This is a genomic window from Delftia sp. JD2 (genome assembly GCF_001682645.1).
Lineage (GTDB): Bacteria > Pseudomonadota > Gammaproteobacteria > Burkholderiales > Burkholderiaceae_C > Comamonas > Comamonas acidovorans.
The window spans coordinates 1-57,346 of the sequence record NZ_LFJT01000041.1 but is presented as its reverse complement, the minus strand read 5'-3'; the positions used below and the strand labels follow the sequence as shown (position 1 = coordinate 57,346).

Here is a 57,346-nt window from a genome sequence, read left to right as displayed (position 1 = left end):
GGGGCAGGGACTGGCCGCCGATATCGAGGAAGGGACCGCCCTGCCCCTCACCCGCCCCCTCACCCACGCGCGCAGGCAGCAGGTTCATGCGAGGCGACCCCATGAAGCCCGCCACAAAGGTGTTGGCCGGCCGGTTGTAGACCTGCTGCGGCGTGCCCAGCTGCTGCAGCACCCCGCCCTTCATGACGGCGATGCGCGTGGCCAGGGTCATGGCCTCGATCTGGTCGTGCGTGACATAGATGATGGTGGCGCCCAGGCGCTGATGCAGCTTCTTGATCTCGGCGCGCATGTCCACGCGCAGCTGGGCATCGAGGTTGGACAGCGGCTCGTCGAACAGGTAGAGCTGCGGCTCGCGCGCCAGCGCCCGCCCTATGGCAACGCGCTGGCGCTGGCCGCCCGACAGCTGGCGCGGCTTGCGCCCCAGCAGGTGCTCTATCTGCAGCAGCCTGGACACCTCCTGCACCCGCGCAAGGCGCCGCGACTTGTCCACCTTGCGCATCTCCAGCGGAAAGCCGATGTTGCCCGCCACGGTCATGTTGGGGTACAGCGCATACGACTGGAACACCATGGAGATGTCGCGCTCGGCCGGCGCCGCGTGGGTGATGTCGCGGCCGCCCAGCGCCAGACGGCCGCCGCTGGGCGGCTCCAGGCCCGCGATGATGTTCATCAGCGTGCTCTTGCCGCAGCCCGACGGGCCGACGAGGACCAGGAATTCGCCCTCCTGCACGGCAATGCTGATGTCCTGCAGGATGCTGGCCGCGCCGAAGCGCTTGTGGATGCGGTCGAGATCAAGGAATGCCATGGAATGCCTCACTGGAAGATGCTGGGCATCAGCCTTTGACGGCGCCGGCCATCAGCCCGCGCACGAAGAATCGGCCCGACACCAGGTACACGGCCAGCGTCGGCAAGGCCGCGATGAACGCCCCCGCGAAGTGGACGTTGTATTCCTTGACACCGGTGCTGCTGTTGACCAGGTTGTTCAGCGCCACGGTCAGCGGGTAGGAGCTGAAATCGCTGAACGAGGCGCCGAAAAGGAACTCGTTCCAGATGCTGGTGAACTGCCATATCGCGGCCACCACGACGATGGGCAGGCTGTTGGGCAGCAGCACGCGCCACAGCAGCCCGAAGAACCCCGCGCCATCCATGCGCGCCGAGCGCACCAGCTCGGCCGGGAAGGCCGCGTAGTAGTTGCGAAAGAACAGCGTGGTGAAGCCTATGCCGTACACCGTGTTGACGAAGACCAGGCCCTTGAGGCTGCCCGCCAGGCCCAGCGCCCCCAGCATCTTGGCCATGGGGATCAGCACGATCTGGAATGGAATGAAGACAGACAGCAAGATGGCGCCGAACAGCAGGTCCGCCCCCCGGAAACGGAACTGGGTCAGGATGCAGCCGTTGAGCGCGCCCAGGGCCGTGGACAGCAGCACGGATGGCACGGCCACCAGGAAGGAATTGAGGAAGAACGGCCGCAGCCCCGTGGCCTGCACGCCGATCTGCGCCGTGCTCCAGGCGCTGCGCCAGGGCGCCAGCGTCCACTGGCCGGGCAGCGCCAGCAGGTGGCCGCTGCGGATCTCGTCGAGCGGCTTGAACGAATTGGCCAGCATCACATAGACCGGCAGCAGGAAGACCGCCGCCAGCAGGACCAGCGCCGCATACAGCAGCACGCGCCAGGGCTGAAGCCGCCGTGTCACGGACCAGGGTGTGCGCAGCTCAGTCATGGCGACCTCCTGCGCTGCGCATGGCGCCCCAGAGATAGGGCAGGACGATGGCGCCCACGGCCAGCAGCATCAGCACCGAGCTGGCCGCGCCCACGGCCATCTCGTTGCGGGTGAACGAGTACTGGTACATGAACACCGAGGGCAGCCAGGTCGAGCGGCCTGGCCCGCCATTGGTCAGCGCAATCACCAGGTCATAGGACTTGATGGCCATGTGCGCCAGGATCACGAAGGCCGATACGAAAACCGGCCCCAATTGCGGCAGGACGATGCGCCAGTAGACCTGCCAGGTGCGCGCGCCATCGAGCCGCGCCGCATGGATCTGCTCGGAGTCCACCCCGCGCAAGCCCGCCAGGAACAGGGCCATGGCAAAGCCGCTGGTCTGCCACACGGCGGCGATGACCACGCAGTAGATGGCCATGTCGCCGTCCTTGATCCAGCCGAACGCAAAACCCTGCCAGCCCAGCAGGTGCATGGATTTTTCCAGGCCCACGCCGGGGTCGAGCAGCCATTTCCACGCCGTTCCCGTGACGATGAAGGACAGGGCCATGGGGTACAGGAAGATGGAGCGCAGCACGGCCTCGGCGCGGATCTTCTGGTCGATCAGGATGGCCAGTACCAGGCCCAGCGCCATGGCAATGGCGATGTAGAGGCTGGCGAACACCGCGAGGTTGTTCGCCGAGATCTTCCAGTTCTCCAGCCCCAGCAGCCGCGTGTAGGCAGCGGTGCCGGCCCATTCATGGCGCGGCAGCAGGGTCGATGCCGTGAACGACAGATAGACCGTGAACAGAATGCATCCGTACACGCACACCAGCGTGAGCAGCACGCTGGGGCTGAGCAGCAGCCTGGGGAGCCAGCCGGCCTTCATGGCAGGGTCCTCCATCAGTCGGCCAGGGCCGAGGCCAGCTCGGCCACGGCCCTGGCATCGTCGATCTGGCCGTTGAAGTGGCGCGTGACCACGTCATAGATGGCGTTCTTGGCCGATGCGGCCGTCGCATGGCCCAGCGCAATGGAGCCCAGCATGCTGCGCCGGCCATCGGCCTCGGCCACGTCGCGGATGGCCTTTTTGCCGCATTCGTCGAAGGCCGTATCCGCCACGTCCAGGCGCGCAGGCGCCGCACCCTTGACGACATTGAACGCCGACTGAAAGGCCGGCTCCATGATGGCGGCCGCCAGCTTGCGCTGAGCGGCCGCCTTGCCCGCGTCGGACAGCCTGAACATCACGAACTGGTCGGTACTGAAGGCCACCATGCCCTGGGTGCCCGGGAAGCGATAGCAGGCAAAGTCCTTGCCGGGCTGCTTGCCGGCGTTGAGGAACTCGCCCTTGGCCCAGTCGCCCATGATCTGGAAGCCCGCCTTGCCGGCGATGACCATGCCCGAGGCCACGTTCCAGTCGCGCCCCGAAAAATCCTTGTCCACCAGGCTGCGGATCTGCGCCATGCGCTGGAATACCTTGCGCGTGGTCGCCGACCGGATGGTGGCCTGATCGCGCTCGATGAAGGCCTTGCGGTAGTAGTCGGCGCCGCCCGTGGACAGGGCCACGCTGTCGAACACGATGGCCTCCTGCCAGGGCTGGCCGCCATGGGCGATGGCGATGAAGCCGGCTTGGCGCACCTTGCGCGCCGCCGCGATGAATTCGTCAAAGCTCGCTGGCTCGGCCGTCACGCCCGCCTGGGCCAGCACCTGCCGGTTGGCCCACAGCCAGTTGGTCGAATGGATGTTGACCGGCGCCGCGATCCAGCGGCCCTGGTAGCGCGAGAATTTCTGCACCTCCTGCGGCACGCTTTTGTCCCAGCCCTCGCGCGCGGCCAGGGCATCCAGGTCGGCGACCACGCCCTGGCCGCCCCAGTCCAGGATGTCGAAGCCCAGCATCTGCACCGCCGTGGGCGGGTTGCCCGAGGTCACGCGGGCGCGCACCGCCGTCATGGCCGCCTCGCCGCCGCCACCGGCCACGGGCATGTCGTTCCAGCGCACGCCCTGCTTTTCCAGCCCGCTCTTGAGCAGGTTCAGCGCGGCGGCCTCGCCGCCAGCGGTCCACCAGTGCAGGACCTCGACGCTCTGCCCGGCCATGGCGGCCGGCGGTGTGGCAAGGGCCATGGCCAGCGCCATGGCAGTCAGTGGCCGCTTCATGCCGTGTCTCCTTCGTGGATGGGCAGATACCAGTGGCTGCGCGCACCCAGGTGCATGTGCAGGGTCTTGGCCTGGGTGTAGTCCTCGGCGGCACGGCGGCCCAGCTCTCGGCCCAGACCGCTTTGGCGGTAGCCGCCGAAAGGCAGCTCGGCATGGCCTTCGAGGAAGGTATTGACCCAGACCGTGCCGGCCTTGATGCGCCGCGCCGCCGCCAGGCAGGTGCTGAAGTCACGGCTCCAGACGGCGGCCGACAGGCCGTAGAGCGTGGCGTTGGCCAGGTCGATCGCATCGTCCAGGTCCTCGAAGACCAGTACCGCGAGCACGGGCCCGAAGACCTCCTGCCTGGCAATGGCCATGTCCGGCGTCACGCCGGCCAGTACCGTGGGCTCCACATACAGGCCCGGGCGCGCCATGCGGCCGCCCCCCAGCACCACGCGTGCGCCGGCCTGGCGCGCGGCCTCGATATGGATGAGGATGGCGTCCAGCTGGCGCTGCGTGGTGATGGCGCCCACCTGCACGCCCTGGTCCAGCGGATCGCCCACGCGCACCTGCCGAGCGCGCTCGGCCACGGCGGCCACGAAGCGCTCCGCGATGGCCGCCTGCACCAGCACGCGGCTGCCGCTGTTGCAGCACTGGCCGGCATTGAAGTGCATGCCCAGCACCGTGGCATCGACGGCCGCCTCGAAGTCGCAGTCGGCAAAGACGATCTGGGGGTTCTTGCCGCCCAGCTCCAGGGACAGCTTCTTGAGGGTCTGCGCCGATGCTGCGGCCACCTTCCGGCCTGTTTCCGTGGAGCCCGTGAAGGACAGCATGTCGATGTCCGGGTGCGCGGCCAGGACCTCGCCGACAGCGCCACCGCCGCCTGGCAGGATGTTGACGGCACCGGGCGGCAGGCCGGCGTTCATGAGGATCTCGCCCAGCATCAGCGTCGTGGCCGATGTTTCCTCGGCCGGCTTGACCACGGCCGTGCAGCCGGCGGCCAGCGCAAAGGGCAGCTTCTGGCTGACGATGAGCAGGGGAAAGTTCCAGGGCGTGACGATGCCGACCACGCCCAGCGGCTCGCGCAGCACCACACCCAGCGTCTGCTCGCCCAGCGTGTCATAGCTGTCGCCATGCAGGTTGCGCGCCAGTGCGGCGGCGTAGTGCCACAGGTCGGCTGCCGCGCCCACCTCGTCCAGCGACTGGGCCAGCGGCTTGCCAGTCTCCAGCGTCTCCATACGCGCCAATTCCTGCCTGCGGTCCAGCAGGCATTCGGCCACGGCACGCAGCACGCTGGCGCGCTGCGCACCCTTCATGCGGGGCCAGGGCCCGTGGTCCGCAGCGCGGCGTGCGGCGGCAATGGCACGCGCGGCATCGGCCAGCCCGGCCCGCGCATGGATGCTGGCCACGGTGCCGTGGGCCGGGGAGCGGCGCTCCAGCGTCGCGCCGTCGGCCGCATCGGCCCAGGCGCCATCGATGAGCAGCCGGCCATGGAACGGGGGCCTGTGGACGAGGCCGGCCATGGCCCCTGCATTCACTGCAGGTGCATGGGCTGGAGGCGGGTTCGCGGCAGTCATGGTGGCGGTCTCCTTGGGTGATTCAGGGGGCAAGGGCGGGACGGCGAATCGGCAGGTCGGCAGGTCGGCGCAGATTCAGCGGCCCAGGTAGCGCGGCACGCGCTTTTCCTTGAAGCTGCGCAGGCCTTCGGCTGCATCGGCCGTGCTCGCGGCCAGGGCTGCGGCCATGGCTTCCAGTGCGGCGGGTGCGTCTTCGCCGGCGGCGGCATTGATCAGTTGCTTGGTCAGCTGCAGTGCCACGGGCGCCTGGCCTGCCATGTCGTGGGCCAACGCAGCAGCGCGCAGGCCCAGTTCGCTGGCCGGCACCCGTTCATGCACCAGCCCGCAGGCCAGCGCCTGATCGGCGGACAGCCGCACGCCGCCCAGGGCCAGGTACTTCGCGTGGCCGGGGCCGATCAGCCGCACCAGCCGCTGCGAGCCGGACCAGCCGGGACAGGTGGCGATCGATGCCTCTGGCAGCGCGAACTGCGCCGTATCGACGGCGATGCGCACATCGCTGGTGATGGCCAGCTCCAGCCCGCCGCCGAACGCATGGCCGTTGAGCGCCGCAATCACGGGCTGGCGCAGCCGCGCCCACCGGTCGAACACCTGGTGGCCACGGCGCACCCACTGCCGCCACATGTCCAGCGGCTGCAGCGCGGCCCAGGCATGAATGTCGGCCCCCGCGCAAAAGGCCCTGTCGCCACGGCCGGTCAGCACCACGGCACGGATGGCGCCATCGGCCTCGATCTCGCGCGCCATGTGCTCCAGTGCGTCAAGCATGCAGGGGGTCAGCGCGTTGAGCCGTGCGGGCCGGTCTATCGTGACCTGGGCCACGGGGCCCTGGCGCACCAGTTGAACCAGGGTCTCAGCCACGGCGGACCTCCCGGGCCTGCAGGGCCAGGCCAAAGGGCGCATCGTGGAACAGGCACTCATCCATACGCCGCAGGTCGGGCGCCACCTGCAGCGCCATGCCGGCCTGCTCCAGCACATCGCGCTGCAGGTCCACGCCGGGCGCGATCTCGCGCACGACCAGGCCCTGGTCTTCGAGGTCGATGACGCAGCGCTCGGTCACATAGCGCACCCGCTGCCCGCGCTGGCGCCCGACCAGGCCGCTGAAGCTGATGTGCTCGGCCGTGCCGACGAACTTGCGCGTGCCGCCCTCCTCGAGGATGTCCAGCCGCCCGTCTCCCACGCGCAGCCTGGCGCCGGCCGTGAAAAGTCCGCAGAAGACGATGCGCCGCGCATGGGCCGTGATATCCACAAAGCCGCCGCAGCCGGCCGTCAGATAGGGCCTGGCCCCCAGCCGCGAGACATTGACGCTGCCATCGCCATCCACCTGAAGGAAGGACAGCAGCGTCACATCGAAGCCCCCGCCCTGGAAATAGGTGAACTGCTGGGGTGAGGCCACGATGGCATCGGCATTGGCCGCGCAGCCAAAGGCAAAGCCCAGCAGCGGCATGCCGCCGACGGCGCCCTGCTCTATGACCCAGGTCACCTCGCCATGCAGGCCCTCTTCGAGCAGGATGCGCGGCACATTGGCCGCAATGCCAAAGCCCAGGTTGGCGGCATGCCCGTGCGCCAGCTCCATGGCGGCGCGGCGCGCAATCACCTTCTCGGGCCCCCAGGCCTGGGGCTCGAAGCCGGACAGCGGTTGCGCAACCTCCCCGCTGATGGCCGGGTCATACACCGTCTGCGTGGTCTGCCACTGATCGGCATCGACCACCACATGGTCCACCAGATGGCAGGGGACGCGGACATCGTGCGGCCTCAGGTGGCCGGCCCTGACGATGCGCTTGACCTGGGCGATGACGATGCCGCCGTTGTTGCGTGCGGCCATCGCCTGCTCCAGCGCACCCAGCAGCGCGCCTTCGTGCTCATAGCCCAGGTTGCCGCGCTCATCGGCCGTGGTGGCGCGCAGGACGGTCACGTCGGGCGCCACAGCAGGAAAGAACAGCCAGTCGCACCCGTCGAAATGCTGCAGGCGCACTACCGGATGGCGGCTGGCCGGCTCGTTCATCGCGCAGCCCTGCTGTGCGGGATCGACAAAGGTGCCCATGCCCGCCTGGGTCAGCACGCCCGGGCGCCGCGCAGCCGCCTCGCGGTGCATGTCGAACAGGATGCCGCTGGGGATGTTGTAGGCCTGGATCTGGTTGTCCACCACCATGCGCCAGATCGCAGGCATGGGCAGTGAGGACGGGCCGCTGGGATACGAGCCGGCCAGGACACGCGACAGCAGCCCGGGCCGGGCCAGATGGTCCATTCCCTTGATGCCGTACATATCGCCGGCCGCAATCGGGTGCAGCGTGGTCAGGTTGCGCGGAGCACCCTCGCGTTCGAAGCGCTCGCCAATGGCGGCCAGCACCTTGTCGGGGCAGCCCAGCCCGCTGGACGAGCTCACGCTGACGATGTCGCCGTCGCGCAGCAAGGCTGCAGCCTGTGCGGCGGTGATGTGCTTGTTCATGCGGCTGCTCCCCGTTCCCGTGCAAGGGGATTGGCTATGGGTACGGCCCGGCCCGTGCGGCAGGCCTGGGCCATGGCCACCGCCGCCGCCAGCGAGCGCACGCCGTCCTCGCCGGTGGCGGCAGGCAGGCCTTCGCCGCGCAGGGCGGCGCAGAACGCGACCACCCCATGCGCGTAGAGACCGTGGTGCTCCACGGCAATGGACTGCTCGCCGGCCCCATTGCGCAGCAGCACCTCGCCGCCCGGCCGCTGCGTCATCACATCGCGCCCGATGAGCGAGCCCGAGGCGCCATGGATCTCGATGCCGGTTCCCGCATGCGCCACGGTGAATGCCGCATGCAGTTGCGCCAGCACGCCGTTGTCCAGCCGCAGCACGGCCATCACGCCGTCCGCCACGCCGTTGCGGGACAGCGGTCCTTGCTGCTCCAGCGCCACCGCCTCCACCGGCTCAGCCCCCAGGATGAAGCGCAGCGCATCCACGTCATGCACGCCGATGTCGAGGATCACGCCACCGGCCTCGGGCCGCTCCAGCCGCCAGCCCTGCACAGAGGGCGGCAGTTCGATGGCGTGGAAGACGCGCGCAAACAGCGGCTGGCCCACGGCGCCATTGCGCACCAGCTCGCGCATCCTGCGGTGCGTTGCCGCGTTGCGCAGGTGGTGGTTGGTGCCCAGCACTACGCCTGCGGCCCGGCATGCCCTCACCATGTCCAACGCATGCTCCACGGTCAGCGCCAATGGCTTCTCGCACAGGACATGCTTGCCGGCCGCTGCCGCAGCAAGGACCTGGGCGTGGCGCAGTTCGTTGTCGGAGCTGACGTAGACCACTTGGACTGACGGGTCGGCCAGCAGGGCGGGCACCGAGTCGTAGGCGCGGGCAATGCCCTGCTCGGCAGCAAACTGCGCCGCGCGCTTTGCACTGCGGCTGGCGACCGCCGCCACCGTGTGCCCGCGCTGCGCGCGGATGGCACCGATCATGTGATCGGCAGCAATGGTGCTGGCCCCTATCAATCCCCAACCGACCTCGCTCATGGTCTCCCTCCTTGTATTGATAATTTCTATTGGAACGTTCTAATTGATTATTGGAACGTTCCAAAAGAAGATCAAGCACAATCGCGCCGACCCAGGGAAAACACCGAACCATGATGAACAAGCCCCCTTCCGTGCGCGCCGTGACCATCCTTGACGTGGCGGCTGCGGCCCAGGTATCCAAATCAACGGTGTCGCTGGTGCTCAAGGGCAGCCCCCTGATTCCGGCCGAGACATCGGAGCGCGTGCGTGCAGCGGCAGCGCAGCTCGGCTACGTCTACAACCGCCGCGCCGGAGAGCTGCGGCGCCAGTCGTCCAACATGGTCGGTGTCGTGATCAACGACCTGATGAACCCCTTCTTTGCCGAGGTGCTGGCGGGGCTGGAGCGCAGGCTGGCCGATGCCGGCTTCATCACGCTCATGGCCCATACCAGCGAAAGCCTGGAGCGCCAGCAAAAAGTGCTGACCGCCATGCGCGAGCACAACGCGGCCGGCATTGCGCTGTGCCCGGCGCTGGACACGCCGGCCTCGCTGGCGCAGGACCTGCAGTCATGGGGCATTCCCCTGGTGGTCATGATCCGCACGCTGGGCGAGGGAAGCTACGACTTCGCAGGCGCCGACAACGCCCATGGCGTGATGGCGGCCACGCGCCACCTGCTGGCGGCCGGGCATCGCCGCATCGGTTTTCTGGGAGGGCTGGACGGCCTGATGCTGGAGCAGCGCCTGAGCGGCTGCAGGGCCGCCTTTGCCGATGCAGGCCTGGCTTTCGATGAAGACCTGGTTTTCTCCGCCAGCCCCACGCGCACGGGAGGGCATGACGCCATGCTCAGCCTGCTGGCCGCGCAACCAGCCATCAAGGCGGCCATCTGCTACAACGATCTGGTGGCCTTTGGCGCACTGTCTGCCCTGGACGAAAACGGACTGCGCGCAGGCAAAGACTTCGCGCTCATGGGCTTCGACAACGTGTTCGATGCCGCGCATTCCCATCCCCCCCTGAGCACGGTGGACGTGCGCCCCGCCGAGCTTGGCGAACAGGCTGCCACCTTGCTGCTGGCACGCATGGCCCATCCGGGCCAGCCCCGCCAGCAGTTGTTGGCCAGGCCCAAGCTGGTGCTGCGCCAGTCAGCCTGAAGACCGCGGCTCGGTCGGAACTGGCCCGGCTCTGCAGGCTCAGCGCGGTAGCCCGTCAATCGTCTGGATCAGCAGTTGCGCCAACCTGTCGCTGGCGGCCTGGGTGCGGTGCACGCCATCCGGGTTCAGGTCTTCGTCACCCCGAAAGTCCGCATCCCAGCCGGCGTGCGGTATGCCCTGTTGCGTGGCGATGTCGTGCATCACCGCGTTCAGGGCGTCCAGGTTGTTCGTCCATTCAACGGGAAAGCGCCCCAGCGGCATGCCGGGCAGGCCCGTGAACACGGGAGTGGAGCCGCATTCCCGGCTGATGCGCACGGCCTCCAGCAGGTCGGCCCGGTACTCGTCTGGCGGGACCAGGCCGAAGCCGTCATTGGCGCCCAAGGCGATGACCGTGACGCGGCTGTTGTGCGGCACATCGGCAAACGTCAGCATGAGTTTTTGCAGCCGCAGGCCGTTGATGCACCTGTCATCCAGCGTCCACCAGGGGCGTGCCGCCTGGATGCGCTGCACCGGCGTGATGTCCACGCCGTAGCCGTTGAGAATGCTGTCGCCGTTGAGCTCGATGCTCAACGGGCAGCGATAGCCAAACAGCCGGCACAGCAGCTTTTGCAACCAATCCATATCGAACCTCCTGGGGAATGCGGGCATGGACGACACGGCATGTGTCGTTCATCCGATGATCCGCGAGGCTCCCTCGCCCGCAGGCACTCCGGGCACCACGGCCTGGCGTGCAGTGCCCAGGCACATCATCTGAAGGGCGCCAGGGCCGCTATCCCACCATCTCCCGCACCCAGCCCGGCAACTCGATGGCCTTCTGCCTGGGAAAGTCCACCCAGATGACGGTGCCGCCACCGGCCGCGCAGATGACGCCGGGTTCGGAGATGCGTTCCATGGTTCCCCAGGTCTCGAACGTTGTGCGGCCGGGGTCGCTGACGTACATCTTGAGCAGCACTTCGTCGGGATAGGCCAGCTGCTGGTGGAAGTTGCAGAACGCATTGACGATGACCGGCCCCTGCCCGCCCGGCGTAGGCGCCATGCCCGCTTCAACCATCCAGTCGATGCGGGCAGTCTCCAGATAGCGGAAGTACGTGGCGTTGTTGACATGGCCCATGGCGTCCATGTCGCCCCAGCGCACTTTGAATCGCATCTCGTGAACCCATTTTTTATATTCTGGAATCTCTATGCGCATGCCTGCAGTCTCCTTGTTGTAGCGCCACCGCAAGGCACCATGCCCCGCAGCCCCCGGTCACTGTGCAGCAGGGCGGATTCCCGCGCTGTCACCTATCAGCAACGACGGGGTCCACGCACGTCATAGAATCCACCGCATTGCGGCATTTGCGCTGCAGCCGAACGAACGTTCGGTCTGCCGAACATCCTGTTTTTTCAATATCCAAGCGAGACACCCCGATGACGAACGAAGAAATCCTGGCCCAGTACGGGCCGCGCGAAGCCATGGAATACGACGTGGTGGTGGTTGGCGGCGGCCCCGGCGGCCTGGCCACGGCCATCCGCCTCAAGCAGCTGGCGGCCGAAAAAGGCCAGGATGTCTCCGTCGTCGTGCTGGAAAAGGGCTCGGAGCCCGGTGCCCACATCCTGTCGGGCGCCATCATGGACCCGCGTGCGCTGACCGAGCTGATCCCTGACTGGAAGGAAAAGGGCGCGCCCCTGACCCAGCCCGTCACCGACGACGCCATGGTTTTCCTGGGCGAGAAATCCGCCCTGCGCACCCCCAACTTCCTGCTGCCGGCGTGTTTCCAGAACCACGGCAACTACATCGTTCGCCTGGGCTACGTGGTCAAGTGGCTGGGCGAGCAGGCCGAGGCACTGGGCGTTGAAATCTTCCCGGGCTTTGCTGCCGCCGAGGTGCTCTACAACGAGGACGGCTCGGTCAAGGGCGTGGCCACCGGCAACATGGGCATCGGCAAGGACGGCGAACCCACGGGCGAGTTCCAGCTGGGCATGGAGCTGCACGCCAAGTACACGATCTTTGCCGAAGGCTCACGCGGCCATCTGGGCAAGCAGATCATTGCCAAATACCAGCTGGACGCCGGCAAGGACCCGCAAAGCTACGGCCTGGGCATCAAGGAGCTGTGGGAAATCGACCCGGCACGCCACAAGCCCGGCTTCGTGATGCACACGGCCGGCTGGCCCATGGACAGCAAGACCTACGGCGGCGCCTTCCTCTACCACCTGGACGACAACAAGGTCACGCTGGGCTTCATCACGGGCCTGGACTATGCCAACCCCTACCTGAGCCCCTTCGAGGAATTCCAGCGCTGGAAAACCCATCCCAACATCCGCTACTACCTGGAAGGCGACGAGTCCAAGGGCATCAAGCCGGCCAAGCGCCTGGGCTACGGCGCGCGCGCCATCACGGCAGGCGGCCTGCTGTCCCTGCCCAAGTTCGTGTTCCCGGGCGGCGCGCTCGTGGGCTGCGACGCAGGTTTCCTGAACGTCAGCCGCATCAAGGGCAGCCATGCCGCCATCAAGACCGGCATGCTGGCCGCCGAGGCCGCCTATGACGCCATCGTCGCGGGCCGCCAGGGCGACGAGCTGGGCGCCTATGTAGAGGCCTTCGAGAACAGCTGGCTGTACGAAGAGCTGAACAAGTCGCGCAACTTCAAGGCCTGGTTCAAGAAGGGCCTGACCACGGCCACGCTGATGAACGGCATCGAGCAGTTCGTGCTCAAGGGCAACATCCCCTGGACGCTGCACCGCGACAAGCCCGACCACGCCTACCTGAAGCCTGCGGCCGAGTGCAAGCCCATCGACTATCCCAAGCCCGATGGCAAGCTGACCTTCGACCGACTGTCCAGCGTCTTCATCAGCAACACCAACCACGCCGAAGACCAGCCCGCCCACCTGACGCTCAAGGATGCCTCGGTGCCCGTGGCCATCAACCTGGCCAAGTACGCAGGCCCCGAGCAGCGCTACTGCCCGGCCGGCGTCTATGAGTTCGTGGACGACACGGCCCAGGGCGGCAAGCGCTTGCAGATCAACGCCCAGAACTGCGTGCACTGCAAGACCTGCGACATCAAGGACCCCACGCAGAACATCGTCTGGGTCACGCCCGAAGGCGGCGGCGGGCCGAACTACGCGGGCATGTGATCCGCACGCCACACCGGCCCTCCTCTGAAGCCTGCCCAAGCCTGCTTGTGCAGGCTTTTTCTTTGAGCGCCGTCAAAGCCATGCAGGCCCAGAAAGCATAGAAGGCCATCCGAAAGGCGCTTGCACGCAATAAAAATGCACGGCAAAGCCAAAAACAGGCCCCTGAAGACGCAAACCTGCACCGCCAAACCTGTCCAACACGCATGAAAAAGTTGCACCTAGGGCATTCCCCGCAGATTTCATGCCAATTTTTAGATACAAACCTATAGGTGAAAACCGGGTCGTCCAAACGCCAAGGCGTACAGGGCGGCTGCAGTAGACTTTGCCGCGAAGCGCCGCGACCGTCCTGTGCGGCCTTCTGCTGAGCAAACAGGAACAAACACAAGCACGTTGGAGATACACGTATGAAGCACTTGTCTTGGGCGCCCCTGGGCGCGCTGGCCCTGGCAATTTCCGCCATCGCGGGCGGCGCCCACGCCGCTGACGAGAAGTCGGTCGCAGTGACCGCCATCGTCGAGCACCCTGCACTCGACGCCGTGCGCGACGGCGTGCAGGCCGCGCTCAAGGAAGCTGGCTACGAAGCCGGCAAGAACCTCAAGTGGCAGTACCAAAGTGCCCAGGGCAACACCGGCACGGCCGCGCAGATCGCACGCAAGTTCGTGGGCGACAAGCCTGACGCCATCGTGGCCATCGCCACGCCCTCGGCCCAGGCCGTGGTCGCATCGACCAAGACCGTGCCCGTGGTGTTCTCCGCCGTGACCGACCCCGTGGCCGCCAAGCTGGTGCCCAGCTGGGAGCCGTCCAAGAACAACGTGACCGGCGTGTCCGACCTGCTGGCCCTGGACAAGCAGATGGATCTGGTCAAGCAGGTCGTGCCCAACGCCAAGCGCGTGGGCATGGTCTACAACCCCGGCGAGGCCAACTCCGCCGTGGTGGTCAAGGAACTCAAGGCCCTGCTGCCCAAGCTGGGCATGACCCTGGTGGAAGCCGCCGCACCCCGTTCCGTGGACGTCAGCAGCGCCGCGCGCAGCCTGGTCGGCAAGGTCGATGTGATCTATACCAACACCGACAACAACGTGGTCTCGGCCTACGAGTCGCTGGTCAAGGTCGGCCAGGACGCCAAGATCCCGCTGGTGGCCTCGGACACCGATTCCGTCAAGCGCGGCGCCGTGGCTGCCCTGGGCATCAACTACCGCGATCTGGGCGAGCAGACCGGCCGCATGGTGGTGCGCATCCTCAAGGGCGAAAAGCCAGGCGACATGAAGACCGAAGTCAGCACCAAGATGGAGCTGTTCGTGAATCCCGGCGCCGCCGAGAAGCAAGGCGTCAAGCTGTCCGACGCGCTGGTCAAGTCGGCCGCCCAGGTGATCAAGTAATACCCGGGGTTTGCCTGCCCGGGACCAACCCGGGCAGTGCGCCCACGGTGGCAGGCGCCATGGCAACATGGCCCTGCCCTTTTTTTAAGTCGTTTTCTGTCCCACGCGCCTGTCGCTCCTCCTATGTCTCTTTTCTCATTGCTCGGTGCCGTCGAGATCGGCCTGATCTTCAGCCTGGTGGCGCTGGGCGTCTTCATCTCGTTCAGATTGCTGCGCTTTCCCGACCTCACGGTGGACGGCAGCTTCCCGCTGGGCGGCGCCGTCTGCGCCATCCTGATTTCCACGGGCACCAATCCCTGGCTGGCCACGCTGGCCGGCACGGCCGCAGGCGCCGTCGCGGGCCTGATCACGGGCTGGCTCAATGTGCGCCTGAAGATCATGGACCTGCTGGCCTCCATCCTGATGATGATCGGCCTGTATTCGGTCAACCTGCGCATCATGGGCGGCCCCAACGTGCCGCTGATCAACGAGACCACGCTGTTCACCCTGCTGCAGCCCGACAGCGTGGCCGACTATGTGATGCGCCCGGTGATCCTGTTCGTGATCGTCGTGATCGCCAAGCTGGGCCTGGACTGGTTCTTCGCCACCGAGCGGGGCCTGGCCATCCGCGCCACGGGCTCCAACGCCCGCATGGCCCGTTCGCAGGGTGTGAACACCGGCGCCATGATCCTGCTGGGCATGGCGATCTCCAACGGCCTGGTCGGCCTGGCCGGCGCGCTGTTCGTGCAGACCCAGGGCGGCTCGGACATTTCCATGGGCATCGGCACCATCGTCATCGGCCTGGCTGCCGTGATCGTGGGCGAATCCATCCTGCCTTCGCGCCGCATCGTCTGGGCCACGCTGGCCGTGGTGGTGGGCGCCATCGTCTACCGCTTCTTCATTGCAGCGGCCCTCAACAGCGATTTCATCGGCCTCAAGGCCCAGGATCTGAACCTCGTCACCGCCCTGCTGGTGACTGTCGCCCTGGTGATCCCCCAACTGAAGCGCAAATTTGCACAGCGCAAGTCCTGATCGCCGGAGAACCCTCATGCTGAGCGCACAACAACTCGAAATCACCTTCAACCCCGGCACGCCCATCGAAACGCGGGCGCTGCGCGGCATGTCGCTGGACATTCCCGACGGCCAGTTCGTCACCGTCATCGGCTCCAACGGCGCCGGCAAGTCCACCTTCCTGAACGCCGTCTCGGGCGACCTGTCCGTGGACAAGGGCCGCATCGAGATCGCCGGCCAGGACATGACGCGCCTGCCCGTGTGGGCCCGCTCCGAGCGCGTGGCCCGCGTCTTCCAGGACCCCATGGCGGGCACCTGCGAGGACCTGACCATCGAGGAAAACATGGCCCTGGCCCAGCGCCGCGGCACCTTCCGCCGCCTGAGCCGCGCCGTCAAGGCAGAGATGCGCGACAACTTCCGCGAGCGCCTGTCCATCCTGGGCCTGGGCCTGGAAAACCGCCTGACCGACCGCATCGGCCTGCTCTCTGGCGGCCAGCGCCAGGCCGTGAGCCTGCTGATGGCGGCGCTGCAGCCTTCGCGCATCCTGCTGCTGGACGAGCACACCGCCGCGCTCGACCCGCGCACGGCCGACTTCGTGCTGCAGCTGACGGCGCGCATCGTCTCCGAGGCCAAGCTCACCACCATGATGGTCACCCACAGCATGCGCCAGGCGCTGGACGTGGGCGAGCGCACGGTGATGCTGCACCAGGGGCAGGTCGTGCTCGACGTCAGCGGCGAAGAACGCGCCCGCATGGACGTGCCAGACCTGCTGCACATGTTCGAGAAGGTGCGCGGCGAAAAGCTGGCAGACGACGCGCTGCTGCTGGGCTGAGCGCTCCGCACTTCCGGGAACAAGGGGCGCTGCGGCGCCCCTTGTTCATGGGATGGCTACGGGCTGGCTATATCCACACGTCGTTCATCGCCGTCCTCTCGCCGCCTTCCTCCCCGGTGTTCAGCACCCCGCGCGGCTCGATCAGCATGAGGCGGGCTTCCCGCTTGGCGCTGGGCTTGTGCTCCGTGCCTTTGGGAACCACGTAGAGCTCGCCCTGGCGCAGCAGCACATGGCCATCACGGAAGTCGATGCGCAGTTCGCCGTCCAGCACCAGGAAGGCTTCATCCGTTTCGGCATGCGAGTGCCAGATGAACTCGCCCTGCACGCGCACGATCTTGAACTGGTAGTCGTTCATCTCGGCGACGACGCGGGGGCTCCACTGGCCGGTGAAGCGGCTGAATTTCTCGGGGAAGTTGATGGCCTCGCAGGGGCGGTTTTCAACGGGGAACGTCATGGGCAGACCTTATGAAAGCGTGTGAAGCCTCCATGCTAGGAAGCGCCATCCCTCCGGTCTTGCACGATCGTGCAGCTCAGGCCGCGCCCAGGCGCCTGAGCCAGCGTGCGGGCGGCACGCCATAGGCCATGGCGAACTGGCGTGCCATGTGGCTCTGGTCGAAGAAGCCGGCCTGCAGTGCGGCATCGGCCACGCCCTGCCCCGCCAGCAGCAGGCGCCGCACGGTGTCCAGCCGGCGCATGGTCAGGTAGCGGTAGGGGCTGGTGCCGTAGAGCGCGCGGAAGTCACGGCACAGCCGCCAGCGGTCCAGGCCACTGGCCTGGGCCAGGGCATCCAGGGTCACGCCCTGCACCAGCGCGTCGTGGATGCAGGCGCGGGCGCGCTCCACGGCCCCCAGGTCGGGCAGGCGCCGGACGTTGCGCCGGCCCGCCACGGCGTCCAGCGCCCATGCCAGGTCGTAGATGGCGTCGTCGCGGGCCAGCGGCTCCAGGTCTTCATCCAGGCCCTGCAGCAGCGGCAGCAGCGCGGCCTTGAGCCGCGGATCGGCAGACAGCCCGCCCTCGACAAAGGGCAAGGGCCTGCCGCCCAGCACCTGCTGGATCAGGGCCGGCTCCACATAGACCATGCGGTAGCGAAAACCTGCGTCGGTGCCCGCGTGGCCGTCATGCAATTCATCGGGATGCAGCACCATGGCACCGCCCGGCAGGCTGTGCCGCTGGCTGCGGCGGTAGGCAAAGCTTTGCACGCCGGACAGCGTCAGGCCCAGCGCGTAGGTGTCGTGCCTGTGGGGCGCATAGCCGTGCCCGCCGAAATAGGCCTCGATGCGCTCCAGGCCTGCGCCCAGCTGCGAATGCCGGACCCAGTCGCTGGAGATGCTCGTTTCTGCCATGTGGGTTGGTGGTGAGGGGTGTGCAAAGCAGCCGCAGATGGTAACTGCGGGACAGTGACCTCAAGGCGAGCAGGCCGGCTGCTCCGCGCCCGGCACGGCCTGGCTTGCCGGTGCGCGGCGCATGCCCGCAGACACCACCCACCCCAGCAGCGCGATCAGTGCAGCACCCCATTCGGCCTGCTGCAGCCCCCGGGCCGTGGCCTCGCGCAGCGCATCGGGCGCCGTGATGCCGGCCAGCGGCGCCGTGGCCACCATGACCAGCAGGGCCAGCCCCAGCGCCGCGCCCACCTGCTGGGCCGTGGCCGCAATGCCCGAGGCCACGCCCTGCTGCCCAGCCGCCACGCCCTGGCCGGCCACCACCCACATGGCGGTCCAGCACGCGCCCTGGCCCAGGCTGAGCACCACGAAGCCGGGCACCAGCCAGACATAGCTGCCACCCAGCGGCAGCGCCCAGGCCATGTAGGCCAGGCCGATGGTGCCTGCGGCCCAGCCGCCCATGAGCACGGCGCGCGGCGTGGAGCGGTGCAGCCAGTGTTCGGCCCAGCGGATGCCCAGCGTGCAGACCGCCGTGGGCAGCAGGAAGGCCATGCCGGCCTGCAGCGGGCTCCAGCCGAAGATCTGCTGGAAATACAGCGCCAGGAAGTAGTACTGCACGCCAAAGCTGCTCATGAAGATCATGGTCAGCAGCATGGCCGCGCGCAGGCTGGGCACGCGCAGCAGGGACAGCGGCATCAGCGGCGAGGCAATGCGCGCCTCGATGCGCCAGAACAGCGCCAGCGCCGCCATGGCCACGGCCAGCGTCCCCAGCGTGGCGGCGCTGGCAAAGCCCCATTCAGGGCCTTGCACCAGGGCCGTCACCAGCAGGCTGCTGCCCACGGTCACGCTCAGGCAGCCGGCCAGATCGAAGCCCTGGCCCGGCGCGGCGCGCCCGGTCTGGGCCGAGGGCGGCAGAAAGCGCAGCGCCGCCATGGCACACGGCCAGGCCACGGGCACCAGCACCCACAGCACCCAGTTCCAGCCCAGCGTCTGCGTGAGCACGCCGCCCAGCAGCGCGCCGGCCGCCAGCCCGCCGGCCGACGCCATGCTCCACACGGCCAGGGCGCGGTTGCGCTCGGGCCCTGCCGCATACAAGGTGTTGATCAGCGACAGCGTGGCCGGAAACAGTAGCGCCCCGGCCACGCCCTGCCCTGCGCGGCCCAGCACCAGCTGCCAGGGCTGCGAGGCAAAGCCGCCGACCAGGGAGGCCAGGCCGAACAGCGCCATGCCCGCCACATACATGCGCCGCTTGCCCAGCAGGTCCGCGCAGCGCCCGCCCAGCAGCAGGCAGCCGCCAAAGGCCACGCTGTAGGCACTGACCACCCATTGCAGATGGTGCGCGTCCATCTGCAGCTGCTGGCCCATGGCGTCGAGCGCAACGAAGACGATGGTGGCATCCAGCGCAATCAGCAGCTGGGACAGGGACAGCAGCGCCAGGGCGGCGCGCGGGTGGCGCAGGGCGCCGGGGGAATCGGTCATTGGCATGGCGCCGATCCTAATTAATGCACTTGTGAAGATAAACAGCAGATTTTCATTTTTCTTATGCAAAACTGCATTAATCGAATCTGGAGACATGCCATGGATCTCAACGCCGTGCACCTGCTCATCAAGGTGGCCGAAAGCCGCAGCTTCACCCAGGCCGCCACGCTGCTGGGCACCAGCCAGCCCCGCATCTCGCGCGCCGTGGCGCAGCTGGAAAAGGACCTGGGCACGCGGCTGCTGCATCGCAATACGCGCAGCGTCTCGCTCACGCCTGATGGCTGCGCGCTGGTGGACCGCTGCGCCCCGCTGATCGCCGGGCTGGAAGAGGCGCGCCAGCTGGTCAGCGACCGGCGCTGCGCGCCCAGCGGCGTGCTGCGCATGACGGCGCCGTCCATGCTGGGCCGCATCGTGCTGGTGCCGCTGCTGGGACAGTTGCTGCGCGAGCATCCGCAGCTGCAGATCGACACCAGCTTCACCGACCGCATGGTGGACATGGTGGAAGAAGGCTTTGACGCGGCCGTGCGCATCGGCCCGCTGGCCGACAGCCGCATGATTGCCCGCGCCCTGCCGCCGCTGCGCTGGGTGACCGTGGCCTCGCCCGCCTACCTGGCGGCGCGCGGCACGCCGCAGACGCTGCAGGAGCTGGCGCAGCACAGCTGCATGGCCGTCTACAACCACTACCTGGGCCGGCGCGTGCCCTGGCAGTTCCTGGCCGGCAATGGCGAGATGCTGGACTGGCCTGCGCCGCAGACCGTGACCTTCGACAGCGGCGATCCGCTGGTGGAAGGCTCGCTGGGCGGCCTGGGCGTGGCCCAGGTCATGGAGTTCGCGGTGCGCGAGCACCTGCAGGCGGGCCGGCTGGTGCGGCTGCTGCCCCAGCACGAGGGCCGCGCCCGCGAACTGTCCCTGGTCTACCCGCGCACGCGCCAGGCCTCGCCGCGCATCAAGGCACTGGCCCAGCTGCTGCTGGCGCAGACACAGTGGTAGGCAGGCAGGCCGCAGACGGCGTGGCGCCATGCACACAGTGGGTTCGGATTCAGTTCCGCTTATGTGGGTGAAGGGGGATTAAACTCCTGCCTTTCCACGATGGCAGCGTTCTCGGACAATCACGCCTTTTCGTGGTGCATGCACCTTGATGGGGCCGCGACACAGCGGCTCTTTTGTTTTTCCTGTTTTGCATTCCTGCCCCCGCGCCGGCCAGCGGCCGCGCGGGATCTGATCCACCAATCGACACATCCATGGCAGCAGACAACTCCAAGAATGCCGCTCCCACCGCGCTCAGGCGCGAACTCAAGGCGCGGCATCTGTCCATGATCGCCATCGGCGGCTCCATCGGCACCGGCCTCTTCGTTGCCTCGGGCGCCACCATCTCGCAGGCCGGCCCTGGCGGCGCCCTGCTGGCCTACATGATCGTGGGCCTGATGGTCTACTTCCTCATGACCAGCCTCGGCGAAATGGCCGCCAACCTGCCCGTCTCGGGCTCGTTCGCCACCTACGGCGCGCGCTATGTGGACGAAGGCTTCGGCTTCGCGCTGGGCTGGAACTACTGGTACAACTGGGCCGTCACCATTGCCGTGGACCTGGTGGCCGCCCAGCTGGTCATGGCCTACTGGTTCCCCGACGGCAACGGCATGCTGTGGAGCGCCCTGTTCCTGGCCATCATGTTCGGCCTCAACGCCATCTCGGTCAAAGGCTTCGGCGAGGCCGAGTACTGGTTCGCCGCCATCAAGGTGACCACCGTCATCCTCTTCATCGGCGTGGGCGTGCTCATGATCCTGGGCATCGTGCGGGGCGGCGCGCCTGAAGGCGTCTGGGGCAACTTTGCCCTGTGGAGCCAGGGCGACGCGCCCTTTGCGGGCGGTTTCTCGGCGCTGATCGGCGTGGCCATGATCGTGGGATTTTCCTTCCAGGGCACGGAACTGATCGGCATTGCCGCTGGCGAATCCGAGAACCCCGCCAAGAACGTGCCCCGCGCCGTGCGCCAGGTGTTCTGGCGCATTTTGCTGTTCTACGTCTTCGCCATTCTGGTCATCAGCCTGCTGATCCCCTACACCGATCCGCACCTGCTCAAGAATGATCTGGGCGACATCAGCGTGAGCCCCTTCACCCTGGTCTTCGAGCGCGCGGGCCTGCTGTCGGCCGCCGCCGTGATGAACGCCGTGGTGCTGACCTCGGTGCTGTCGGCCGGCAATTCGGGCATGTACGCCTCCACGCGCATGCTCTACACGCTGGCCTGCCAGCGCATGGCGCCGCGCATGTTCTCGTATGTCAACAAGCGCGGCGTGCCCACGCTGGCCCTGCTGGCCACCACCGTGGTGGCGGCGCTGTGCTTCCTGACCAACATCTTCAGCCCGCAGCTGGTCTACATCTGGCTGCTCAATCTGTCGGGCATGACGGGCTTCATCGCCTGGCTGGGCATTGCCATCAGCCACTACCGCTTTCGCAAGGGCTTCGAGGCCCAGGGCCTGGACCTGAACCAGCTGCCCTACCGCGCATCCTGGTTCCCGTTCGGCCCCATCTTCGCCTTCGTGCTGTGCATGGTGATCACGCTGGGCCAGAACTACGAGGCCTTCATGGCCGACCGCATCGACTGGACCGGCGTGGTCGCCACCTACATCGGCCTGCCGCTGTTCCTGCTGATCTGGGGCGGCTACCGCCTGGTCAAGGGCACGCACATCGTGAAGTACAAGGACATGCAACTGGGTTCCAACGTCGACTGACGCCCGGCCCAGTCCCCATGAAAAACAGCCCGCAGATGCGGGCTGTTGGCTTTCAGGCATCGGCCGACCATACGGCCAGCTCGTAGCCGTCCGGATCGGTGAAGTGGAACCTGCGGCCCCCCGGGAACGCGAACACCGCGCGGCTGATCACGGCCCCGGCCGCCTCCACGCGGCGCTGCGCCTCGGCCAGATCGTCGGCGTATAGGATGACCAGCGGGCCGCCGGGCCGCACCTCCTCGCCTGTGGTGAAGCCGCCCGTCAGCCGGCCGTCGCTGAACTCGGTGTAGCTCGGGCCGTAGTCGGTGAAGGTCCAGCCGAAGGCCTCGCCGTAGAACGCCTTGCTGCGCGCAATATCGGCCACGTTGAACTCGATGTTGTCGATCTGGTGGTTCTTGCCCCTGATGCCCATGTGATGCTCCGTTGAATGCTGGTAGGCCGCCATCATCGGCCACGCCGTGGCAGCGGTCTTGAACAAAACGGCCAGCCGGACTGCTCAATCCAGCAGCTGCGCCATGGCGGCCTGCGCCGTGATGCCGCACAGCGCCCTCACTTCGCGCGACAGATGCGCCTGGTCCGCATAGCCAGCATCTGCCGCCAGCGCCGCAAGACCTGCCTGCCGATCAGACCGTGCCAGGGCCAGCAGGCGCTGAAAGCGCAGCACGCGCTCCAGCGTCTTGGGACCGTAGCCAAACTGCGCGTGGCACAGGCGGCGCAGGCTGCGCTCCGGCATGTCCAGCTGCGCCCGCATGGCGGCCAGCACACCGGATTCATCCCGCCCGGCCGCAGCCGCCACATTGAACAGCTCCATGGCCTGCCGGTCCGGCGCTGGGGCGTCGCGGCCCATTTGCACCAGTCCATGGATGAACACGGCCTGCCCTGCGCCCGGCTGCGCATCGTTGATGCGATGCACCCACTCCCGCGCGCGCGGCCCCAGCAGATCGCCCAGTTCCACCGCCTGCCCCACGATCTCGTCCATGGGCAGGCCCAGCCAGGCGCTGGCCGCACCGGGGCCGAAGCGCGCCCCCCATACCTCGGACCCCGGCACCAGCGTGGGCCGCGCAGCCACCCTGTCAGGCCCCACGGCCAGCAGCCGCCCGCCTTTGCAGACGATGTCAACGCAGCCATCGGGCACCACGAGAAAGCCGCCGGCATAGTCCGGGGCCACGGTGCTGCTCCACAGGCACTGGAAGTGCGGCTGCAAGGCGGGCGGCGGGGAGTGTTCGCGGTAGGGGGCGGGCGGCGGCGCCTGGCCAGAGGGCATGGACTTCAGACCCCCAGCGGCAGGTCGGCCTTCTTCAACGTGCGCAGCACAAAGCTGGACTGGCTGTGGCGTATGCCCTTGATCTTGTAGAGCTTCTCGCGCAGCAGGCGCTCGTAGTCACGCGTGTCCTTGACGACGACGCGCAGCAGGTAGTCGTACTCGCCCGAGACCAGATGCGCCTCCACCACCTCGGGAATGGTCGCCAGCATCTCGCCGAATTTCTCCAGCGTGTTGTCCGAGTGGCTGTCCAGCGTGACCTGCACCAGCACCGTATCGCCCAGGCCCAGCGCCAGCGGGTTCAGGCGCACGGTATAGCCCTCGATCACCCCCGCCTCTTCCAGCTTCTTGATGCGTGACCAGCAGGGCGAGGCGCTCAGGCCCACGGCGGCGCCGATTTCCTGCAGGCTGGCGCGCGCGTTGGCCTGCAGGGCGGAAAGAATCTTTCTGTCGAGGATGTCCATGGCCGGCAATCTACTGCAAAACAGGCAGGCGCAGAATAATTTTCTGTAGCAACGCCTGTTTTGAAGAAATAAAGCAGCATTTTCTGAGACCAAACGCGCACACTTGTCTGCATGGGAGCACGCTTACCGGCGCAGCAAAACCATTCACCCAGCCCCGCCGACTACCGCCAGCGCCCGGATGCGTGATCCAGACCAGGAGCCCGTTACAGGCCGCCCCGCTTATCCGCAGCGGGGCGGCCTGTTGCATTGGGGCACTTGGCAGGCGACAGACAGCGCTTTCCCGCAATGGCCGCCGGTGCACAATGGCCCCCCCGCAAGCCTGCACGGCGGACATATACGGGCGCACGCCACATCAACCAATCGGACCCTTGATCCACACGCAAGACAACCCCACCGAAGGCGGCCGGGGGCACTGGCAAACAGGTGCTGCAGCGCAATGGCTGGTGCAGACCCTGGTGCAGGCGCTGGCAGCTGCAGCGCTTCTGGCACTGCTCACCCGCTTGCTGCCCAACCCCCAGGCAGACCAGGGCATTGCGGTCTTTCCCGGCAGGAGCATGGCGCCGGCCGCCATGCTGCTGTACGCGTACATGGGCTCGGCCCTGGCCATCACGCTGATGAGCCTGATCCTGTGGTGCTGGCTCAGGGAAAGGCTCTACATTCTTTGCGCCGCGCTCCTGGCAGCCGGCTTTGCCTACGCTGCTTTCCGTTACCGGCCCGAAGGCCTGTGGCTGCCCGGCGCCGACCAGCCCCAGCATGCGCTGTCCATCGCCTACTGCAGCTTCTGTGTGGTGGCGACGGTGTTTTTCAGCCAATTGTTCGAGTTCCGCCGCCATTGGATCTGGGCTGCGCACCTCTTCAGCGTGGTGGCCTGGCTGAATGCCATCGCACTGGGCATGGCACTGTTGGGTGGCTATCCGCAGATCTCGCGTGCCGTGGTGTTCACGGCCCTGGTGTCCACATCGTTCGGTGCGGTCTTCGTGCTGTACCTGCTGGTGGTCCGAAGGCAGTGGCAATACCTGCCGGGCGCGCTGGCGTTTGCGGTGCCTTCCGCCCTGGGCATCCTGAACCTGCTGAGAACCCAGGGCCTACTGCCGGATGTGGCGCTGCCATCGGCACAGATGCTGTGGTTTGCCGGGCGTGTGTCCGAGGCCATCCTGCTGGGAATGGCGGTGACCAACCGCACGCGGGTGGCGGAGCGTGCCCTGCGCAGTGAGCGGATGCAGGCCCTGTCACGCGCCCAGGCTGCCGAGCGCGAGCTGGAGTCCAAGGTGCTGCAGCGCACCGCACAACTGCAAACGGCCCAGCAGGCCCTGCAGACCGCCTTGCACAGCGAGCGGGAGATGCGGCTGGAACAGCGCCAGTTCTTCAACATGATCAACCACGAGTTCCGCACCCCACTCACCATCGTGGACGGCGCCGCGACCGAGCTGCAGACGTTCCCGACGACGGACGCGGACTCCCTCATCGAGCAGGCGTCGCAGATACGCAGGGCTTCGCGCCGGCTGATGACCCTGGTGGACACCTGCCTGATCAGCGACCGGCTGGACGCGGGCGCGTTCCGGCTGCAACTGGAGCAGACGCCATTGGATGAACTCCTGGAGGAGTCTGCAGAGCTCGTCGGCTGGTCCCGGCGGCATCGCCTGAAACTGGATCTGGAACACGGCCCGCAGCAATGGCAATGCGACCCTGTCCTGGTGCGCATCGCCATCTCCAACCTTGTCGGCAACGCCATCAAATATGCCAAGGCGGGCGACATCACACTGGCCGCCCGCTGCGATGCGTCCGGTGACCTGCTGATTTCCGTCAGCGACCAGGGACCGGGCCTTGCGCCTGAAGCGGCAGGACAGGTTTTCGAGCCCTATGAACGCGCAAGCGCCACCCGGCACGTCAACGGGCATGGCCTGGGCCTGTCCGTGGTGAGGCGCATCGCCAGGCTGCACGCAGGCGACGCGTTCTTCCAGCCGGCTGCCGGAGGCGGGGCCTGCTTTGTCATCCGGCTGGGCCGGTTCCTGCCCGGCACGGCAGATGCCTGCCAGGAATGTCCGCCAGCGGCAAGGCCGGCCGCCGTGCCGCCGGGCATGCCCGCCTGACGCGGGCAAGGCCAGGGCCTTCGCCGCTGAAGCAGGGCGTGCTCGCGGCGCTCATGGCGCCGCCGCTGCACGGGCCTGCCCGCCCTGCACCACCAGGAACACGCCCCCCAGAATCAGCGCCACCCCTGCCAGCCGCGACCAATTGACCGGTCTGGCACCCAGGCCCATCAGGCCGAAATGGTCCACCAGCACCGAAACCACGATCTGCCCCGCCACCACGCAGACCAGAAAACCGCCCGCGCCCAGCTTGGGTGTCACGGCCGCCGCACTGGCCACATAGATGGCACCCAGCACGCCGCCTATCCATAGCCACCACGGCCCCGCGACTGCCTGCGCCACCGCGGGAGTGGGCGCGCGCATGGCCCAGAGTGCGGGCACGATGACCATCACGCTCACGGCCAGCGAAGTCAGCGCGCCCCACAGCGGATGGCCCAGCACCCGCCCGACCATGGCGTTGCTCGCCGCCTGGAACGGCAGGATGGCGCCAGCCAGCAGTGCCATGCCCACGGGGGCCATGGCCAAAATCGTGTTCCGTCCTGTCATGCAAAGCATCCTTTTCCTGTTCGTAAATCCATGCCTGAATGCTCTCGCATCTGCTGGATGAATGGAAATCGTTTGCCTGCACGTTCTATATTCATGGCATGGATGAACTGCGCCGGATCGACCTCAACCTGCTGCTGGCCTTGCACGCCCTGCTGGCCGAAAAACATGTGACGCGCGCCGCCCTGAGGCTGCACAAGAGCCAGCCGGCCACGAGCCATTCGCTGGCGCAGCTGCGCGAACATCTGGGCGACCCGTTGCTGGTGCGGCGCGGTGGCCGCATGGCGCTGACGGCACGCGCGCAAGGCCTGGTGCAACCGCTGGCGGATGCGCTGGGCAGCCTCAACGGCTTGCTGGCACAGGCGGAATTCGACCCGGCCCACGCACGCGGACGGCTGCGGCTGGCGCTGTCGGACTACGCATCGCGCATCGTGCTGCCGCCGCTGATGCGGCATCTGCGCCAGCACGCACCCGGGCTGGACCTGGCCATCAGCCAGTCCACGCGCGAGGTGATGCTGGCCCAGCTGGCCGATGGCGAACTGGACCTGGCCCTGGGGCCCTTCCCCGACGCACCCGACCTGCCCGAGGGCATCGAGGTGCAGGATCTGTTCCAGGAGCAGTTCGTGAGCGTGGCCGACCATGCCGTGCTGCCGGCACGCGGCGGGCTGTCACTGCAGGACTGGCTGCAGCGCCCGCACGTCATGCTGGCCATGCGGCCCGACGCCAACGAGGAAATCGAACGGGCGCTGGCCGCCCAAGGCCTGAGCCGCCGCGTGGTGCTGGCCCTGCCCCACTGGAGCGCGGCGCTGGAGGTGCTGGCAGGCACCGACCTCGTGCTGACCGTGGGCAGCCGCGCCATTGGCGACCTGCGCCGCCACAAAACGCTGCGCCGCTTCGCTCCTCCGCTGGAGCTGCCCCGGTTTGCCTACCAGCAGGCCTGGCATGTGCGCAAGCAGGGGGATGCCATGCATCGGTGGCTGCGCAACTCGATGGCGCAGTGCTGTACTGCGCAGAAGTAAACGCAGGCCGCAGCCTCAGGCTGCCACCACCACCCTCAGCAACTGCTTCTGTATCTTCCCGCTGGCCGTCTTGGGCAGGGCCTCGCGGAAGTGGTAGCGGCGCGGGCGCTTGTAGGCGGCCAGGCGGTCGCCGTGGACCAGGAAGGCGTCCAGCGCCTCGGCCGTGGGCGTGGCGCCAGGCTTGGCGACCACGTGGGCGGCGACGATCTGGCCCCAGCGCTCGTCGGCCTCGCCGATGACGGCGACCTCGAGCACGTCGGCATGCTCGACCAGCGCGTCTTCCACTTCGCGCGGATAGACGTTCTCGGCACCCGAATTGATCATGTAGTCGATGCGGTCACGGATCCAGAGATAGCCGTCGTCGTCGATGTGGCCCAGGTCGCCCGTGTGGTACCAGCCGTGCGCCAGGGCGCGGGTGTTGGCGTCGGGGCGGTTGAGGTAGCCGGCCATCATGCAGGGGCCGCGCACCAGGATCTCGCCCACCTCGCCTGGCAGGCAGGCCTCGGCCGGATCGGTGGGGGCGTTGTCTTCGCGCAGGCGCGCCACGATGAGGTCATGGCCCATGGAGGGCAGTCCCGCCGAGCCCGCGTGCGAAAGCTGCTCGCGCGGCAGGAGGATGGACATGCAGGGCCCCATCTCGGTGGTGCCGTAGACCTGGACCAGGTCGCTGCCGACCTTGCGTGTCCATTCGCGGATCAGGTGCGGCGCCATGGAGGCGCCGCCGTACTCCACCAGCCGCAGCGCGGGCGCCTGTTCGGGCGAGGCAATGGGGTCGGCCAGCAGCATGGTGACCATGGTGGGCGCCGCGAAGAAGAAGCTCACGCGCTCTTCGCGGATCAGGCGCCAGGCCTCGGCCACGTCAAAGCGCCGCAGCAGCACCTGGGTGGCCCCGGCCTGCAGGCGCGGCAAAAAGCTGGTGTGCAGCTCGGCCGTGTGGTTGAGCGGCGCCATGGCCAGGCCCACGTCGTCGCGCGTGAACTGCATGGTCTGGTGCATGAGGGCGTTGTGCGCCAGCTTGCTGCGGTGCGTATGCAGCACGCCCTTGGGCCGGCCCGTGGTGCCGCTGGTGTACATGAGGATGCAGGGGTCGCTCTCGCGCACATGGGCATGGGGCGGCGCGCTGCTGCGGCCCCTGGCCAGGGCGGACAGGCGCTGCGTGGCCCAGACCGGCAGCGGGTCGGCCGGGGCATCGTCGGCAAAGATCCAGTGCTCGATGCCCGTGCCAGTGCCGCCGCCTTCGGCCTTGAGCAGGGCCTGGGCGCGTGCGGCCACCTCGCCGCCCTCGTGCTCGAAGACCAGGGCGCGCGCTGCGCCGTCCTTGAGGATGAAGGCCAGCTCCTGCGCCGCCAGCCGGTAGTTGATGGGGTTGAAGATGGCGCCCAGGCGCGCGGCCGCCAGCATGGTGAAGACAAAGGCCGGCGTGTTGTAGAGAAAGGCCGCGACCACGTCGCCATGGCCTATGCCCAGCTCGGCCAGGCCATGGGCGTGGCGGTTGACTTCGGCATCGAGCTGGGCGTAGGTCCAGGCGCGGCGCTCGCCGCCCTCCCACGCGACCAGGGCTTCCTTGTTCGGCAGGTAACGTGCCGGCCAGGCCAATGTGTCTCCCAGCGTCTGCTGCATGTGCGCTTCTTCCTTCTCGCTCACGAGATTTCATATATCGATGCATCTCAATGTAGGAGATTTTTTAGACAGTTATGCAATTTGCAAATGCATCCATGCAGGCAAGCGCATGGAGCTGCGGTCGGCCCGCGGAAATCCCGAAGCCGCGCGGGCGCTGGCCGCAGCTAGAATGCGCCGGTCAGGAGAGAGTGCCCGCCCGGCCGCAATGGTCACAGGCAGCGGCACCGCCGAAGGCGCAGGGTTCGCCCCGAACGCTCAGGCAAAAGGACTGGCACCGCCTGCCGCCACGGCCGCAGGCGTTCCTAGCTGGAGAGAGATGCAGGGCACGGCGGTGTGCCCCATCCACCGAAGGAGCAAGCCCCACGCATGGAAGGTGCGGGTGAATCTCTCAGGTAAAGCGGACAGCAGGGCAGGACATCCCGGGATTCCGGGATGGCGTTGTGCCTTGCCCCTTGCCGAAAAGAGAGTCCCTCCTTGACCGCTGCCTCCACCACCGATCTGCTCAAGACCCCGCTGTTCGACCTGCACCAGGAACTGGGCGCGCGCATGGTGCCGTTTGCCGGCTACTCCATGCCCGTGCAATATCCGCAGGGGCTGATGGCCGAGCATCTGCACACGCGCGAGGCGGCAGGCCTGTTCGATGTCTCGCACATGGGCCAGATCAGCCTGCGCGGCCCGGATGCCGGCGCGGCGCTGGAATCGCTGCTGCCCATGGACGTGCTGGGCCTGGGCGAACACCGCCAGCGCTACGGCCTGCTGCTCAACGACGCGGGCGGCATTCTGGACGACCTGATGTTCGTGCGCCGCGAGGACGACCTGTTCCTGATCGTCAACGGCGCCTGCAAGCACGAAGACCTGGCGCACATAGAGGCCCGCATCGGCCAGCGCTGTGAAATCGAGCCCCAGTTCGACCGGGGCCTGCTGGCGCTGCAGGGCCCGCAGGCAGCAGCCGCCATGGAGCGCCTGCTGCCCGACACGGCCGGGCTGGTGTTCATGACGGGCGGCTACTTCGACTGGGAAGGCGCCGAGCTGTACATCACGCGCAGCGGCTATACCGGGGAGGACGGCTTCGAGATCTCCCTGCCCGCCAGCCACGCCGAGGCCTTTGCCCGTGCCCTGCTGGCCCAGCCCGAAGTCAGGCCCGTGGGCCTGGGCGCGCGCAATTCGCTGCGCCTGGAAGCCGGCCTGTGCCTGTACGGCAACGATCTGGACACGACCACCACCCCGACCGAGGCCGCCCTGAACTGGGCCGTGCAGAAGGTCCGCCGCATTGGTGGCGAGCGCGAAGGCGGCTTTCCCGGCGCGGCCACCGTGCTGGCCCAGCTGCAGTCGCCCGAGCTGCTCACGCGCAAGCGCGTGGGCCTGGTGGCCCTGGAGCGCGTACCCGTGCGCGAAGGCACGGAGCTGCTGGATGCCAGCGGCCGCAAGGTCGGCCAGGTCACCAGCGGCCTGCTGTCGCCCACGCTGAACCAGCCCGTGGCACTGGCCTATGTGGAGCCGGGCAGCGCCGCCATCGGCACCACGCTGCAGGCCATGGTGCGCGGCAAGGCCGTGCCCATGCAGGTGCAGGCCACGCCCTTCGTGGCGCCCCGCTATCACCGCGGTTGAGGACAGCCTGCGCGCTTGGCGTGGATCGAGTTCGGCGGATTCGTTTTTCCTGCCATCGCATGCCGCTACAGTGCGCACTGACCTTTCTCAAACCGCCTTTCACAGGTTTCTTTTCAGTTTCTATCGGAGCAAGCCATGAGCATCCAGTATTCCAAGGACCACGAATGGATCAACGCCGCCAACCCTGACGCGGCCATCGTCGGCATCACCCTCCACGCGCAGGATGCGCTGGGCGACGTGGTGTTCGTCGATCTGCCCGCCGTGGGCACCAGCTTCAACCAGGGCGATGTGGCCGGCGTGGTCGAGTCCGTCAAGGCCGCCGCCGATGTCTACATGCCCGTCAGCGGCGAGATCGTCGAAGTCAACGAAGCCCTGCGCGACGACCCCTCCCTGGCCAACAGCGACCCGCTGGGCGAAGGCTGGTTCTTCAAGGTCAAGCTCAGCGACGCAGGCCAGCTGGCCGCGCTGCTCGACGAAGCCGCCTACACGGCCTTCGCACAGAGCAACTGACGCCACTTTCCGGCCAGGACGGGCGCCAGGGCCCGCCCTGGCGCTTTTCAGCTTTTGAGACAGGTCCCTCCATGCTGATGTCCTCCACCCAGCCCCTTGCCGCCCTCGAGAACGCCACCGAATTCGTGGCCCGCCATATCGGCATCGCGCCCGAAGACGAGGCCCACATGCTCAGCGCCATTGGCGCGGCATCGCGCGATGCGCTGATCGACGCCATCGTCCCGCCCTCCATCCGGCGCCACCAGCCCATGGCGCTGCCTCCAGCGGCCACCGAGGCACAGGCGCTGGCCGAACTCAAGGCGCTGGCAGGCCGCAACCAACTGCTCAAAAGCTTCATCGGCCAGGGCTACTACGGCACGCACACGCCCGGCGTCATCCTGCGCAACATTCTGGAGAACCCCGCCTGGTACACGGCCTACACGCCCTATCAGGCCGAGATCTCGCAAGGCCGCATGGAGGCCCTGGTCAACTTCCAGACCATGGTCTGCGACCTGACGGCCATGCCGATTGCCAACGCCTCCATGCTGGACGAGGCCACGGCGGCCGCCGAGGCCATGACGCTGGCCAAGCGCTCCGTCAAGAACAAGAGCAACCGTTTCGTGGTGGCGGGCGATGCCCACCCCCAGACCATCGAGGTCATACAGACGCGCGCCGCGCCGCTGGGCATCGAGGTGCTGCTGGCCAACTCGCTGGAGGAATGGAACCAGCTGATGGACGGCGACTACTTCGCCGTGCTGGCCCAGTACCCCGCCACCAGCGGCCGCATTGACGATCTGCGCGCCGACGTGGACAAGGCCCATGGCAAGCAGGCCGCCTTCATCGTGGCCACCGACCTGCTGGCGCTGACCCTGATCACGCCGCCCGGCGAATGGGGTGCCGACATCGTGGTGGGCACCACCCAGCGCTTTGGCATGCCCATGGGCGCGGGTGGCCCGCATGCCGCCTTCATGGCCTGCCGCGACGAGTTCAAGCGCTCCCTGCCCGGCCGCCTGGTCGGCGTGAGCGTGGACGTGCACGGCAAGCCCGCCTACCGCCTGGCACTGCAGACGCGCGAGCAGCACATCCGCCGCGAAAAGGCCACCTCCAACATCTGCACGGCCCAGGTGCTGCCCGCCGTCGTGGCCAGCATGTACGCCGTTTACCACGGCCCCGAGGGCCTGGAGCGCATCGCCCGCCGCGTGGCCTCGTACACGGCCATCCTGGCGCGCGGCCTGGCCGAGCTGGGCGCGCCGCTGCGCGAGGTGCCCAGCTTCGACACGCTGAGCCTGCACACGGGTGCGGCCACCCAGGCCATCGTGGAGCGTGCCGTGTCCCTGGGCGCCAACCTGCGCGTGTATTTCAAGGAATACCTGTGCATCTCGCTGGACGAGACCACCACGCGCGCCGATGTCGAGCTGCTGTGGAAGATCTTCGCCCGGGACGGCCAGGCCCTGCCCAGCTTCGCCGCCTTCGAAAAGGGCGTGGAGCCGCTGATCCCTGACGGCCTGCGCCGCAGCAGCGACTTCCTCACGCACCCGGTGTTCAACACCCACCGCTCCGAGACCGCCATGCTGCGCTACATCCGCCAGCTGTCGGACAAGGACCTGGCGCTGGACCGCAGCATGATCCCGCTGGGCTCCTGCACCATGAAGCTCAACGCCACCAGCGAGATGATTCCCATCACCTGGCCCGAGTTCGCCCAGGTGCACCCCTTTGCCCCGGCCGACCAGCAGCAGGGCTATGCGGAACTGGACAAGCAGCTGCGCGACTGGCTGTGCCAGGCCACGGGCTACGCCGGCATCAGCCTGCAGCCCAATGCCGGCAGCCAGGGCGAGTACGCGGGCCTGCTGGCCATCAAGGGCTGGCATGCGAGCCGGGGCCAGTCGCACCGCAACGTCTGCCTGATTCCCAGCAGCGCCCACGGCACCAACCCCGCCAGCGCGCAGATGGTGGGCATGCAGGTGGTGGTCACCGCCTGCGATGCCAACGGCAACGTCGATATGGCGGACCTGGCGGCCAAGTGCGAGCAGCACAGTGCCAACCTGGCCTGCATCATGATCACCTACCCCAGCACCCATGGCGTGTTCGAGACCCAGGTCAAGGAGCTGTGCAAGCTGGTGCATGACCACGGCGGCCGCGTCTACGTGGACGGCGCCAACATGAATGCCCTGGTGGGCCTGGCCGCGCCGGGCAGCTTCGGCGGCGATGTCAGCCATCTGAACCTGCACAAGACCTTCTGCATTCCGCACGGCGGCGGCGGCCCGGGCGTGGGCCCCGTCTGCGTGGTCGAGGACCTCGTCCCCTTCTTGCCCGGCCATGCCACGGCGGGCCTTGCGGGCGGTACGGGTGCCATCAGTGCCGCGCCGCTGGGCAATGCGGCCGTGCTGCCCATCAGCTGGATGTACATCCGCATGATGGGTGCCCAGGGCCTGACCCTGGCCACCGAGACCGCCATCCTCAGCGCCAACTACATCAGCGCCCGGCTGCGCGACCACTACCCCACGCTGTACGCGGGCGAGCACGGCCATGTGGCGCACGAGTGCATCCTGGACCTGCGCCAGTTCAAGGAAAGCACGGGCGTCATGGCCGAGGACGTGGCCAAGCGCCTGATCGACTACGGTTTTCACGCGCCCACGCTGTCCTTCCCCGTGCCCAACACGCTGATGGTGGAGCCCACCGAAAGCGAAAGCCTGTACGAGCTGGACCGCTTCGTGGACGCGATGATCGCCATCCGCGAGGAAATCCGCGCCATCGAGCAGGGCCGCCTGCCCCAGGACGACAACCCGCTCAAGAACGCGCCGCACACGGCCGAGACGCTGCTGGCCTCGGAATGGGCCCACCGCTACAGCCGCGAGGCCGCTGCCTACCCGGTGGCTGCCCTGCGCCAGTCCAAGTACTGGTGCCCGGTGGGCCGCGTGGACAACGTCTACGGCGACCGCAACCTGTACTGCAGCTGCATCCCCGTGGACGCTTACCTGAGCTGAAGCACCTGCCACCGAAAGGGGCGCTTGTGGCGCCCCGCCTGGCGCGCGTACACTGCGGCCCTGCCCGCGCCGGGCTCCGGTAATCTGCCGGACGCCGGGCGCGGGCCACCAGGATTTGTGCGGCATGTGCCGCTTTCCCCAGCGCCAGCCCGCGATGAGCAGCCCAGACCATTCCGATCCGCCTCGCGACGACGAGCACCTGCCCCTGCATGCGCTGCTGGCGCCCGGCGCCGACCTGCCCCCCGTCGAACGCTTTCCCCTCTTCCAGCCCGAAGACGACCCGCTGCAGGCCCTGGTGGCCGAGCTGCGCAACTACCAGCGCGAACTGGAAATCCAGAACCGCGTGCTGGACTACAGCCAGGCCGTGGCCGAAAGCGCCTCCGAGCGCTTCGAGGCCCTGTTCGCCAGCATTCCCCTGCCCCTGCTGGTGGTGGACGAGCACGACATGGTGGTGCAGGCCAACGCCATGGCGCACAGCGCCTTCCAGCCCTCCGAGCATGACCGGCTGCTGGTGAACTTCGCGCCCTTCGTGCACCCGGACGACGCCGAGCGCGTGCGCGAGACTTTCTCCGCAGCACGCGAGCTGGGCCGCACCGAGGCCCACGAGGTCTGCTTCGAGATCACCGAGCAGCACCAGCTGCGCGCCGACCTGCACGTGGCCTGCATCGCCATCCCCCAGCAAAGCGGCCCGCCCATTGCCCAGTACCTGTGCGCCGTGGTGGACCAGGGCCCGCTGCTGGCCGAGCGCCTGGCGCTGCAGCAGCGCAACCACCAGCTGTTCCTGAGCGAGCGGCGGCTGGAATCGGTCATCAACTCGGCGCTGGACGCCATCATCTGCCTGGACTCGGACCAGCGCATCACCGTCTTCAATCCCACGGCCGCCGCCCTGTTCCTGTGCCCGCCGCACGACGCGCTGGGCAGTCCGCTGGAGCGTTTCCTGCCCGATGCGGCACAGGCCCTGTCCTTTGCACCGCTGACCACGCAGGCCGTGCTGGGCGAGATGACGGCGCGCACGGCCAGCGGCCGCGAGATTCCGGTCGAGGTCAGTGTCTCCTTCGAGCACCACAGCGGCGGCGAGACCACCACCGTGTTCGCGCGCGACCTCACCAGCCGCAAGAAGGCCGAGGCCCAGCGCAACGAACTGGAAGACCAGCTGCGCGAATCGCACAAGATGCAGGCCCTGGGCACCATGGCCGGCGGCATTGCGCACGACTTCAACAACATCGTGGGCGCGATCCTGGGCAACGTGGAGCTGGCCAAGGCCGACTGCGGCGGCAATGCCGCAGCCATCGAAAGCCTGCAGGAGATCGAGAAGGCCGGCCGCCGCGCGCGCGACCTGGTGCGCCAGATCCTGACCTTCAGCCGCAACGAGCCGCCCCAGCGCAAGCCTGTGCAGGCGCGCGAAGTCATGGGCGACACGGCGCGGCTGCTGCGCGTGACCCTGCCGCCCGCCGTGGAGCTGCAGGTGCATGTGCCGCCGCAGCTGCCCCCCATGCTGGCCGACGCCATGCAGGTGGAGCAGGCCCTGTTCAACCTGTGCACCAACGCCATGCACGCCCTGGGTGAGCGGCGCGGCCTGATCCAGATGGACGCCGACCTGGTGCGCCCCGACCAGCGCCTGTGCGAGCGCCTGGGCCTGCCACCCGTCAGCTACGTGGCGCTGTCGGTGCAGGACAACGGCCCCGGCATGGATGCGCGCACGCTGCAGCGCATCTTCGAGCCCTTCTTCACCACCAAGCCCGTGGGCCAGGGAACGGGCCTGGGCCTGCCCGTGGTGCACGGCGTCATGCGCAACCACGGCGGCGCCGTGGACGTGTACAGCATTCCAGGGCAAGGCAGCCGCTTCACGCTGTACTTTCCCCCGGCCGACGCCCTGGCGCCCGCCGAGTACGCACCAGCCCAGGCGCCCGCGGCCGAAACGCCGCCCAGCCTGCCGGAGCCGCTGGCAGCCGCAGAAACCCCGACCGGCCCGCAGTTCGCCCTGCTGCCCGACCCGCAGGCCGCACAGCAGCATGTGATGTACGTGGACGACGACCAGGCCCTGGTCTTCCTCGTGCAGCGCCTGCTGCGCCGTCGCGGCTACCAGGTCAGCGGCTTCACCGATCCGCACGAGGCCACCGAGGCGCTGCGCGCCGCCCCCCAGGACTACGACCTGCTGGTCACCGACTACAACATGCCCGGCTATAGCGGCATCGACCTGGTGTACGAGGCGCTGTCCATCCAGCCCCTGCTGCCCATCGCCCTGGCCTCGGGCTACATCACCGCCGAGATCGAGCAGGCCGCCATGGCCGCTGGCGCCCGGGCCCTGGTGCACAAGCCCAATGACGTGGAGGAGCTGTGCGCCACCGTGCACAGGCTCCTGAATGAACGGTGAGCGGCTCAAGCGCTGAACGGCTGCAGGAGTGCCCCGGTGCTGGTACTGCTGCCGATGCAGATACCGATGCAGGTGTCTCCTGCCTGTACGAGGACGCCGAGCTGCTCGTGCTGGACAAGCCCTCCGGCCTGCTGTGCGTGCCCGGGCGCGGCCCCGACAAGCAGGACTGCCTGAGCGGCCGCGCCTTGCAGCGCTGGCCCGATGCGCTGGTCGTGCACCGGCTGGACCAGGCCACCTCGGGCCTGGTGGTCATGGCGCGCAGCCTGGCCAGCCAGCGCCTCCTGAGCGAAGCCTTTGCGCAGCGCCGCGTGCACAAGCGCTATGTGGCCGTGGTCGCCGGCCGCCCGGACGCCCAGCAGGCCGACGCCTGGCAAAGCATCGACCTGCCGATAGCCGCCGACTGGGAGCGGCGCCCCTTGCGCATCATCGACGCCCTGCAGGGCAAGCCCAGCCAGACCCTGTGGCGCGCCATGCCTGCAGCCACCGAAGACCAGGGCACACCCACCACGCGGGTGCAGTTGCAGCCCGTGACGGGCCGCACCCACCAGTTGCGCGTGCACATGGCGGCGCTGGGCCATCCCATCCTGGGCGATGCGCTCTATGCCGATGCCGCCGTGCAGGCACTGTCGCCGCGCCTGCTGCTGCATGCGCACCAGCTGGAGCTGGCCCATCCCCTGTCGGGCCAAACGCTGCGTTTCGAATCCGCCGTGCCGTTTTGATCCACCGCAGAAACACGCAAACCGGCGCCCTCTGGCGCGTTGCTGCAATGCAACATTCCGTGTACGTGTTTCCCCTTCTTGCAGTCGGTCATATTGGTTTCATGCAGCACCGTCTGGGTGCACCGTCGGCATCAGGCGTTTTCGTCGCCCAAAACCGGCGTTGACAAGCGGCCTGCGATGGCATCCAGCCCTTAGCGAAAAGCCTGCATGCGCGCCAGCCCCGGGATACCCTGTTGCCATTGGTAACCAGGAGATTAATCTGTGCTTCTTTGCGCGGATCGCCCCTACAGGAGCCACCGCGTTTTTCAGAACGCTTTACCCAAAGTTGAAGGAAGTACTCATGAGCATTCCGTTCCGCATGCACACCGTCGTCGCCGCCCTGGGTTTGGCTGGTGCCGCCTTGTTCTCCACAGCGCATGCGCAAATCAAGATCGCCATGGTGGTTCCCACCACCGGCCCGCTGACGCAGTACGGCGACATGGTCAAGGAAGGCGTGAACACCGCCGTGGAAATGGCCAATGCGGCTGGCGGCGTCAATGGCAAGAAGATCGAGCTGGTGTCCGTCGATGACGCCTGCGAACCCAAGCAAGGCCCCGTGGCCGCCAACCGCGTGGTCAACGCCAAGATCGGCTACGTGATCGGCCCCGTCTGCTCGGGCGCATCGATTGCCGCCGCCCCGATCTACAACAACGAAGGCGTGGTCGTCGTGACCCCCTCGGCCACTTCCCCGGCCCTGACCGACGGCAAGAACTACCACTTCATCTTCCGCACCATCGGCCGCGATGACCAGCAGGGCCCGGCCGCCGCCAAGTTCATCCTGGACAAGGCCAAGCCCAAGAAGGTTGCCGTGCTGCACGACAAGCAGTCGTATGGCCAGGGCATTGCCTCCTCCGTGCGCGACGACCTGAAGAAGGCCGGCGTGGAAGTGGCCCTGTTCGAAGGCATCAACGCCGGTGACAGCGACTACTCCGCCGTCATCACCAAGCTCAAGAGCGCCGGTGTGGACTTCATCTACTACGGTGGCTACCACCCCGAAATGGGCCTGCTGCTGCGCCAGGCTTCCGAGCAGGGCCTGAAGGTCCGCATGATGGGCCCCGAAGGCGTGGGCAACCCCGAAGTCAACGCCATCGCCGGCAACGCCGTCGAAGGCATGCTGGTGACCCTGCCTGCAGACTTCTCGGCCAACCCCAAGAACGCCGCCGTGGTCAAGGCCTTCAAGGACAAGAAGCGCAATCCTTCGGGCGCTTTCCAGCTGACCGCCTTTGCCGCCACGCAAGTGCTGCTGGACAGCATCAAGGCCGTGGGCGACAGCCCCGCCAAGGTGGCTGACCACCTGCACAAGTCCAACTTCGAGACCGTTCTGGGCTCGGTGGGCTGGAACAAGCAGGGCGACCTGAAGTCCTTCGACTTCCAGGTGTTCGAATGGCACAAGGACGGCAGCAAGTCGGTCGCTGCCAAGTAATCCCCCTCGTTGACTGGCCGGGGCACGCTTGCGCGTGTCCCGGTTGTCTGCATCCTGGCCTTTTAGGCCTTTTCCTGTTTTGGGGCGGCATTACACCATGTCAGAACTCTTACCTCAGCTGATACAGCAGCTGTTCAACGGACTGTCCCTGGGCGCCATCTATGCCCTGATCGCCATCGGCTACACAATGGTCTACGGCATCATCGGGATGATCAACTTCGCCCACGGCGACATCTACATGATCGGCGCCTACATCGGCCTGGTCACGCTGTCGGCCATCGGCACGACAAGCGGCCTGCCCGTGTGGGCCATCATCGGCCTGATGCTGGTGGTGTCGGTCTTCGTCACCGGCGTCTACGGCCTGGTGGTGGAACAGGTGGCCTACAAGCCGCTGCGCCGCAGCCCGCGCCTGGTGGCCCTGATCTCGGCCATCGGCATGTCCATCTTCCTGCAGAACTGGGTGGCCCTGGGCCAGGGCGCGCGCGACATGGCCGTGCCCTCGCTGCTGCCGGGCGCGCTGCGCTTCGGCGCCGAAGGTGGCTTCGAGATCTATGTGCCCTACTCGCGCATCCTGATCATCGTGGTCGCCATCGTGCTCATGGTGCTGCTGACGCTGTACATCCGCCATTCCCGCATGGGCCGTGCCTCGCGCGCCTGCGCCCAGGACATGCACATGGCCAGCCTGCTGGGCATCGACACCAACCGCGTGATCTCGTTCACCTTCGTGCTGGGCGCCATGCTGGCGGCCGTGGGCGGCGTGCTGATCGCGCTGGCCGTGGGCAAGCTCAACCCGTTCATCGGCTTTCTGGCCGGCATCAAGGCCTTCACGGCGGCGGTGCTGGGCGGCATCGGCTCCATCCCCGGCGCCATGCTGGGCGGCGTGCTGCTGGGCGTGGCCGAGACCTTTGCGGCAGCCTACATCTCGTCCGAGTACAAGGACATCGTGGCCTTCGGCCTGCTGGTGCTGATCCTGCTGTTCCGCCCCACGGGCCTGCTGGGCAAGCCTGAAGTGGAGAAGGTCTGATGAAAGCCAAACCCACCTTGAACCTGCGCGACGCCCTGATCGCCACGGTGATGACCGCCGTGGTCGTCACGCCCATCTTCGGCCTGCACCTGGAGCGCGCCGGCACCCGCACCATCATCAACCCCGACTGGACGGTGGTGGCCTGGGCCTGCGCCCTGGTCTTCCTGGTGCAGCTGCTGCGCCCGCTGATCGCGGCGAAGATGCCCAAGGTCTCGCTGCCCTCGCTGCCACACGCACGCCCCAGCCACCGCAACGGCCTGATCCTGGCCGCCCTGCTGATCGCCGTGTCCTGGCCTTTCTTCGCGGGCCGCAACGCGGTGGACATCGCCACGCTGGCCATGATCTACGTGATGCTGGGCCTGGGCCTGAACATCGTCGTGGGCTTTGCCGGCCTGCTGGACCTGGGCTTCGTGGGCTTCTACGCCGTGGGCGCCTACACCTATGCGCTGCTGTTCCACTGGGCCGGCTGGTCCTTCTGGGAAGCGCTGCCGCTGGCTGGCGCCGCTGCCGCGATGTTCGGCTTCGTGCTCGGCTTTCCGGTGCTGCGGCTGCGCGGTGACTACCTGGCCATCGTGACGCTGGGCTTCGGCGAAATCATCCGCCTGATGCTGGTCAACCTGACCAGCATCACGGGCGGGCCGGACGGCATCTCCAGCATCCCCAAGCCCACGGTGCTGGGCCTGGAGATGACGCGCAATCCCTCCACCGAGGGCGGCACGACCTTCCACCAGTTCCTGGGGCTGGAGTTCAGCTCGCTGCACATGGTGATCTTCCTGTACCTGATGGCGCTGCTGCTGGCCGTGATCACGCTGTGCATCTCCAACCGCCTGGTGCGCATGCCCATAGGCCGCGCCTGGGAGGCGCTGCGCGAGGACGAGATCGCCTGCCGCTCCCTGGGCCTGAACCCCATGAAGATCAAGCTGTCCGCCTTCACGCTGGGCGCCATGTTCGCCGGCCTGGGCGGCGCCTTCTTCGCGGCGCGCCAGGGCATCGTCAACCCCGAATCGTTCACCTTCATCGAATCGGCGCTGATCCTGTCCATCGTGGTGCTGGGCGGCATGGGCTCGCAGCTGGGCGTGATCATCGCGGCCATCTTGCTGACGGTGCTGCCCGAGCTGGCGCGCGAGTTCTCCGAGTACCGCATGCTGATCTTCGGCCTGGTGATGGTGCTGATGATGATCTGGCGCCCGCAGGGCCTGCTGCCCATGCGCCGCCACCATGTGGAGGTGCGCTCATGAGGCATGCCGACACCATGATTTTTGGGACAACAGAAAGCAGCAAGGGCCGGCAATGAGCGAGTATTTGCTAGAAGTCAAAGACCTGTGCATGCGCTTCGGCGGCCTGCTGGCCGTGGACCATGTGGGCTTCAACGTGCGCCCGCAGGAAGTGTTTGCCATCATCGGCCCCAACGGCGCCGGCAAGACCACGGTGTTCAACTGCATCAGCGGTTTCTACCAGCCCAGCAGCGGCTCCGTCACGCTGGACGGCAGCGCCATCGAGGGCCGCAGCAGCCACCACGTGGCCAACCACGGCGTGGTGCGCACCTTCCAGAACGTGCGGCTGTTCAAGTCCATGACGGTGCTGGAAAACCTGCTGGTGGCACAGCACCGCCGCTCGGGCGTCAACCTGCTGTCGGGCCTGTTCAACACGGCAAGCTACCGCCGCAGCGAAGAGGAAAAGATCGAGAGCGCCCTGCACTGGCTGGACGTCATGGGCCTGCGCGAGTTCGTCAACCGCGAGGCCGGCAACCTGGCCTACGGCCACCAGCGCCGCCTGGAGATCGCGCGCTGCATGATCACCAAGCCGCGCGTGCTCATGCTCGACGAACCCGCCGCCGGCCTGAACCCGCAGGAGAAGAAGGACCTGCAGGGCCTGATCGACCAGCTGCGGCGCCAGTACGGCATTGCCGTGCTGCTGATCGAGCACGACATGGGCCTGGTCATGGGCGTGTCCGAGCGCATCCTGGTCATGGAGTACGGCAAGCCCATCGCCATGGGCCTGCCGGATGCCATCCGCAACGATGAACGGGTCATCAAGGCCTACCTGGGAGAAGCCTGATGCCTGCCATGCTGCAACTGGAGAACATCTCCACCCACTACGGCGCCATCTGCGCGGTCGACAGCGTGAGCCTGCACGTCAACCAGGGCGAAATCGTCTCGCTGATCGGCTCCAACGGCGCCGGCAAGACCTCGCTGCTGATGACGGTGTGCGGCAACCCGCGCGCCAGCTCGGGCCGCATCTCGTTCGAGGGCGAGGACATCACCCAGCTGCCCTCGCACCACATCATGCGCAAGGGCATCGCGGTCTCGCCCGAGGGACGGCGCATCTTCTCGGACCTTACGGTCACGGACAACCTGAAGATGGGCGGATTCTTCCTGGACAAGCCGCAGATCGAGGCCGGCATCGAACATGTGTTCGGCCTCTTCCCGCGCCTGCGTGAGCGCGCCCACCAGCGCGCCGGCACCATGTCGGGCGGCGAGCAGCAGATGCTGGCCATCGGCCGCGCGCTGATGAGCAAGCCCCGCCTGCTGCTGCTGGACGAGCCCACGCTGGGCCTGGCGCCGCTGATCATTGCGCAGATCTTCGAGATCATCCAGACCATCCGCACGGCCGGCGTCACGGTCTTCCTGGTCGAGCAGAACGCCAACCGCGCCCTGCAGATCGCCGACCGCGGCTATGTGCTGGAAACCGGCAAGGTGGTGCTGGAAGACACCGGCGCCAACCTGCTGACCAACGACGCCGTGCGCCGCGCCTACCTGGGCGCCTGACAACGCACAGGCGCCTGGCGCTCCACGGGCCCGCCCTTCGGCGGGCCTTTTTCTTTTCACGCGCAGATCGCACAGTGGTCTGGTCATGCGCGGCCGATTGTGGGGTCTGCGGCCTGGGCGCAGGCGTTATAAAACACGTCCCTGCCTCTCATTGCTCCCCCACGCCCATGAACGCCTGCGCTCCCCAAGACATGCTGCAACCCCTGGCCATCGACGTGGTGTCGGTGCAGTCCCAGGTCGTCTACGGCCGCGTTGGCAACAACGTGGCCATGCCCACGCTGCAGGCGCTGGGGCTGGCGGCGGCGGCCGTGCCCACGGTGGTGTTCAGCAACACGCCGCACTATCCCAGCATCCACGGCGGAGCAATTGCCGCCGAGTGGTTTGCGGGCTATCTGCAGGACCTGGGCGCGCGCGGCGGGCTGCGGCAGTTGCAGGCCGTGCTGGCCGGCTACCTGGGCGGGCCGGCCCAGGCCACGCTGCTGGCGGACTGGGTTGCCGGCCTGCTGGCGCAGCGGCCCGGCCTGCGTGTGGTGGTGGACCCGGTGATCGGCGACCACGACAGCGGCATCTATGTGGACCCCGCCATGGTCGAGGCCTACCAGCGCCACCTGCTGCCGCTGGCCGACGGGCTGACACCCAACCATTTCGAGCTGGAGCGGCTGACCGCGCGCCCTGTGCGCGGCATGGACGATGTGGTCCAGGCCGCGCGCAGCCTGCTCAAGGGCCGCACGCAGTGGGTGGCCGTGACCAGCGCATCGCCCGAGCTGGACGGCGAGCCTGCCCAGCGCATGCGCGTGGCCCTGGTCACGCGCGATGACGTGCATGTGATCACCCACGCGCGGGTGGATGCGGTGCCCAAGGGAACGGGCGATCTGTTCAGTGCCGCGCTCACCGGCCACTGGCTGCAGGGCGCCAGCCTGCACGAGGCGGCCGAGCGTGCCTGCGAACGCATCGTGCAGGCGCTGGAGCGCACCCGGCAGGCGCACAGCGCCGAGCTGCTGCTGCCATCGGACCCTGTCGCCGCCCAGGCAGCGGCCGGGCCGGCAGCACGGGCACAAGCGATACCATCGCCCGCATGAACAATGCATCGCCTCTTCTTTCCCTGACGATTCTTACCGGCGCCTCGCGCGGCATGGGCCAGGCCATGGCCCGGCAGCTGCTGGATGCCGGCCATGAACTGGTCACGCTGTCGCGCTCCACCAGCGAAGACCTGGCCCAGGCGGCCGCCACGGCGGGCGCGCCGCTGCAGCAGTGGAGCGTGGACCTGGGCGAGCCCGAGGCCGCGGCCCGCAGGCTGGGCGACTGGCTGGCCGGCCTGGACGCCGCGCGCTACGCCAGCGTCACCCTGATCAACAACGCGGGCGTGATTCCGCAGATTGCGCCGCTGTCGCAGCTGCAGCCCGCCGACATTGCCCAGGCCATGCGCGTGGGGCTGGAGGCGCCCATGCTGCTGACGGCCGCCTTCCTGGCCGCCACCGAGGGCTGGACAGCCGTGCCGCGCAAGGTGCTCAACATTTCTTCGGGCCTGGGCCGGCGCGCCATTGCCTCGCAGGCCTCCTACTGCGCGGCCAAGGCCGGCATGGACCATTTCAGCCGCAGCGTGGCGCTGGACGAGGCGCTCAAGCCCCACGGCGCGCGCATCTGCTCGCTGGCGCCCGGCGTCATCGACACCGACATGCAGGTGCAGCTGCGCAGCGCCGATACCGCCGCCTTCCCCGATGCAGGCAACTTCGCCCAGCTCAAGGAGGGCGGCAAGCTGTCCACGCCCGAGCAGGCGGCAGCGCTGGTGCTGGGCTGGCTGCAGCGTGCCGATTTTGGCGAGCAGGTGGTGGCCGACGTGCGCCAGCCCTGAGCATTTTCCGGATGGCAGATTCAATGCGGCGATGAATATCCGGCAATGGAAAAAGCATCGCCGCACTGACCTGAATAATCCAAATACCCGCCCTGGAAAATGTTCTGCAAGAATTACCGATTGCAGGCAGTATTTTCCATATCCGGCCTGAGCATTCGCTTGAAAATCGTCATCTGGCAAAGGATGACGTTTTTCATCTGCGTTTGCCAGTCCTGCATTTCCAATCCTCCTACAGCGGCGTCTATTGCGACTGGCAAGAATGGGGCACTCAACTCCAAGAAAGTCGGCCATGTCCATTGCCTATTCCGAATCCGCGCCCCTGGCTGAAGCGCCAGTGGTCAACACGGTCGCCACCGTAGATACCTCACGCAGCGGCGTTTCATGGGCCGCGATATTTGCCGGCGCCATGGCGGCGGCATCGCTGTCGCTGCTGCTGTTCATTCTGGGCACGGGCCTGGGCCTGTCGTCGGTGTCGGTATGGTCCGGTGAAGGCCTGGATGCCGGCGCCCTGGGCCTGACGGCCGTGGCCTGGATCGCCTTCACCCAGTTGGCCTCGGCCGGCGTGGGCGGCTATCTGGCCGGGCGGCTGCGCACACGCTGGCAAGGCGTGCACACGGACGAGGTCTACTTCCGCGACACGGCCCACGGCTTTCTGTCCTGGGCACTGGCCACGCTGGCCATGGTGGCCCTGATGGGCGCCGCTGCAGGCGGTGCCGTCTCCGGCGCCTTCAAGGCCGCGCAGACCGTGGCCACCAGCGCCTCCAGCGTGGTGGGCGGCGCGATCGGAGCCGCCGGCGGTGCGGCTGCAGGCGGCGCCGCAGCCATGGCCGGTGCCTCGGGCGCCGATGCCTCGCCCCAGGGCCTGGCCTACTGGACCGGCAGCCTGTTCCGCAACTCCGGCGCCGCTACCTCCACCAGCAATGCCACCCCCGCCGACCTGGCCAGCGCCACCCGCGAGGCCGGCGTGATCTTTGCCCAGTCGCTGCGCACCGGCCAGCTGTCTCCCGCCGACGAGCAATACCTGGCCCAGCTGATTGCGCGCAATTCCGATATGTCCGTGGAAGATGCGCAAAAGAAAGTGCGTAGCACCTTTGATTCCGTGCAAATGCAGATAAAGCAGGCCGAGCAAAAGGCTGAAGAAGCCAAGCAAAAGGCCAAGCAGGCTGCTGAAGAGGCACGCAAGGCCACGGCCCATTCCATGCTCTGGCTGTTTGTTTCGCTGATGCTGGGCGCTTTTGTGGGCAGCCTGTGCGCCACCTGGGGTGGTCGTCAACGCGATGCCTTTTGATAATCCCCGGCACTGAAACCCAATCAATCCAATTCAATCCATTCAACGGAGGCTTGCCATGCGATCCATACTGCTTTTTCTCCTGGGCGTTCCCATTCCCATCATCATCCTGATTGCGCTCATCCACTGACGGATGCCGCCATGCCGGCCACGCGCAGCAAGTCCCAGGCATCCCGCCAGGCCCGCCCCACCAAAGGGGCGGCCAAGGCGGCGACACCCCAGGCCTCGCTCGCGCTGTACCGGCAAAAGCGCGACTTCACGCGCACACCGGAACCTTCGGCAGAACCTTCCAGTGAGACGATTGCAGGGCAGCCCGGCGCGGGCGCCCTGCAATTCGTCATTCAAAAGCACTGGGCCAGCCACCTGCACTACGACTTTCGGCTGGAGCTGGACGGCAGCATGAAGAGTTGGGCCGTGCCCAAGGGCCCCAGCTACGACCCGGCCGACAAGCGCATGGCCGTCCAGGTGGAAGACCACCCCATGGCCTACAACCGCTTCGAGGGCCAGATTCCACCGGGACAGTACGGCGCGGGCAAGGTCATCATCTGGGACCGTGGCACTTGGCTGCCCGAGGGCGATGCGGCCGAAGGCTATCGCAAGGGCAAGCTCAAGTTCACGCTGCGCGGCCACAAGCTGCAGGGCCGCTGGACCCTGGTGCGCATGCGCGGCAAGGACGATGCCAAAAAGCCCGCCTGGCTGCTGATCAAGGAGCACGACGGCCTGGAACGTGCTGCCAGCGAATTCAACGTGGTCGAGGACATGCCCGACAGCGTGGCCGGCCTCCCCCTGCCCACCGCCACAGCGCCCGTCACCACACCCGTTGCTACGCCCGTCGCCGCGCCCATGCCACAGAGCATCGCCCCGCAGCTGGCAACCTTGGTGGACCATGCACCTGCAGATGCCGGGCAATGGATCTTCGAGAGCAAGTTCGACGGCTACCGGCTGCTGGCGCGCATCGAGGACGGCGCCGTTCGCCTTTTCACGCGCAACGGCAAGGACTGGACCACCAAAATGCCCGCCCTGGCCCGCGCCTTTGCCGCACTGCCCCTGCAATCGGGCTGGGTGGATGGCGAGGTGCTGATGCTGGACAGCGACAGCCGCCCTGACTTCCAGGCCCTGCAAAACGCCTTTGACGGCGAGCGCACCGACCACCTGGTGTTCTTCGCGTTTGACCTGCTGTGGCAGGACGGCCAGGACCTTCGGCTCCAGCCCGTGGAGCAGCGCCGCCAGCAGTTGCAGGCCCTGCTGCACAAGGCGCCTTCGGACCGCCTTCGTTTCAGCGAGGCCTTTGACGCCCCGCCCGCCGACCTGGTGGCCGCCGCCTGCCAGCTGGGCCTGGAGGGCGTGATCGGCAAGCGGCGCGGCAGCGCCTATGCCTCGCGGCGCAGCGCGGACTGGATCAAGCTCAAGTGCGGCCTGCGCCAGGAATTCGTGATCGCGGGCTACACCGATCCCCAGGGCACGCGCACGGGCCTGGGCGCCCTGGTCCTGGCCGTGCATGGCGAGGACGGCCAGCTGCGCGCGGCGGGCAAGGTGGGCACGGGGTTCAACAGGCGCACCCTGGCCGACCTGCGCCAGCGCCTGGAGCGCCTTGCCACCGGCACCTCGCCGCTGGCGGACAGCCGGGGCCTTGGCAGCGGGGTGCACTGGGTGCGCCCCACGCTGCTGGCCGAGGTCTCGTTCGCGCAGTGGACCGAGGACGGCCAGGTCCGCCATGCCGTATTCCAGGGCCTGCGTGCGGACAAGCCTGCACGCAGCATTGTCAAAGAGGAGCCACAGCACGTGCCATCGACCGCATCTTCCGCCAGCGCTGCAGCCACGCCTGGCGCTGCAAGAACGCAAACCCGCAATGCCAGGGCGGCGCGACTGCCCGCCTCGATGACCATCACCCATCCCGAGCGGGTCATCGATCCCTCCACCGGCATCACCAAGATGGATCTGGCGCGCTACTACGCCACGGTGGCGCCCTTCATGATCACCCACCTCAAGTCCCGGCCCGTGGCCATGGTGCGGGCGCCGGACGGCATCGAGGGCGAGCTGTTCTTCCAGAAGCACCTCGACCAGGCGCCGCTGCAGGGCATCGCCGCCCTGTCGCCGCAACTGGACCCCGGCCATGCCCCGCTGATGGAGGTGTCCCGGCGCGAAGGCCTGGTGGCGGCTGCGCAGATGAACACCATCGAATGGCACACCTGGAACGCGCGCAAGGACCGCATCGACCGGCCTGACCGCATGACCTTCGACCTGGACCCGGGCGAAGGCGTGCCCTGGCAGCAGGTGCAGGAGGCCGCCAGCCTGCTGCATGTGCTGCTGCAGGAGCTGGAGCTGCCGGCCTTCCTCAAGACCAGCGGCGGCAAGGGGCTGCACGTGGTCGTGCCCATCAAGCGGCTGCTGGACTGGGACACCGTCAAGGCCTTCTCGCAGGCCGTGGTCCAGCACCTGGCCCATGCCGTGCCCCAGCGCTTCGTGGCCAAAAGCGGGCCGCGCAACCGCGTGGGAAAGATTTTTGTGGACTACCTGCGCAACGGCTTCGGCGCCACAACGGCCTGCGCGTGGACTGCCCGGGCGCGGCCGGGCATGGGCATCTCCGTGCCCGTGGCCTGGAACGAGCTGGACAGGCTCACGGGCGGCGCGCACTGGACCATTCGCTCGGTAGACCAGCGCCTGCGCCTGGGCAACTCCCCCTGGGAGCATTACGGCACGGCCGCCGTGGGCCTGGGCCGCGCCATGAAGGCGCTGGGCTTCGAGTCGCAGCGCTGAGCACCGTCCTGCAGGAATCGAAGAAAGCACCGCCATGAAGAAAGCCGCCTCCCCCAAATCCAGCCCCTCCACCTCCGCGCGCAGCATGTGGAAGGGCGCCATCAGCTTTGGCCTGGTGCACATTCCCATCGGCCTGTACGCGGCCACGGCCAGCTCGGACATCGACTTCGACTGGCTGGACAAGCGCAACATGCAGCCCGTGGGCTACAAGCGCATCAACAAGGTCACGGGCAAGGAAGTGGCCACGGCCGATATCGTCAAGGGCGTGGAATTCGAGGAGGGCCGCTACGTGGTGCTGAGCGCTGAAGAGATTGCAGCCGCCTTTCCCAAGACCACGCAGACCATCGAGATCGAGGCCTTTGTCGATGCCCAGGACATCCCTTTCATCTACCTGGAACGCCCCTACTACACCGCCCCCCTGCACCGTGGCGAGAAGGTCTACGCCCTGCTGCGCGAGGCCCTGCGCAAGAGCAACAAGGTGGGCGTGGCCAAGGTGGTCATCCAGACCAAGCAGCACCTGGCCATCCTGATCCCCTGCGGCCGGGCGCTGGTGCTCAACCTGCTGCGCTGGGGCGGCGAGATCCGCTCCTTCGAGCAACTGGACCTTCCGCCGCTGGACGCCAAGGCCGCCGGCATCAAGAGCGCCGAGATGACCATGGCCATGGCCCTCATCAAGGACATGAGCCAGGCCTGGGACGCCGACCAGTTCCGCAACTCCTTCAGCGAGGAAATCCACCAGCTCGTGCAGGCCAAGGCGCACGCGGGCGATGTCCAAAACGTGGAAAAACAGGAGGCCACACCCGCCGCGCCGGCCAACGCGGCCGTGCTGGACCTGACGGCCCTGCTCAAGAACAGCCTGGGCAAGGGCGCAGGCGGACCATCCGCCACCGCAGCCAAGGAAAAAAATACCGCGTCAACGGTAAAAAATGCAAAGACCCCAGCTTCCAGAAAATCGACAAAATCCACAAAAACCCCGGCCAGGGCCCCTGCAAAACGCCCCGCCGCCAAATAACCCCATATTTGGCCTGGCTGCATTTTTTACAAAAGCAATTTCATTATAAGAAATACATCCATTTGTACCGACAAAATGGAACAAGACCACTCCATAGCAAATTCCAATGCTTTACCAAAAGTAATCTTCCAAATATCCTACAAGCCGGCCATTTTCACGGTCGCACAATGAAATTGCAGTGATGACGGCATCGCTGTTTACTTAAGGAGTACGGAAATGACGCAACAGACCAACAACCCTCAAGGCAACACGGCCAGCAACCAGCAAAACGACAAGAACAAGCAGCAGCAGCAGCAACAGAACAATCCGGGGCAGCAGCAGCAAAGCAATCCCAACAACCCGAACAATCCCAACCAACAGCAGCAACAGAGCAATCCCCAGCGCAACCAACCAGGGGAACAGCAAAAGCAGGGCAGCCATCAGCAGCGTTAAGCTGCCGATAGCGTGAACTGGCAAAGGGCCCCCTGGGCCCTTTTTTTATCTCCAAAGCTTTGCTGACGATGCCCTTTGGTTCAGCCAATCGCCTCTTCCAATAATTATTGCCTCATACAACAGGCCATCCTCTTTCTTTCAAGGAGTAAATCGTGGCTAAGAAATCCCCTGGTGAAAAGAAATCGTCCAAGCAATCCCCCACAGGCCATGGCGGAGAATTACAGCAACAGGCCGACGGACAGCACCCCGGATTGACCACGCAGCAAGGCATTCCGGTTCCTGATAATCAGAACTCTCTCACCGCCTGGGAAAAAGGCCCTACGCTGCTGGAAGATTTCATCCTGCGCGAGAAAATCACGCATTTCGACCATGAGCGCATTCCAGAGCGAATCGTCCATGCACGCGGCACAGGCGCCCACGGTTATTTCCAGCTGACAGATTCGCTGGAGCAATACACCACCGCCAAGGTCCTGACCGAAACCGGCAAGCAAGTGCCGATCTTTGTGCGCTTCTCCACCGTGGCCGGTGGAGCAGGCTCGGTGGACACCCCGCGCGATGTGCGCGGCTTTGCCATCAAGTTCTATACCGAAGAGGGCAACTGGGATCTGGTGGGCAACAACATACCGGTCTTCTTCATCCAGGACGCCATGAAATTCCCCGACCTGGTCCATGCCGTGAAGATGGAACCCGACCGGGGTTTTCCGCAGGCAGCCACTGCGCACGACACGTTCTGGGACTTCATCTCCCTTATGCCCGAGTCCATGCACATGGTCATGTGGATCATGAGCGACCGCACCATCGCACGCAGCCTGCGCATGATCGAGGGCTTTGGCGTGCACAGCTTCCGGCTCGTCAATGCCCAGGGTGAAAGCACCTTCGTGAAGTTCCACTGGCGGCCCGAGCTGGGCATCCAGTCCACGGTCTGGGACGAGGCCCTCAAGCTGCAGGCCGCAGACAACGACTACCACCGCCGCGACCTGTTCGAGGCCATCGAGGCGGGCGACTACCCGGCCTGGGAGCTGTGCGTGCAGCTGTTCTCGCAGGAGCAGGCAGACGCCCTGCCCTACGACCACCTGGACCCCACCAAGCTCATCCCCGAAGAGGAAATTCCGCTGCGCAAGATCGGCCGCTTCGTGCTGGACCGCTGGCCCGACAACTTCTTCGCCGAGACCGAGCAGGTGGCCTTCTGCCCGGCCAATATCCCGCCCGGCATCGATTTCAGCAACGACCCGCTGCTGCAGGGTCGCCTGTTCTCGTACCTGGACACCCAGCTGTCGCGCCTGGGCGGGCCCAACTTCACGCAGTTGCCCATCAACGCGCCCAAATGCCCGTTCGCCCATCACCAGCGCGACGGCCACATGCAGACCGAGGTGCCCAAGGGCCGCGTGGCCTACGAGCCCTCCAGCCTGCACTCCGACAGCCCGCGCGCCTCGGCAGCCCGCGGCTTGCGGCACTTTGCGCAGCCCGCGCAGGAGGGTGCCAAGGGCCGCATCCGCCCCGAGAGCTTTGCCGACCACTACAGCCAGGCGCGCATGTTCTACCAAAGCCAGAGCGCGCAGGAGCAGGCCCACATCGCCAGCGCCCTGGTGTTCGAGCTGTCCAAGGTACAGACGCCGCATGTGCGCCTGGCCGTGGTCGGCCACCTGCAGGTGATTGACACCGACCTGGCAAAGCGCGTGGCAGACGGCCTGGGCCTGCCCCAGTTGCCGCCTGCCGCCAAGCCTGCCGTGCCCCCGCAAAAGCTGCCGCCCAGCCCGGCCACGCGCATCATCGATCGCATGAAGCCCACCTTGCAGGGCCGCTGCGTTGCCATCCTGGTGGACGAAGGCTCCAGCGCCCGGCACATTGCCGCCTTCCACAAGGCGCTGGTGGCGCAAAAGGCCAGCGTGAAGATCATTGCGCCCAAGATCGGCGGCGCCACGCTGGACGACGGCAGCCACCTGCCGGCCGACGGCCAGCTGGCCGGATCGCCATCCGCGCAGTTCGATGCCGTGGTGTCCATCATCACGCTGGAGCGCGGCCAGGCGCTGGCCCATGAGGCAGCCGCGCAGGACTGGTTCCGCGACGCCTTCGGCCACCTCAAGGCCATTGCGGCCTGCAAGGCGACACAGCACATCATGAAGACGGCCGGCATCACGCCGGACGAGGGCGTGTTCCCCATCGACAAGCCCGAACCCTTCATCGAAGGCGCCAAGAAGCGCTTCTGGGCCCGCGAAGCGAAGCTGAGAACGCTGGCCTGACCCCCCGCCCCGGCGTGCGCCACATCATTGCCACCAGATGGCACCGCGCCGGACTTCAACCAACCTTGTACCCTGGCCATTTCCCTCGGGTCAGGCATGGCGCTTGCCACGGCAACACCAAGGCCGGCCCGGCCTGCCACCCCTACAGGAGCAACTTCCCATGATCACTTCGGTACCTGCACCCCCTGTCACTCCACCCATTGCGCCCCCCGTCAACCCGCCGCCCACAGAGCCGCTGGTTCCGCCCGTGGGCGACCCGCCACCGGCCCCGGCACCTTCACCCTACTCCGACCCGCCCATTGCCCCGCCGCCACCGCCGCCGCAGGGGGTGCACTGAGCTCCGCGCCAGCCAGGGGCAGGGCAGCGAACGCAGACGTCCCCGGCCCTGCCCTGACCTATGTGAACGACCGCATGCCCGGCTGGCGCCGCGTGCGGCGCGGCAAGGGCTTTTCCTATGTGGCGCAGGACGGCAAGCCGGTGCGCGATGCCCAGGCGCTGGCGCGCATCCGCAAACTCGCCATTCCACCGGCCTATGTGGATGTCTGGATCTGCCCCGATGCCCAGGGCCACCTGCAGGCCACGGGCCGCGATGCCCGGGGGCGCAAGCAGTACCGTTACCACCCGCAGTGGCAGGAACAGCGCAAGCAGGTCAAGTTCGACCGCATGCGCGCCTTTGGCCGCCACCTGCCCGCCATCCGTCGGGCGGTGGCGCGCGATCTCAAGCCTGGCCGGCCGCAGCTGGACACCGTGGTGGCCGCCATCGTCTGGCTGCTGGACTGCACGGCCCTGCGCATAGGCAATGACGAGTATTCCGAGAGCAATGGCTCCTACGGCCTCACCACGCTCAGAAACCGCCATGCCCAGGTGCACGCGGGTGAGCTGACGCTGAGCTTCAAGGGCAAGAGCGGCGTGCTGCAGCAGGCCCGCGTGTCCGACCGGGCCGTGGCCCGCATCGTCAAGCGCTGCCAGGAGCTGCCGGGCCAGCGGCTGTTCCAGTTCATCGACGATGAAGGCGAAGTCCACCATGTGCGATCCGAGCATGTGAACGACTACATCCGCAGGATTTGCGGCAAGGCTGCGGCCCATGGGGCTGATGCCGCAGATGTCGGAGATGCCGCAGACGGCCCGGATTTCAGCGCCAAGGATTTCCGCACCTGGCATGCCAGCGTGTACGCGCTGGAACTCGCGCTGACCGCAGGCAAGGCAGCGCCGCAAGAAGGCGCAGGCACCAGTGCGGCGGCGCTGAACGCTCTGGTCACGCAGGTCGCCCGGCGCCTGGGCAATACCTGTGCGGTTTGCCGCAAGTTCTACATCCATCCCCAGGTGCTGGCCCTGTGCGAGCAACCTGGACAGGACATTCCCACCGCACCGGACAGGCGCCCGCGCGGACTGAGCGCAAAGGAATGCCTGTTCCTGGGGCTGCTGCAGCCCCGCAGCGGGCGGCGCGCCAGTCGCCAGCCGCCCCCATGATCCCGCCTCCCGCACGCCCGGCAAACACTGTGCCTGTGGACTGACAAAGACGCCTGCATGCTCGCCCTTAAACTGGCAGATCATGAAATTTTGTCAAAACGCGTTGCGGCGAGGACCCCTGGAGGCCATGCAATGAACCACGTGCTGATCGTCGATGACGATGCGGATTCCGCAGCGACCATGCGCGAACTCGTGGGCGTGGACCGCTTCTCGGTCGCCGTGGCCCACACCCTGCGCGACGCGCGCCGGCAGATGGCCATGCAGCCGCCCAGTCTGGTGCTGCTGGACCTGCAACTGCCCGATGGCAACGGCATGGACCTTTTTGGCGACCAGCAGGTGCCGCAGGACTCGCAGATCGTGCTGGTGACAGGCCACGCCAGCCTGGACTCCTCCATCGAGGCCCTGCGCCGCGGCGCCATGGACTATCTGGTCAAGCCCGTGGGCATCGGGCGGCTGGAGGACATTCTTTCGCGCTTTCTGATCCCCACGGCCGGCCTGCCGGAGACGGGCACCAGCACCCTCACGGGCGCGGCCTTCGACCAGATCACCCCGCAAGACAGGCCAGGCGCCGGCTACTGCGCGCAGGAAGGGCGCTTTGGCCGGCTGTGGGGCGGCTCGGCCCCCATGCAGCGGCTGTACCAGCAGATGGAGCGCGTGGCAGGCACCTCGGTCACGGTCTTTCTGACGGGCGAAAGCGGCACCGGCAAGGAAGTCGTGGCACAGACCCTGCATGAGCTGAGCCAGCGGCGCAGCCGGCCCTTCCTGGCGGTCAACTGCGGTGCCATTTCTCCGCACCTGATCGAAAGCGAGATCTTTGGCCATGAAAAGGGCAGCTTCACCGGCGCCGACCGCCAGCACCAGGGCTTTTTCGAGCGCGCGGCCACGGGCACGCTGTTTCTGGACGAAATCACGGAAATGTCGATGGAGCTGCAGGTCAAGCTGCTGCGCGTGCTGGAGACCGGCCGCTTCATGCGCGTGGGCTCCACCCAGACGCTGCAGACCGATGTGCGCGTCATCGCCGCCACCAACCGCTGCCCCTACGAGGCCGTGGCCAGCGGCAAGCTGCGCGAAGACCTGCTGTACCGCCTGAACGTCTTCCCCATCGAGCTGCCGCCGCTGCGCGAGCGCCTGACCGACGTTCCGCTGCTTGCGCAGCATTTCATGGAGGCCATCTCCCAGCGCGAGGGCCAGGCCAAGCAATTCACGGCATCGGCCCTCAAGCAGCTTGCGCAATACAGCTGGCCCGGCAATGTGCGCGAATTGCGCAACGCCGTGCAGCGCGCCTATGTGATGGAGCCCGGCCCGCTGGTGAGCCAGGAATGGCTGCCCCGGCCGCCCGTGGCCATTGCCCAGCAGCCGGCCCCGGTGCATCCGGCCGCCCACGCCCTGCACCTGCCGCAAGTGCCGCAAATGCCACATATGCCGCAGGCGGGGTCCATGCCAATGAGCGCGCCAGTGAGCGCGCCACTGACTGCGCCCATTCCCCCCACCATCACAGCCCATGCGTCCGCCGACCACGCCCATGCAGCCGCCACCTACGACCTGCCCGACACGGAGCCGGCCACCATACAGCTGCCCATCGGCATGACCATGGCGCAGGCCGAGCGGCTGCTCATCCAGGCCACGCTCAAGCAGTGCAAGTACCAGAAGGAACGCACGGCGGCCGTGCTCGGCATCAGCCTCAAGACTCTGTACAACCGGCTCAGGGACTATGCGGGCGGCAAAAAGGGCGAGACGGACGCCGAGCACGGCTGACACCCAAACTTGCAGGCACGCTGCTTGCCACCTTGCTTGCACCTTTGTGCAACCAAGGACAAGCCCATGGACTCCTCTCCTCCCCGCGCCTACGGTGTCTTCAAGCCCGTGGGCCACATGGTGGTCTCGTTTCCCACAGCTGCGCAGGCCGACGACGGCGTGGCCGCGCTGCAGGCGCTGGACCTGCCCGCCCAGGACATCCAGCGCTATTCCGATCGGGAAATGCTGGCCCAGATCGATGAAGACCTGCGCCAGGCCAGCCCCGTTGCCGCCGTGGGCCAGGAGCTCAACCTGGTCAAGGCCCACCAGGCCCTGGCCGAACGCGGCTACCACTGGCTGGTGGTGCGCGTGGACAACGACGAGGCCGCACGCACGGCCGCCGATGCCCTGAAGGCCGCCGGCGCCGAGCGCGCCCAACTCTATGGCCGCTTCATCATCGAGGAATTGATAGAGCACGCCGCCGACCTGCCCCAGGTCAGCGAGTCACCCGACCGGGGCCTGGATGCCCAGACGCCTTCGGGCCATGAGGCGGAGCGTGCAGAGATTCGCCCTGCCTCGGACCAGGACACCGCCCCTGACAAGCCGAGGCTCTGAACGGCCTGCAGGAGCCGGGCACGCCGATTGCCCTTGACCACCAACCGTAACTTTTTTTCAAGGGCGATGCCATGGACTTCCTCATCTGGCTGATGGTGGGTGGCCTGATCGGCTGGATTACCAGCATGGTCACGAACACCCAGGCCGAGCAAGGCATTTTGCTCAACGTGGTCATAGGCGCCATAGGCGCACTGCTGGGCGGCTGGCTGCTGGCGCCGATGCTGGGGCCTTCGGCCATGAATGCGCAGACGGAGGCGCCGGCCACCTCCATGTCCATCTTCGTCTCTCTGGCCTGCGCCGTTGCGCTGCTGGCCATCTTCAACCTGTGCAAGCGGAGCGTGCCGCGCTGAAAGCGGCCAGGCAGCCTGTCAGTCCAGCCTTTGCGCCAGGCAGTCCTGCGCCGCCATGGCCACGCGCGGCAGCACCAGTGAGACCGCCAGGCAGCGGCCATGCTCACCCTCGGCCCGCACCACGCCACCGCGCTCCAGGCACAGGCGGCGCGCCAGGCTCAGGCCGCAGGTGGCGTCCGCATCGGCATCGTTCAATGGAGTGAAGACAGGCGGCGGGTCCTGCCTTTCCACACGTTCCAGCCGTGGCGCGCCCACCTCGCCGGTACCGGAGCCGGTGCTGGCCGCACCCGCCCCGTGGGCCATGGCCTCGATGCGGATCTCCACCAGCGCATCCCCGCGAGAAGCTGCGGCCTGGGCCAGGTCCTCGGACAGGGGCCGGGCGGCCATGTGCACCTGCGCGCCATCGGTCATTGCTTCGCGGATGGCGAGAAAAATGCTGATCAGCGCCAGCTCCAGCTCATCCGGGTCCACATGCACGCCCAATCGCGGCGCCGGCTGGCCGGGCTGACTGGCCTCGGCAGGCTCCGCCACCTCCAGCGCCATGCGCTTGCCCAGCACCACGGCCAGCGTGCCCTGCAGGCCGGGCAGCCAGCGGTACAGGTCCACCACCAGCGCATGCGTGCAATGGTGCGCCCCAAAACGCAACAGTTGCTGCGTGAGGCGGCTGGCCGTGTCCACCGAGCGCAGCATGGCCTGGGCGGGCAGGCGCAGGCCCGGGTCTTCGGAGCGCCGCTCTATCAGATAGGCGCTGTTGCTCAGAATGCCCAGCTGGTTGTTGAACTCATGGGAAAACCGGCCTGCCAGCCGCCCCACCACCTGCAGGCGTTCGCTCTGGAGACGGGCAGCGGCCTCTTCGAGGCGGGCAGCGTCCACCGCAGCGCCTTCGGACAGGCCGGCATCACCGCCGCCCTGGCCCTGGCCATGGTCTTGCGCCTTGCCGCCCATTGCCGGCAACACCAGGGCCGAGCTGCCCCGCAGCGCCAGCCGCGCCAGTCCCAGGCCCGCCACCGCAAACAAAACGATGGCCACCCAGATCACCCCCTTCAGGGGCCGGGAGCATGCGGGGTCCAGCGCAGAACAGGGGACCCAGCTCACCCAGGTCCATCCCTGGGCGGACTTGCTGAAGAAGGCCCGCAGCGGCCCGCCCTGCGCATCTGGCAGATCCAGCCAGCCCTGCAAAGCGCCCTGCCCTGCGCCCTCCCCAGCGCTTTGCTCTGCGCCTTGCCCCGCACTTTTCGCGCCGGGCGCAGCCTGCGCCAGGCTGGCCGCCAGCCGCTCGCTGAAATCGGCGGGC

At 67.2% G+C, this 57,346-nt stretch carries 49 protein-coding genes and 2 riboswitches; of the genes, 30 read left to right on the top strand and 19 right to left on the bottom strand.

Annotated elements, in window-relative coordinates; all coding sequences use genetic code 11:
- The 8 genes from ACM14_RS20515 to ACM14_RS20480 all read right to left on the bottom strand — a co-directional run.
- Positions 1-802, bottom strand: an 802-nt coding sequence (locus ACM14_RS20515) for an ABC transporter ATP-binding protein (RefSeq protein WP_065347152.1), incomplete at its 3' end; no start/stop codon positions are given.
- Between the two features lie 28 nt (positions 803-830).
- Positions 831-1,715 (bottom strand): carbohydrate ABC transporter permease, encoded by an 885-nt coding sequence (locus tag ACM14_RS20510; protein ID WP_016446302.1) that lies wholly within the window; start codon positions 1,713-1,715, stop codon positions 831-833.
- Complete coding sequence (locus tag ACM14_RS20505; protein ID WP_082001472.1) at positions 1,708-2,580, bottom strand: carbohydrate ABC transporter permease; 873 nt, start codon at positions 2,578-2,580, stop codon at positions 1,708-1,710. Before ACM14_RS20505 ends, ACM14_RS20510 begins: the two co-directional genes overlap by 8 nt.
- Positions 2,581-2,594: 14 nt before the next feature.
- Positions 2,595-3,842: an ABC transporter substrate-binding protein gene (locus ACM14_RS20500; protein WP_013801960.1), complete on the bottom strand. Its 1,248-nt coding sequence runs from the start codon at positions 3,840-3,842 to the stop codon at positions 2,595-2,597.
- A complete protein-coding gene (locus ACM14_RS20495; protein WP_065347151.1) occupies positions 3,839-5,398 on the bottom strand; it encodes an aldehyde dehydrogenase family protein in 1,560 nt (519 codons plus the stop codon). Before ACM14_RS20495 ends, ACM14_RS20500 begins: the two co-directional genes overlap by 4 nt.
- Positions 5,399-5,473: 75 nt before the next feature.
- Positions 5,474-6,253, bottom strand: coding sequence for an enoyl-CoA hydratase/isomerase family protein (locus ACM14_RS20490; RefSeq protein ID WP_065347150.1), 780 nt, complete (start codon positions 6,251-6,253; stop codon positions 5,474-5,476).
- Positions 6,246-7,841, bottom strand: coding sequence for an acyl CoA:acetate/3-ketoacid CoA transferase (locus ACM14_RS20485; RefSeq protein WP_065347149.1), 1,596 nt, complete (start codon positions 7,839-7,841; stop codon positions 6,246-6,248). Before ACM14_RS20485 ends, ACM14_RS20490 begins: the two co-directional genes overlap by 8 nt.
- Positions 7,838-8,869, bottom strand: a complete 1,032-nt coding sequence (locus ACM14_RS20480) for a Gfo/Idh/MocA family protein (protein ID WP_065347148.1) — start codon at positions 8,867-8,869, stop codon at positions 7,838-7,840. The genes ACM14_RS20485 and ACM14_RS20480 overlap by 4 nt, the downstream gene beginning before the upstream one ends.
- A gap of 110 nt (positions 8,870-8,979) precedes the next feature.
- Between ACM14_RS20480 and ACM14_RS20475 the strand changes: the two genes are divergently transcribed.
- A complete protein-coding gene (locus ACM14_RS20475) occupies positions 8,980-9,996 on the top strand; it encodes a LacI family DNA-binding transcriptional regulator (RefSeq protein WP_065347147.1) in 1,017 nt (338 codons plus the stop codon).
- A 39-nt stretch (positions 9,997-10,035) separates the two neighbouring features.
- Here the strand turns inward: ACM14_RS20475 and ACM14_RS20470 are convergent, their stop codons facing one another.
- Both ACM14_RS20470 and ACM14_RS20465 read right to left on the bottom strand, forming a co-directional pair.
- A complete protein-coding gene (locus ACM14_RS20470; RefSeq protein WP_065347146.1) occupies positions 10,036-10,617 on the bottom strand; it encodes a GDSL-type esterase/lipase family protein in 582 nt (193 codons plus the stop codon).
- A 148-nt stretch (positions 10,618-10,765) separates the two neighbouring features.
- Positions 10,766-11,185 (bottom strand): thioesterase family protein, encoded by a 420-nt coding sequence (locus ACM14_RS20465; RefSeq protein WP_065347145.1) that lies wholly within the window; start codon positions 11,183-11,185, stop codon positions 10,766-10,768.
- Between the two features lie 218 nt (positions 11,186-11,403).
- Between ACM14_RS20465 and ACM14_RS20460 the strand changes: the two genes are divergently transcribed.
- The 4 genes from ACM14_RS20460 to ACM14_RS20445 all read left to right on the top strand — a co-directional run bounded on the left by ACM14_RS20460 (position 11,404) and on the right by ACM14_RS20445 (position 16,302).
- Positions 11,404-13,104, top strand: coding sequence for an electron transfer flavoprotein-ubiquinone oxidoreductase (locus ACM14_RS20460; protein ID WP_034394846.1), 1,701 nt, complete (start codon positions 11,404-11,406; stop codon positions 13,102-13,104).
- A gap of 404 nt (positions 13,105-13,508) precedes the next feature.
- Entirely contained in the window at positions 13,509-14,480 is a 972-nt protein-coding gene (locus ACM14_RS20455) for an ABC transporter substrate-binding protein (RefSeq protein ID WP_012206114.1), read from the top strand.
- Positions 14,481-14,603: 123 nt separating this feature from the next.
- The gene (locus ACM14_RS20450; RefSeq protein ID WP_043825488.1) at positions 14,604-15,491 is read left to right on the top strand and encodes an ABC transporter permease; all 888 of its coding nucleotides are present in this window, start codon (positions 14,604-14,606) and stop codon (positions 15,489-15,491) included.
- A 16-nt stretch (positions 15,492-15,507) separates the two neighbouring features.
- On the top strand, positions 15,508-16,302 hold the full coding sequence (locus tag ACM14_RS20445) for an ABC transporter ATP-binding protein (RefSeq protein ID WP_012206116.1): 795 nt from the start codon (positions 15,508-15,510) through the stop codon (positions 16,300-16,302).
- A gap of 67 nt (positions 16,303-16,369) precedes the next feature.
- Here ACM14_RS20445 and ACM14_RS20440 read toward each other — a convergent pair whose 3' ends face one another.
- The 3 genes from ACM14_RS20440 to ACM14_RS20430 all read right to left on the bottom strand — a co-directional run bounded on the left by ACM14_RS20440 (position 16,370) and on the right by ACM14_RS20430 (position 19,166).
- Positions 16,370-16,756 carry a cupin domain-containing protein gene (locus tag ACM14_RS20440; RefSeq protein WP_065347144.1) on the bottom strand — a complete coding sequence of 129 codons (387 nt, stop codon included), beginning with the start codon at positions 16,754-16,756 and terminating at the stop codon, positions 16,370-16,372.
- Between the two features lie 76 nt (positions 16,757-16,832).
- Positions 16,833-17,645 (bottom strand): AraC family transcriptional regulator, encoded by an 813-nt coding sequence (locus ACM14_RS20435; protein WP_063325588.1) that lies wholly within the window; start codon positions 17,643-17,645, stop codon positions 16,833-16,835.
- Positions 17,646-17,705: 60 nt separating this feature from the next.
- On the bottom strand, positions 17,706-19,166 hold the full coding sequence (locus ACM14_RS20430; protein ID WP_065347143.1) for an MFS transporter: 1,461 nt from the start codon (positions 19,164-19,166) through the stop codon (positions 17,706-17,708).
- Between the two features lie 93 nt (positions 19,167-19,259).
- Here ACM14_RS20430 and ACM14_RS20425 point away from each other — a divergent pair, with 93 nt between their 5' ends.
- Both ACM14_RS20425 and ACM14_RS20420 read left to right on the top strand, forming a co-directional pair.
- Positions 19,260-20,150: a LysR family transcriptional regulator gene (locus ACM14_RS20425; RefSeq protein ID WP_012206120.1), complete on the top strand. Its 891-nt coding sequence runs from the start codon at positions 19,260-19,262 to the stop codon at positions 20,148-20,150.
- 251 nt (positions 20,151-20,401) lie between these two features.
- Complete coding sequence (locus ACM14_RS20420; RefSeq protein ID WP_013801947.1) at positions 20,402-21,883, top strand: amino acid permease; 1,482 nt, start codon at positions 20,402-20,404, stop codon at positions 21,881-21,883.
- A gap of 52 nt (positions 21,884-21,935) precedes the next feature.
- On the opposite strand, the gene ACM14_RS20415 is transcribed toward ACM14_RS20420, so the two are convergent.
- The 3 genes from ACM14_RS20415 to ACM14_RS20405 form a co-directional block, all read right to left on the bottom strand.
- Positions 21,936-22,292 carry a VOC family protein gene (locus ACM14_RS20415; protein ID WP_012206122.1) on the bottom strand — a complete coding sequence of 119 codons (357 nt, stop codon included), beginning with the start codon at positions 22,290-22,292 and terminating at the stop codon, positions 21,936-21,938.
- Positions 22,293-22,376: 84 nt separating this feature from the next.
- The gene (locus ACM14_RS20410; RefSeq protein WP_065347142.1) at positions 22,377-23,144 is read right to left on the bottom strand and encodes a DUF6597 domain-containing transcriptional factor; all 768 of its coding nucleotides are present in this window, start codon (positions 23,142-23,144) and stop codon (positions 22,377-22,379) included.
- Positions 23,145-23,149: 5 nt separating this feature from the next.
- Positions 23,150-23,605, bottom strand: a complete 456-nt coding sequence (locus tag ACM14_RS20405) for an Lrp/AsnC family transcriptional regulator (protein WP_065347141.1) — start codon at positions 23,603-23,605, stop codon at positions 23,150-23,152.
- 443 nt (positions 23,606-24,048) lie between these two features.
- Here ACM14_RS20405 and ACM14_RS20400 point away from each other — a divergent pair, with 443 nt between their 5' ends.
- The gene (locus ACM14_RS20400; protein WP_065347158.1) at positions 24,049-25,695 is read left to right on the top strand and encodes a sensor histidine kinase; all 1,647 of its coding nucleotides are present in this window, start codon (positions 24,049-24,051) and stop codon (positions 25,693-25,695) included.
- A 51-nt stretch (positions 25,696-25,746) separates the two neighbouring features.
- On the opposite strand, the gene ACM14_RS20395 is transcribed toward ACM14_RS20400, so the two are convergent.
- On the bottom strand, positions 25,747-26,238 hold the full coding sequence (locus ACM14_RS20395; protein WP_065347140.1) for a DMT family transporter: 492 nt from the start codon (positions 26,236-26,238) through the stop codon (positions 25,747-25,749).
- Positions 26,239-26,336: 98 nt separating this feature from the next.
- On the opposite strand from ACM14_RS20395, the gene ACM14_RS20390 reads away from it, so the two are divergent.
- Positions 26,337-27,254, top strand: coding sequence for a LysR family transcriptional regulator (locus ACM14_RS20390; RefSeq protein WP_065347157.1), 918 nt, complete (start codon positions 26,337-26,339; stop codon positions 27,252-27,254).
- A gap of 15 nt (positions 27,255-27,269) precedes the next feature.
- Here the strand turns inward: ACM14_RS20390 and ACM14_RS20385 are convergent, their stop codons facing one another.
- Positions 27,270-28,874, bottom strand: a complete 1,605-nt coding sequence (locus tag ACM14_RS20385; protein ID WP_065347156.1) for a fatty acid--CoA ligase — start codon at positions 28,872-28,874, stop codon at positions 27,270-27,272.
- Between the two features lie 169 nt (positions 28,875-29,043).
- Positions 29,044-29,155: riboswitch (glycine riboswitch) on the top strand.
- Between the two features lie 15 nt (positions 29,156-29,170).
- Positions 29,171-29,289: riboswitch (glycine riboswitch) on the top strand.
- Positions 29,290-29,306: 17 nt separating this feature from the next.
- On the opposite strand from ACM14_RS20385, the gene gcvT reads away from it, so the two are divergent.
- The 21 genes from gcvT (at position 29,307) to ACM14_RS20280 (ending at position 56,052) form a co-directional block, all read left to right on the top strand.
- A complete protein-coding gene (gcvT, locus tag ACM14_RS20380; RefSeq protein WP_065347139.1) occupies positions 29,307-30,482 on the top strand; it encodes a glycine cleavage system aminomethyltransferase GcvT in 1,176 nt (391 codons plus the stop codon).
- A gap of 135 nt (positions 30,483-30,617) precedes the next feature.
- Positions 30,618-30,992 (top strand): glycine cleavage system protein GcvH, encoded by a 375-nt coding sequence (gene gcvH, locus ACM14_RS20375; RefSeq protein WP_012206130.1) that lies wholly within the window; start codon positions 30,618-30,620, stop codon positions 30,990-30,992.
- 71 nt (positions 30,993-31,063) lie between these two features.
- Positions 31,064-33,955: an aminomethyl-transferring glycine dehydrogenase gene (gcvP, locus tag ACM14_RS20370; protein WP_065347138.1), complete on the top strand. Its 2,892-nt coding sequence runs from the start codon at positions 31,064-31,066 to the stop codon at positions 33,953-33,955.
- 154 nt (positions 33,956-34,109) lie between these two features.
- Positions 34,110-36,329, top strand: coding sequence for a PAS domain-containing sensor histidine kinase (locus ACM14_RS20365; protein WP_065347154.1), 2,220 nt, complete (start codon positions 34,110-34,112; stop codon positions 36,327-36,329).
- Positions 36,330-36,412: 83 nt separating this feature from the next.
- The gene (locus ACM14_RS20360; protein ID WP_254662105.1) at positions 36,413-37,048 is read left to right on the top strand and encodes an RluA family pseudouridine synthase; all 636 of its coding nucleotides are present in this window, start codon (positions 36,413-36,415) and stop codon (positions 37,046-37,048) included.
- A 340-nt stretch (positions 37,049-37,388) separates the two neighbouring features.
- Positions 37,389-38,510, top strand: coding sequence for a branched-chain amino acid ABC transporter substrate-binding protein (locus ACM14_RS20355; protein ID WP_013801936.1), 1,122 nt, complete (start codon positions 37,389-37,391; stop codon positions 38,508-38,510).
- 97 nt (positions 38,511-38,607) lie between these two features.
- Positions 38,608-39,534: a high-affinity branched-chain amino acid ABC transporter permease LivH gene (gene livH, locus ACM14_RS20350; protein ID WP_012206135.1), complete on the top strand. Its 927-nt coding sequence runs from the start codon at positions 38,608-38,610 to the stop codon at positions 39,532-39,534.
- Positions 39,534-40,772, top strand: a complete 1,239-nt coding sequence (locus ACM14_RS20345) for a high-affinity branched-chain amino acid ABC transporter permease LivM (RefSeq protein WP_043824703.1) — start codon at positions 39,534-39,536, stop codon at positions 40,770-40,772. Before livH ends, ACM14_RS20345 begins: the two co-directional genes overlap by 1 nt.
- Positions 40,773-40,824: 52 nt before the next feature.
- Positions 40,825-41,592 (top strand): high-affinity branched-chain amino acid ABC transporter ATP-binding protein LivG, encoded by a 768-nt coding sequence (gene livG, locus ACM14_RS20340; protein ID WP_012206137.1) that lies wholly within the window; start codon positions 40,825-40,827, stop codon positions 41,590-41,592.
- 8 nt (positions 41,593-41,600) lie between these two features.
- A complete protein-coding gene (locus tag ACM14_RS20335) occupies positions 41,601-42,302 on the top strand; it encodes an ABC transporter ATP-binding protein (RefSeq protein WP_034398706.1) in 702 nt (233 codons plus the stop codon).
- A 167-nt stretch (positions 42,303-42,469) separates the two neighbouring features.
- On the top strand, positions 42,470-43,381 hold the full coding sequence (gene pdxK, locus ACM14_RS20330; protein ID WP_013801933.1) for a pyridoxine/pyridoxal/pyridoxamine kinase: 912 nt from the start codon (positions 42,470-42,472) through the stop codon (positions 43,379-43,381).
- Positions 43,378-44,154, top strand: a complete 777-nt coding sequence (locus ACM14_RS20325) for an SDR family NAD(P)-dependent oxidoreductase (protein ID WP_065347137.1) — start codon at positions 43,378-43,380, stop codon at positions 44,152-44,154. The genes pdxK and ACM14_RS20325 overlap by 4 nt, the downstream gene beginning before the upstream one ends.
- A gap of 289 nt (positions 44,155-44,443) precedes the next feature.
- Positions 44,444-45,442, top strand: a complete 999-nt coding sequence (locus ACM14_RS20320; RefSeq protein WP_063325598.1) for a hypothetical protein — start codon at positions 44,444-44,446, stop codon at positions 45,440-45,442.
- 141 nt (positions 45,443-45,583) lie between these two features.
- Entirely contained in the window at positions 45,584-48,199 is a 2,616-nt protein-coding gene (gene ligD, locus ACM14_RS20315; RefSeq protein ID WP_065347136.1) for a DNA ligase D, read from the top strand.
- A gap of 34 nt (positions 48,200-48,233) precedes the next feature.
- Entirely contained in the window at positions 48,234-49,211 is a 978-nt protein-coding gene (locus ACM14_RS20310) for a Ku protein (protein WP_065347135.1), read from the top strand.
- Positions 49,212-49,427: 216 nt separating this feature from the next.
- On the top strand, positions 49,428-49,643 hold the full coding sequence (locus tag ACM14_RS20305; protein WP_065347134.1) for a 1,4-beta-xylanase: 216 nt from the start codon (positions 49,428-49,430) through the stop codon (positions 49,641-49,643).
- Positions 49,644-49,795: 152 nt separating this feature from the next.
- Positions 49,796-51,883, top strand: a complete 2,088-nt coding sequence (locus tag ACM14_RS20300) for a catalase (RefSeq protein WP_065347133.1) — start codon at positions 49,796-49,798, stop codon at positions 51,881-51,883.
- 411 nt (positions 51,884-52,294) lie between these two features.
- On the top strand, positions 52,295-53,353 hold the full coding sequence (locus ACM14_RS20295; protein ID WP_065347153.1) for a DNA topoisomerase IB: 1,059 nt from the start codon (positions 52,295-52,297) through the stop codon (positions 53,351-53,353).
- A gap of 132 nt (positions 53,354-53,485) precedes the next feature.
- Positions 53,486-55,108 (top strand): sigma-54 dependent transcriptional regulator, encoded by a 1,623-nt coding sequence (locus ACM14_RS20290; RefSeq protein ID WP_065347132.1) that lies wholly within the window; start codon positions 53,486-53,488, stop codon positions 55,106-55,108.
- A 66-nt stretch (positions 55,109-55,174) separates the two neighbouring features.
- Entirely contained in the window at positions 55,175-55,702 is a 528-nt protein-coding gene (locus ACM14_RS20285) for a hypothetical protein (protein WP_043825256.1), read from the top strand.
- Positions 55,703-55,773: 71 nt separating this feature from the next.
- Positions 55,774-56,052, top strand: coding sequence for a GlsB/YeaQ/YmgE family stress response membrane protein (locus tag ACM14_RS20280; protein ID WP_013801923.1), 279 nt, complete (start codon positions 55,774-55,776; stop codon positions 56,050-56,052).
- A gap of 18 nt (positions 56,053-56,070) precedes the next feature.
- Here the strand turns inward: ACM14_RS20280 and ACM14_RS20275 are convergent.
- The coding region (locus tag ACM14_RS20275; protein WP_065347131.1) for a hypothetical protein at positions 56,071-57,346 on the bottom strand (1,276 nt) is incomplete at its 5' end.

What these genes read in the sequence shown, in the direction of transcription:
- ACM14_RS20495 (WP_065347151.1), bottom strand. Translation starts at nt 5,398, where the DNA reads ATGACTGCCGCGAACCCGCCTCCAGCCCATGCACCTGCAGTGAATGCA.
- ACM14_RS20425 (WP_012206120.1), top strand. Translation starts at nt 19,260, where the DNA reads ATGGATCTCAACGCCGTGCACCTGCTCATCAAGGTGGCCGAAAGCCGC.
- ACM14_RS20505 (WP_082001472.1), bottom strand. Translation starts at nt 2,580, where the DNA reads ATGAAGGCCGGCTGGCTCCCCAGGCTGCTGCTCAGCCCCAGCGTGCTG.
- livG (WP_012206137.1), top strand. Translation starts at nt 40,825, where the DNA reads ATGAGCGAGTATTTGCTAGAAGTCAAAGACCTGTGCATGCGCTTCGGC.
- ACM14_RS20485 (WP_065347149.1), bottom strand. Translation starts at nt 7,841, where the DNA reads ATGAACAAGCACATCACCGCCGCACAGGCTGCAGCCTTGCTGCGCGAC.
- ACM14_RS20345 (WP_043824703.1), top strand. Translation starts at nt 39,534, where the DNA reads ATGAAAGCCAAACCCACCTTGAACCTGCGCGACGCCCTGATCGCCACG.
- ACM14_RS20395 (WP_065347140.1), bottom strand. Translation starts at nt 26,238, where the DNA reads ATGACAGGACGGAACACGATTTTGGCCATGGCCCCCGTGGGCATGGCA.
- ACM14_RS20280 (WP_013801923.1), top strand. Translation starts at nt 55,774, where the DNA reads ATGGACTTCCTCATCTGGCTGATGGTGGGTGGCCTGATCGGCTGGATT.
- ACM14_RS20450 (WP_043825488.1), top strand. Translation starts at nt 14,604, where the DNA reads ATGTCTCTTTTCTCATTGCTCGGTGCCGTCGAGATCGGCCTGATCTTC.
- ACM14_RS20445 (WP_012206116.1), top strand. Translation starts at nt 15,508, where the DNA reads ATGCTGAGCGCACAACAACTCGAAATCACCTTCAACCCCGGCACGCCC.
- ACM14_RS20480 (WP_065347148.1), bottom strand. Translation starts at nt 8,869, where the DNA reads ATGAGCGAGGTCGGTTGGGGATTGATAGGGGCCAGCACCATTGCTGCC.
- pdxK (WP_013801933.1), top strand. Translation starts at nt 42,470, where the DNA reads ATGAACGCCTGCGCTCCCCAAGACATGCTGCAACCCCTGGCCATCGAC.
- gcvH (WP_012206130.1), top strand. Translation starts at nt 30,618, where the DNA reads ATGAGCATCCAGTATTCCAAGGACCACGAATGGATCAACGCCGCCAAC.
- ACM14_RS20415 (WP_012206122.1), bottom strand. Translation starts at nt 22,292, where the DNA reads ATGGGCATCAGGGGCAAGAACCACCAGATCGACAACATCGAGTTCAAC.
- ACM14_RS20435 (WP_063325588.1), bottom strand. Translation starts at nt 17,645, where the DNA reads ATGGCAGAAACGAGCATCTCCAGCGACTGGGTCCGGCATTCGCAGCTG.
- livH (WP_012206135.1), top strand. Translation starts at nt 38,608, where the DNA reads ATGTCAGAACTCTTACCTCAGCTGATACAGCAGCTGTTCAACGGACTG.
- ACM14_RS20420 (WP_013801947.1), top strand. Translation starts at nt 20,402, where the DNA reads ATGGCAGCAGACAACTCCAAGAATGCCGCTCCCACCGCGCTCAGGCGC.
- ACM14_RS20430 (WP_065347143.1), bottom strand. Translation starts at nt 19,166, where the DNA reads ATGCCAATGACCGATTCCCCCGGCGCCCTGCGCCACCCGCGCGCCGCC.
- ACM14_RS20355 (WP_013801936.1), top strand. Translation starts at nt 37,389, where the DNA reads ATGAGCATTCCGTTCCGCATGCACACCGTCGTCGCCGCCCTGGGTTTG.
- ACM14_RS20320 (WP_063325598.1), top strand. Translation starts at nt 44,444, where the DNA reads ATGTCCATTGCCTATTCCGAATCCGCGCCCCTGGCTGAAGCGCCAGTG.
- ACM14_RS20290 (WP_065347132.1), top strand. Translation starts at nt 53,486, where the DNA reads ATGAACCACGTGCTGATCGTCGATGACGATGCGGATTCCGCAGCGACC.
- ACM14_RS20310 (WP_065347135.1), top strand. Translation starts at nt 48,234, where the DNA reads ATGAAGAAAGCCGCCTCCCCCAAATCCAGCCCCTCCACCTCCGCGCGC.
- ACM14_RS20465 (WP_065347145.1), bottom strand. Translation starts at nt 11,185, where the DNA reads ATGCGCATAGAGATTCCAGAATATAAAAAATGGGTTCACGAGATGCGA.
- gcvT (WP_065347139.1), top strand. Translation starts at nt 29,307, where the DNA reads ATGGCGTTGTGCCTTGCCCCTTGCCGAAAAGAGAGTCCCTCCTTGACC.
- ACM14_RS20385 (WP_065347156.1), bottom strand. Translation starts at nt 28,874, where the DNA reads ATGCAGCAGACGCTGGGAGACACATTGGCCTGGCCGGCACGTTACCTG.
- ACM14_RS20470 (WP_065347146.1), bottom strand. Translation starts at nt 10,617, where the DNA reads ATGGATTGGTTGCAAAAGCTGCTGTGCCGGCTGTTTGGCTATCGCTGC.
- ligD (WP_065347136.1), top strand. Translation starts at nt 45,584, where the DNA reads ATGCCGGCCACGCGCAGCAAGTCCCAGGCATCCCGCCAGGCCCGCCCC.
- ACM14_RS20325 (WP_065347137.1), top strand. Translation starts at nt 43,378, where the DNA reads ATGAACAATGCATCGCCTCTTCTTTCCCTGACGATTCTTACCGGCGCC.
- ACM14_RS20410 (WP_065347142.1), bottom strand. Translation starts at nt 23,144, where the DNA reads ATGCCCTCTGGCCAGGCGCCGCCGCCCGCCCCCTACCGCGAACACTCC.
- ACM14_RS20285 (WP_043825256.1), top strand. Translation starts at nt 55,175, where the DNA reads ATGGACTCCTCTCCTCCCCGCGCCTACGGTGTCTTCAAGCCCGTGGGC.
- ACM14_RS20460 (WP_034394846.1), top strand. Translation starts at nt 11,404, where the DNA reads ATGACGAACGAAGAAATCCTGGCCCAGTACGGGCCGCGCGAAGCCATG.
- ACM14_RS20365 (WP_065347154.1), top strand. Translation starts at nt 34,110, where the DNA reads ATGAGCAGCCCAGACCATTCCGATCCGCCTCGCGACGACGAGCACCTG.
- ACM14_RS20335 (WP_034398706.1), top strand. Translation starts at nt 41,601, where the DNA reads ATGCTGCAACTGGAGAACATCTCCACCCACTACGGCGCCATCTGCGCG.
- ACM14_RS20510 (WP_016446302.1), bottom strand. Translation starts at nt 1,715, where the DNA reads ATGACTGAGCTGCGCACACCCTGGTCCGTGACACGGCGGCTTCAGCCC.
- ACM14_RS20455 (WP_012206114.1), top strand. Translation starts at nt 13,509, where the DNA reads ATGAAGCACTTGTCTTGGGCGCCCCTGGGCGCGCTGGCCCTGGCAATT.
- ACM14_RS20405 (WP_065347141.1), bottom strand. Translation starts at nt 23,605, where the DNA reads ATGGACATCCTCGACAGAAAGATTCTTTCCGCCCTGCAGGCCAACGCG.
- ACM14_RS20390 (WP_065347157.1), top strand. Translation starts at nt 26,337, where the DNA reads ATGGATGAACTGCGCCGGATCGACCTCAACCTGCTGCTGGCCTTGCAC.
- ACM14_RS20440 (WP_065347144.1), bottom strand. Translation starts at nt 16,756, where the DNA reads ATGACGTTCCCCGTTGAAAACCGCCCCTGCGAGGCCATCAACTTCCCC.
- ACM14_RS20500 (WP_013801960.1), bottom strand. Translation starts at nt 3,842, where the DNA reads ATGAAGCGGCCACTGACTGCCATGGCGCTGGCCATGGCCCTTGCCACA.
- ACM14_RS20305 (WP_065347134.1), top strand. Translation starts at nt 49,428, where the DNA reads ATGACGCAACAGACCAACAACCCTCAAGGCAACACGGCCAGCAACCAG.
- ACM14_RS20475 (WP_065347147.1), top strand. Translation starts at nt 8,980, where the DNA reads ATGATGAACAAGCCCCCTTCCGTGCGCGCCGTGACCATCCTTGACGTG.
- gcvP (WP_065347138.1), top strand. Translation starts at nt 31,064, where the DNA reads ATGCTGATGTCCTCCACCCAGCCCCTTGCCGCCCTCGAGAACGCCACC.
- ACM14_RS20295 (WP_065347153.1), top strand. Translation starts at nt 52,295, where the DNA reads ATGCCCGGCTGGCGCCGCGTGCGGCGCGGCAAGGGCTTTTCCTATGTG.